The organism is Pseudomonas sp. HR1 (assembly GCF_030175875.1).
GTDB classification, from domain to species: domain Bacteria; phylum Pseudomonadota; class Gammaproteobacteria; order Pseudomonadales; family Pseudomonadaceae; genus Chryseomonas; species Chryseomonas oryzihabitans.
On record NZ_JASNRF010000001.1, the window covers coordinates 1,496,663 to 1,552,925 of the forward strand.

Sequence of the window (56,263 nt, forward strand, 5' to 3'; positions counted from 1 at the left end):
CGCTTCGATCATCAGTTGCTGGAAGAAATACTCGGCCAGCGGCTGGGCCTGCTGGACGAAGCGCGCCTGGAAGGCGTCGGCGCCCTCGGCGCGCACCAGGGTATCCGGGTCCTCGCCCTCGGGCAGGAACAGGAAGCGCACCCGGAAGCCGTCCTTGAGCACCGGCAGGGCTGATTCCAGGGCGCGCCAGGCGGCGCTGCGACCGGCCTGGTCGCCGTCGAAGCAGAACAGGATGCTCGGCACGATGCGGAACAGCCGCTTGATGTGCTCTTCACTGGTGGCGGTGCCCAGGGTGGCCACGGCATTGCGGATGCCTTGCTGGGCCAGGGCGATGACGTCCATGTAGCCTTCCACGACGAGGATCTCGTCCAGGTCGCGGTTGTGCTTGCGCGCCTCGAACAGGCCGTAGAGTTCCTGGCCCTTGTGGAACACCGGGGTCTCCGGCGAGTTGAGGTACTTGGGCTTGTCGTCGCCCAGTACCCGGCCGCCAAAGGCGATCACCCGGCCCCGGCTGTCGCGGATCGGAAAGATCACCCGGTCGCGAAAGCGATCGTAACGCTTGCCGCTCTCGGCGTTCTCCACCAGCAGGCCAGCGTCGAGCATGGCCTTCTGCTGCAGGTCGTCGCCGCCCAGGTGCTTGCCCAGGTTGTCCCAGCCCGGCGGGGCGAAGCCCAGGCCGAAGTCCCGGGCGATCTCGCCAGTGAGGCCGCGCTTCTTCAGGTAGTCGACCGCTGCCTGGCGCTTGGGGTGATTGCGCAGCGCCAGGCGATAGTATTCGGCGGCGGCGGCCAATAGCGGGTAGAGCGGGGAATCCGTGGGTTGCCGCGGCTTGCGTCGACCACCGCTCTCTTCGCGCGGCACGTCCACGCCGGCCTTCTTGGCCAGCTCCTCGACCGCCTCGGGGAATTCGAGGTTGTCGTGGTCCATGATGAAGCCCAGGGCGTTGCCGCCGGCACCGCAGCCGAAGCAGTAGTAGAACTGCTTGTCGGGGCTTACGCTGAAGGAGGGCGTCTTCTCGTTATGGAAGGGGCAGCAGGCCATCCAGTTCTTGCCGGCCTTCTTGAGCTTCACCCGCGCGCCCACCACCTCGACGATGTCGGTGCGATTGAGCAGGTCGTCGATGAAGCCTTGCGGGATGAGTCCGGCCATGGTCAGCGTCTGGATAGAGGGGCGAAGAGCGGAGGATGAAGCGAGGAGGGCAGTCTAGCGCCAGAGTGCGCCAGGGCGAAGCGGGAAGGCCAGAAACAGACAACCCGACCAGAGGTCGGGTTGTTTGATGACGCCAGAGGAGCGCTGTAACTCAGTACAGACGCTCGCGACGGCGCTGCTCGCGCTGTACTTTCTTGGCGTGGCGCTTGACCGCGGCGGCAGCTTTACGCTTGCGCTCGGCGGTGGGCTTTTCGTAGAACTCGCGGCTACGCACTTCGGCCAGTACACCGGCCTTCTCGCAGGAACGCTTGAAACGACGCAGCGCTACGTCGAAGGGTTCGTTTTCTTTGACTTTGACGTTGGGCATCCAGGTCGTACCTTCAAATTTACCGAGGTTTAATCCAACGCTAGCGGCAAAAGGGCACGGGAAGCGTCGGTTTTTAAGGGTTGCGGATAGTAACGCTTCAACTGCCCCGCTGCCAAGCCCCGGCGGACGAAAAGCGCTGGCCGGTGCTGGAAGCGGCGCTTATCATGCGCAGCCTGACATTCTATACCCTCGAAGGCTTATCTCCATGCGTGTTCTGGGACTGGAAACGTCCTGCGATGAAACTGGCGTCGCCCTCTACGACAGCGAGCGCGGCCTGCTGGCCGATGCGCTGTTCAGCCAGATCGATCTGCACCGCGTCTACGGTGGCGTGGTACCGGAGCTCGCCTCGCGCGATCACGTCAAGCGCATGCTGCCGCTGATCCGCGAAGTGCTGGACGCGGCGGGCAGCCGTCCCGCGGACGTGGACGCCATCGCCTACACCGCCGGCCCCGGCCTGGTCGGCGCCCTGCTGGTGGGCGCGGCCTGTGCCCAGGCGCTGGCGCTGGCCTGGGGCGTGCCCGCCCTGGGCGTCCACCACATGGAAGGTCATCTGCTGGCGCCCATGCTCGAAGAGCAGCCGCCGCAATTTCCCTTCGTCGCCCTGCTGGTCTCCGGTGGCCATACCCAGCTGGTGCAGGTCGATGGCATCGGCCGCTACAGCGTGCTGGGCGAGTCCCTGGACGATGCCGCCGGCGAAGCCTTCGACAAGACCGCCAAGCTACTAGGCCTGAGCTATCCCGGTGGACCGGAGATCGCCCGCCTGGCCGAGCGCGGCGTGGCGGGGCGCTTCCTCTTTCCGCGCCCCATGACCGATCGGCCCGGCCTGGAATTCAGCTTCAGCGGCCTCAAGACCTTTACCCTCACCACCTGGCAGCGCTGCCGGGCGGCCGGTGACGACAGCGAGCAGACCCGCTGCGACATCGCCCTGGCCTTCCAGACGGCGGTGGTCGAGACCCTGGCGATCAAGTGCAAGCGCGCGCTGAAGCAGACCGGGCTCAAGTCGCTGGTGATCGCCGGTGGCGTCAGCGCCAACCGCGCGCTGCGCGAGAACCTGGAGCAGATGCTCGGCGAACTGGGTGGTCACGTCTTCTATGCGCGGCCGCGCTTCTGCACCGACAACGGTGCCATGATCGCCTATGCCGGTTGCCAGCGGCTGCTGGCCGGCCAGCAGGAAGGCCCGGCCATCGCCGTCAAGGCGCGCTGGCCCATGGAGCAGCTGGCGGCGCTCTGAGACGGGCGGAGGGCGCCAGCGGGCAATCCCCGGACGGCGCCAGGGTCAAAAATGACGCTCGGTCCCCTGGCGCAGGGCGCGCAGGTTGTGGCGGTGGCGAATCAGGATGAGCAGGGCGAGCAGCAGCATCGGCGCCAGCAGGTCCGGACGTTGCCAGGCGAACAGCGGCAGGATGCCGAGCACCGCGACCAGGGACGCCAGGGAAGCGATCCTCAGGCTGGCGAATACCGCGGCCCAGAGCACCAGCCCTAGCAGCGCCGCTGGCGGATAAAGGCCGAGCAGCAGCCCGGCCGCCGTGGCGACGCCCTTGCCACCGCGGAAATGGAAGTACAGCGGATAGAGATGGCCGACCACGGCGGCCAGCCCGATCCAGGCCTGCTGCAGGGGTGCAAGCCCCAGTTGCTGGGCGATCAGTACGGGGATCAGGCTCTTGCTCAGGTCGCCGGCGAGGGTCAGCAGGGCCAGCTTGCGTCCGGCTAGGCGCAGCATGTTGCTGGCGCCGGGATTGCCGGAGCCGTCGTGACGCGGGTCGCGGGTGCCGAACAGGCGACTGAGCAGCACGGCGAAGGACAGCGAGCCCAGCAGATAGGCCAGCAGGAGCAGCAGCCAGAACATGGTAGGGTTCCGCGCCAGGAGAAGGCTCGATTCTACCGACAGCCCGCCGCCCGACGATAGGCCGGCGGTGACGATCACACAGAGCACGACAAAGGTGCGAGGCAAAGGCAGTGGACAAGGTTTTCATCGAGGGACTCGAGGTCGACACCGTGATAGGGGTGTACGACTGGGAGCGTGACATCCGCCAGTGCCTGCGCATCGATCTCACCATGGGCTGGGACATCCGCGCGGCGGCGGCGAACGACGAACTCGAACATACCCTGAACTACGCGGCAGTGGCCGAGCGCATCACCGCCTTTGCCCACGAGACCGCCTTCGAATTGGTCGAGACCTTCGCCGAGCGCCTGGCCGCCCTGCTGCAGGCGGAATTCAAGCTGCCCTGGCTGCGCCTGCGCATCACCAAGCCTGGCGCGGTACCGACCGCTCGTGGCGTGGGCGTGGAGATCGAGCGGGGGCAGGCGTGACCCGGGTCTATCTGGGGCTGGGCAGCAACATCCAGCGCGAGCAGCACCTGGGCATGGCCCTGGACGAACTCGCCGAGCTGCTGACCGATCTGCACTGCTCGCCAGTGTTCGAAAGCGAGGCAGTAGGCATCCGCAGTGCGCCCTTCTTCAATCTCGTCGTAGCCGGCGACACCGACCTCGATCCCGCCACCTTGAGTCAGAGACTCAAGGCCATCGAAACCCGCAGCGGGCGCTATGCACCGGATCGCCAGGGTCTGCCACTGGACATCGACATCCTGCTGCACGGCGACCTGACCGGCGAGTTCGCCGGCCTGACCCTGCCGCGCGCCGAGATCCTGCGCAACGCCTTCGTGCTCTGGCCACTGGCCCTGCTGGCCGGCGAACGACGGCATCCGGACAACGGTCGGCGCTTTGACGAGCTGTGGCAGGAGATGCGTGGCCAGACCACCCAGGTGCTGCGACCGGTAGCTTTCAGCTGGAAGGGTATGGAACTGACGCCAGACGCGTTGCTGGGCGCCGATCGGGTGTAACGCGGCGGTCGTTGGGCTTCGCTGTGCTCAACCCAACCTACGGGAGCTCTTCCCCCTCTCCCTTTGGGAGAGGGCTGGGGTGAGGGCACGCCTCGCGAAGGCTCTCCAGTGGAAAAGGCTGCGCCGTTTCCACGCTACGGCTTTAACACAGGCTCCGCCCAGCTCGGACAACCCCCTCTCCCTCAGGGAAAGGGTCGGGGTGAGGGTCGCTTGGGAGGAGCTGCGCTGTGCTCAACCCAACCTACGAAAGCTGCGCCAGGGCCTCGATGCGGGCTTGCTTGAGGGCCTCGCCCAGGGCGGCACCCTTGAAGCCCTGGGCGACCAGCGGCTGGACCGCGACCCCGCGCACTACCTCGGCCGCCTGACGCAGCAGCGCCAGCGGTGGCTCGCCCTCGGCGGGCCTGACCGCTGCGGCACAGGCGCAGGCCTGGAGGAACTCCTCGAAGCGCGCCGGGCGGCGCAGCACGTCGAAGCCCTGCAGCAGCTCGAACCAGGCCTCCGGGGTCAGCTGTCGGGCCTGCAGCGCCGTGGGCCAATGGCGCGCCAGCAGCAAGGCCAGCTCGGCGGGATCGCGCGGTACCTTGAGGCGGGCGTTGAGGGCTGCGTGCTGCTCTTCCGGTACGTCCAGCAGCAGGCAGGCCCAGCGCACGTTCAGCGAGGCTTGGACCTCGGCGCTCTGGCGCAGGATGGCATAGACCCGGGCACCCGGCTCGGGCTGCTCGCCGGCGAAGCCGGCAGCCACCTCCGGCAGCAGCGCGGCCAGGGCGCCGCAGTCGTGCAGCACCCGAATGAAGACATCGGGTCGCTCTTCGAGCAGGGCGCGGGAGATTTCCTTCCACAGTCGCTCGGCGGTCAGGGCATCCAGCTCGCCACTGGCGACCATGTCCTGCATCAGCAGCAGCGTCTCGGGCGCCACCTGGAAACCCAGGCTGCAATAACGGGCGGCGAAGCGGGCGACCCGTAGCACGCGCAGCGGATCTTCGGCGAAGGCGGGAGAGACGTGACGCAACAGGCGCGCCTGGAGATCCGCGCGCCCGCCATAGGGATCTATGACCTGGCCGTGGTCGTCTTCGGCCATGGCGTTGACGGTCAGGTCACGGCGGATCAGATCCTGCTCCAGGGTGACATCGGGCGCGGCGTGAAAGGTGAAGCCGCCGTAGCCACGCCCGCTCTTGCGTTCGGTGCGGGCCAGGGCGTATTCCTCGCCGGTCTGGGGATGCAGGAACACCGGGAAGTCGGCGCCCACCGGGCGATAGCCCTGGGCAGCGAGGGCTTCGGCGGTGGCACCCACCACGACCCAGTCGACCTCCGTTACCGGGCGACCGAGCAGGCGATCCCGTACGGCACCGCCCACCTTGTAGATTTGCATAGAAAAAGACCTCCTTGCGGAGGTCTAGGATAGCCCGAAAGATCGGCTCGACTCAGATCGGCGAAGCCAGATCCAGACGCCGGTCGTGATCGCGGCTCTCGTGGCGGGGTGGAACCTGGAAGCTCTGGGCCACGTCGTCGCCCCTCATGCTTTCCAGGCGGATATCGAAACCCCAGAGTCGGTGCAGGTGCTTGAGCACCTCGTCCGTGGAGTTGCCCAGCGGCTTGCGGTCATGCTGGAAGTGGCGAAGGGTGAGCGAACGATCGCCACGCCGGTCCACGTTCCAGATCTGCACATTGGGCTCGCGATTGCCCAGGTTGTACTGAGCGGCGAGTTGCTCGCGGATCAGCCGATAACCGCCGTCGTCGTGGATGGCCGCCACCTCCAGTTCGTCGCGCTGGTCGTCATCGAGGATGCTGAACAGCTTGAGGTCGCGGATCACCTTGGGCGAGAGGTACTGCAGGATGAAGCTCTCGTCCTTGAAGCTCTTCATGGCAAAGGTGACGGTGGCCAGCCAGTCGCTGCCGGCGATCTCGGGGAACCAGCGGCGGTCTTCGTCCGTGGGGTCCTCGCAGATGCGGCGGATGTCGCGGAACATGGCGAAGCCCAGGGTGTAGGGGTTGATACCGCTGTAGTAGGGGCTGTCGAAGCCCGGCTGGTAGATCACCCCGGCGTGGGATTGCAGGAATTCGAACATGAAGCCTTCGGTGACCAGGCCCTCGTCGTAGAGATCGTTGAGCAGGGTGTAGTGCCAGAAGGTGGCCCAGCCCTCGTTCATCACCTGGGTCTGGCGCTGGGGATAGAAGTACTGGGCGATCTTGCGCACGATGCGGATCACTTCGCGCTGCCAGGGCTCCAGCAGTGGCGCGTGCTTTTCCACGAAATAGAGGATGTTTTCCTGAGGTTCGCTGGGGAAGCGCGCCCCTTCGTCGTGGGCTTCCTTGCCGGCCATCTTGGGAATGGTCCGCCAGAGGTCGTTGACCTGACGCTGCAGCTGCTCTTCGCGCTCCTTCTGCCGCTGGCGTTCCTCGGCGGCGGAAATGGGATAGGGCCGCTTGTAGCGGTCCACCCCGTAGTTCATCAGCGCATGGCAGGAATCGAGCAGTTCTTCCACGGCATCGATGCCATGGCGTTCCTCGCACTGGGTGATGTACTGCTTGGCGAACACCAGGTAGTCGATGATTGAGCTGGCATCGGTCCAGGTGCGGAACAGGTAGTTGCCCTTGAAGAAGCTGTTGTGGCCGTAGCAGGCGTGGGCGATCACCAGTGCCTGCATGGTCATGGTGTTCTCTTCCATGAGGTAGGCGATGCAGGGATCGGAATTGATCACGATCTCGTAGGCCAGCCCCATCTGGCCGCGGCTGTAGTGCTTCTCGGTATGGAGGAAGTGCTTGCCATAGGACCAATGGTTGTAGCCGATGGGCATGCCGACGGAAGCGTAGGCGTCCATCATCTGCTCGGCGGTGATCACCTCGATCTGGTTGGGATAGGTGTCCAGCGCATAGCGCTTGGCGATCCGGGCGATCTCCCGGTCATAGGTCTGGATCAGCTCGAAGGTCCATTCCGAGCCGGTGGAGATGGGCTCACGTTTCATGACACGAGTCTCCGCTGGAACAGTTCGCGGAACACGGGATAGATATCCCCCGCCGAGACGATCTGCTGCTGCGAGAAGGAATCCGGGAAGCTGCCCCGGACGTTCTCGTATTCGTACCACAGCGCCTGGTGCTCGCGCGGGGTGATTTCCACATAGGTGTAGTACTGCATGAACGGCAGGATCTGCTTGGTCAGGATCTCCCGGCAGATGGGCGAGTCGTCGTTCCAGTTGTCGCCGTCGGAAGCCTGGGCGGCATAGAGATTCCATTCGTTGACCGGATAGCGCGCGGCCATGACTTCCTGCATCAGCTTGAGGGCGCTGGAGACGATGGTGCCGCCGGTTTCGCGGGAGTAGAAGAACTCTTCCTCGTCCACTTCCTTGGCGCTGGTGTGGTGGCGGATGAACACCACCTCGATGCGCTCGTAGTTTCTCTTGAGAAAGAGGTAGAGCAGGATGTAGAAGCGCTTGGCGATGTCCTTGGTCGCCTGGGTCATGGAGCCGGAGACGTCCATCAGGCAGAACATCACCGCCTTGGAGCTGGGGCTGGGCTGCTTGGAGAGCAGGTTGTACTTGAGGTCGAAGGTGTCGAGGAAGGGCACCTTGTCGATACGTGCGCGCAACCGCTCGATCTCGGCCTCCAGCGCCTGGATGTCACCCAGGTTGTCGGGCTCTTCCACCCGCAGCCGTGCCAGTTCGGCCTTGGCTTCGCGCAGCTTGTTGCGGCTGCCGCCGGAGAGGGCGATGCGCCGGGCATGGGAGGCACGCAGGGTGCGGATGATGTTGATCCGGGCGGGGTTGCCCTCGTTGCTGATGCCGGCGCGTACCGTCTTGAAGGTGTCGGTGCCGGTCAGCTGCTTCTTGACCAGGTTGGGCAGCTCCAGATCCTCGAACATGAAGTCGAGGAATTCGTCCTGGGTGATCTGGAAGGCGAATTCGTCCATGCCTTCGCCGCTGTTGCTGGCCTTGCCCTGGCCCTGACCACCGCCGCCGCCTTGGGGCCGCGGGATGCGCTCGCCGCTGACGAATTCCTTGTTGCCCGGGTGGACGATGGTCTGGCGTCCGCCCTTGCCCTGGTACAGCGCGGGTTCGTCGATGTCGCGGGCAGGAATGCTGATCTGCTCGCCGTGCTCCATGTCGGTGATGGAGCGCCGACTCACGGCTTCCTCGACCGCCTTCTTGATGTGCTCACGATAACGCCGCAGAAAACGCGTGCGGTTCACCGTGCTCTTGTTCTTGCCGTTTAGACGCCGGTCGATGACATAACTCATACAGGCCCTCCGGGCTATTGCAGGACGCCACGACGACGCGGCAGGCGCGTCGTCGCGGGTTCAGCCTCAGGCTGCCTTACTGCGACTTGCGTACCCGTGAATACCACTCGGACAGCAGTCGCACCTGCTTCTCGGTGTACCCGCGCTGGACCATGCGGGTCACGAAGTCGCTGTGCTTCTGCTGGTCTTCCTTGCTGGCCTTGGCATTGAAGCTGATGACCGGCAGCAACTCCTCGGTGTTGGAGAACATCTTCTTCTCGATCACCGCACGCAGCTTCTCGTAGGACAGCCAGCTCGGATTCTTGCCGTTATTGTTGGCACGGGCGCGCAACACGAAGTTGACGATCTCGTTGCGGAAATCCTTCGGATTGCTGATGCCGGCGGGTTTCTCGATCTTCTCCAGCTCCTCGTTGAGGGAGGCGCGATTGAGGATCTCGCCGGTTTCCGGATCGCGGTATTCCTGGTCCTGGATCCAGAAGTCGGCATAGAGCACATAGCGGTCGAAGATGTTCTGGCCGTATTCGCTGTAGGACTCGAGGTAGGCGGTCTGGATCTCCTTGCCGATGAATTCCACGTAGCGCGGCGCCAGGTATTCCTTGATGAATCTCATGTAGCGCTCGCGGGTCTCGGCCGGGAATTGCTCGGCTTCGATCTGCTGCTCCAGCACATAGAGCAGGTGCACCGGGTTGGCCGCGATCTCGTTGGCGTCGAAGTTGAACACCCGCGAGAGGATCTTGAAGGCGAAGCGGGTCGAGAGGCCGTTCATGCCCTCGTCGACCCCGGCGCTGTCGCGGTATTCCTGGATCGACTTGGCCTTGGGATCGGTGTCCTTGAGATTCTCGCCGTCATAGACGCGCATCTTCGAATAGATGTTGGAGTTTTCCGGTTCCTTGAGGCGCGAGAGCACCGAGAACTGGGCCAGCATCTTCAGGGTATCCGGCGCGCAATGGGCGCTGGCCAGGGAGCTGTTGACCAAGAGCTTGTCGTAGATGTGGATCTCGTCGGAGACGCGCAGGCAATAGGGCACCTTGACGATGTAGATCCGGTCGATGAAGGCCTCGTTGTTCTTGTTGTTGCGGAAGGTGTGCCACTCGGATTCGTTGGAGTGGGCCAGGATGATGCCGCTGTAGGGCAGGGCGCCGAGGCCTTCGGTGCTGTTGTAGTTGCCTTCCTGGGTCGCGGTCAGCAGGGGGTGCAGGACCTTGATCGGGGCCTTGAACATCTCCACGAATTCCATCAGGCCCTGGTTGGCCCGACACAGGGCGCCGGAATAGCTGTAGGCGTCCGCATCGTTCTGCGGATATTCCTCCAGCTTGCGGATGTCCACCTTGCCCACCAGCGCGGAGATGTCCTGGTTGTTCTCGTCGCCCGGTTCGGTCTTGGCGATGGCGATCTGGTTGAGGATGGAGGGGTAGAGCTTGACCACCCGGAACTTGCTGATGTCGCCGCCGAATTCCTGCAGGCGCTTGGCCGCCCAGGGCGACATGATGCTGCGCAGGTAATGACGAGGGATGCCGTAGTCCTCTTCGAGGATCTGGCCATCTTCGTCGGGATTGAACAGCCCGAGAGGCGATTCGAATACCGGCGAGCCCTTGATGGCGTAGAAGGGGATCTTCTCGATCAGGTGCTTGAGTTTCTCCGCGAGGGACGACTTGCCGCCGCCCACCGGGCCGAGCAGATAGAGGATCTGCTTCTTCTCTTCCAACCCCTGCGCCGCATGGCGGAAGTAGGACACGATCTGCTCGATGCAGTCTTCCATGCCATGGAAGTCGGCAAAGGCCGGATAGCGGCGGATGACCTTGTTGGAAAAGATGCGCGACAGGCGTGAATCACTGGTGGTGTCCACCAGTTCGGGTTCGCCGATGGCCATGAGCATGCGCTCGGCGGCACTGGCAAAGGCGGTACGATCCTTCTTGCAGATCTCAAGGTATTCCTGAAGGGAATACTCTTCCTGGCGAGTCGCTTCAAAACGCCCCTGGAAGTGACTGAAAATGCTCATGACGTCTCCTCGCTGGATACCCTGGACCAGCTTGGAATCGATGCCTGGAGCCTTGCCTTGCTGCCGGTGGGGAGCGGTCATGCCGGGCGACGAAAGATAACGTCTCTAATACCTTCGCGGTCGTCTTGCCTAATCGATCCTTACACGCCTGCAGAATAGGGTTGGGTTTCGAGAGACGCACGAAGGAGACCGATGGAAACGGTCCCCCTGGAATTCCCCCGAATCTCCAGTGGTTACACCGATGGTCCAAAGCCGGTTATCGAGCCCGCCGTTTCCGGAGGGCCTGATTCCAGAATAGTCCTATCTGCGAGATGTGGAAGAGCCAATTCGGTTTATTCTTGTAACGACAGCGTCAATCGGCTGTGCTAGAGGCCCGCTCAGGCCTGGCCGCTGGCGGTCTCGTCGGGATAGCGGGTGCGCCAGTTTTCGAAGCCGCCGTCGACGCTGTAGACCTGGCTGAAGCCCTGGCCGGCCAGGAAGGCGGCCGCACTCTGGCTGGAGTGACCGTGGTAGCAGAACACCAGCAGCGGCGCGTCCAGATCGGCAGCGGCGATGAAGTCGTGGATGTTCTGGTTGTCGAGCCGCTGCGCCCCGGCGACGTGCAGGGAGGCGTAGCTGTGCGGATCGCGGATGTCGACGATCTGGGCGCCCTGGCTGCGCAGCTCCAGGGCCCGCTCGGGGGAGATACAGGTGAATTCGCTCATTTCTTCTCCTTGCAACTGCAGAGATGACGGCGGTTGCCGTCGACGTCGAGCAGGGTCATGTCGCCGCCCCAGACGCAGCCGCTGTCGAGGGCCTCGACATTGGGCGCCGCGCAGCGACCCTTGAGCGCGGCCCAGTGGCCGAACAGGATGCGCACGTTGCGGGTCAGCCGGTGCTCATGGCTGAACCAGGGGGCGAAGCCGGCCGGTGCGCTGTCCAGGCCTTCCTTGCTCTTGAATTCCAGACGACCTTCGGCGCTGCAGAATCTCATGCGCGTCAGGTAGTTGGTGATCAGGCGCAGGCGTTCCTGGCCTTGGAGATCATCTTGCCAGAGCGCCGGCTCGTTGCCATACATCTGCTCGAGAAAGGGCACATGGGCCTGGTCATCGCGCAGCACGGCTTCCACTTCGCCGGCCAGGCTCATGGCCTGGTCCAGGGTCCACTGCGGCGGCAGGCCGGCATGGACCAGCACGCAATTGCGCTCCGCATCGTGCTGGATCAGCGGCAGGTGGCGCAGCCAATGCAGCAATTCGTCGCGATCGGGGGCGGCGAGGATGTCGCTCAGGGTGTCCTGTTTCTTCAACCGGGCGCCGCCCAGGGCCACCGCCAGCAGGTGCAGGTCGTGGTTGCCTAGGACGCTGACCAGCGAATCGCGCATCGCGTACAGGTATCTTAGGGTTTCCAGGGACTGAGGTCCGCGGTTGACCAGATCCCCTACCAGCCAGAGACGGTCCTGCGCAGGATCGAAGCGGACCTCGTCGAGGAGGCATTTGAGCGGGTCGAGGCAACCTTGCAGATCGCCAACGGCGTACAGCGTCATCGGGACTCCTAGTGCAGCGAGCCGGGTACGGCCAGGCGGAAGGTGGGGATGGCAGCTTCGAAGAGATGACCATCGCTGGCGACCATCTGGTAGCTGCCCCTCATGCTGCCGACCTGGGTCGGCATCAGGGTGCCGCTGGAGTAGTTGTGGGTTTCGCCCGGGGCTATCAGCGGCTGCTCGCCCACCACGCCCGGTCCGCGCACTTCCTGCGCCTCGCCGTTGCCATCGGTGATGATCCAGTGGCGGCTGAGCAGCTGCGCCGGCAGTTGGCCGTCGTTGCGGATGCTCACATCGTAGGCGAAGGCGTAGCGCTCCTGGCTGGCACTGGATTGCTCGGGCAGGTAGCGGGTGGTGACCTGCACGGTGATGAGATAGCGCGGATCGGGCTCGGTCACGGGAGAATTCTCTGCGGAGGCGGGTGGAAAGGCTTCAGCTGGACGCCAGCTGGTTGGCCAGGCGCACATAGGCGGCCAGGTCCAGCTGCTCGGGGCGCAGCCCCGGATCGACGTCGGCGGCCTCGATGGCGGCGCTGTCCAGGGTGCCCTTGAGGGTGTTCCTGAGGGTCTTGCGGCGCTGGCCGAAGGCCTCGCGGACGACGCGCTCGAGCAGCACCGGATCGCGGGCCACATGGGGCCGCTCGGTGTGGGGCACCAGGCGCACGATCGCCGAATCCACCTTGGGCGGCGGATTGAAGGCGCCTGGACCGACGTTGAACAGGTGCTCCACGCGGCAGTGGTATTGCACCATGATCGACAACCGACCCCAGTCGCCATTGCCCGGCACCGCGGCCAGGCGTTCCACCACTTCCTTCTGCAGCATGAAGTGCATGTCGGCGATGATGTCGGCGAAGCTGAGCAGGTGGAAGATCAGCGGCGTGGAGATGTTGTAGGGCAGATTGCCCACCACCCGCAGTCGATCGCCGGCGGCGATGCTGGAGAGGTCGTATTTCATGGCGTCACCCTGGTGCAGGGTGAACAGCGGATTGAGGCCGAACTTGAGTCGGAGCAGGGGAATCAGGTCCTGGTCCAGCTCGATGACGTCGAGCCGGGCACCGCTGCCGAGCAGGCCCTCGGTCAGGGCGCCCTGCCCCGGGCCGATTTCCAGCAGGCGCTCGCCGGGTCGCCCGTGGATGGCGCGCAGGATGCGATGGATCACCCCGGCGTCGTGCAGGAAATTCTGGCCGAACCTCTTGCGGGCGCGGTGTTGGTAGAGCTCGGTCATCAGGTGCTCCGGCGCAGGCAGCGGGCCTGCGATTTCAAGACGGCAAAGACCTACCAGTTTAGCAGACCCTTGGCCGTCACCGGAGCGCTCAGAGTCTCTTCATAACCTGCTGCGCGTCGGCCAAACTGCGTTGAAAAGACCTTCGGAATGCTCATTTACCATTCGTAAACTCCGCTTCCTCAGGGCTTTTCGCCTTGTTTGGCTCTAGCTCGCGAGGTTATGAATAGCCTCTTAGGTCACCGAGCGGCGATGGGCCGCCATGCTGTAGGCGGTCTCCAGGGCCACCTTCAGACTGCCGGTGTCGATGCGTCCGCTGCCGGCCAGATCGAGGGCGGTGCCATGGTCGACCGAGGTGCGGATGATCGGCAGGCCCAGGGTTACGTTGACCGCCGCGCCGAAACCCTTGTGCTTGAGCACCGGCAGGCCCTGGTCGTGGTACATGGCCAGGACGGCATCGCAGTGCTCGAGGTGCTTGGGGGTGAAGAGGGTGTCGGCGGGCAGCGGTCCGACGAGATCAAGGCCTTCGGCGCGCAGGCTGTCCAGCGCCGGCTCGATGATCTCGATCTCTTCCCGGCCCAGATGACCGCCCTCGCCGGCATGGGGATTGAGACCGCAGACTAGGATGCGCGGCCGGGCCACGCCGAAATAGCGCTGCAGATCGCCATGCAGGATGCGGGTCACGTCCAGCAGCGTCTGGTGGTCGATGGCATCGGCCACTTCGCGCAGCGGCAGGTGGGTGGTGACCAGGGCCACTCTCAGACCGGCGGTCGCCAGCAGCATCACCACCTGCGGGGTGCGGGTCAGTTCGGCGAGGAATTCGGTATGGCCGGAAAAGGCCACGCCCCCGTCGTTGATCACGCCCTTGTGCACCGGCGCGGTGATCATGCCGGCGAAGGTGCCGTCGAGGCAGCCCTGGCCGGCGCGCGTCAGGGTGTCCAGGACATAGGCGGCGTTGGCGGTGTCGAGCTGGCCGGTCACCACCGGCGCACCCAGTGGGGTGTCCCAGACATAGAGGGCACCGGCGGGTGCCGGGCGGTCGGGCCAGGCCGCGGGGGCGACCGTGATGAGCTCGATGGCGAGTCCCAGTTCGAGCGCGCGGGCAGCCAGGAGGTCGCGGCTGGCGATAGCGATCAGGGCGTGGGGCTGAGCCACGCGGGCCAGCAGCAGACAAAGGTCGGGACCGATACCGGCGGGCTCACCGGGGGTCAGGGCGAAGCGCAGGGCCATGGCGGGCTCCGGAAACAAGAAGGCCGCAGGGGGTGCCTGCGGCCTCGGGGTTACTGCTTGATCTCGACGTAGGCTTCGTCGCGGATCTGCCGCAACCAGGTCTGCAGCTCCTGGTCGTACTTGCGGCTACGCAGGAGATTCAACGCCTGCTGCTCGCGCGCCTGCTGGGTGTTGTCGGTGGCCCGACGACCCAGGACTTCCAGGATGTGCCAGCCGAAGGCGGTGCGGAACGGCTGCGACAGCTGGTTGACCGGCGAGTTGTTCATGACCTCGCGGAATTCCGGCACCAGGGATTCCGGATTGATCCAGCCCAGGTCGCCGCCATTGAGCGCCGAGCCCGGATCTTCCGAGAAGCTCTTGGCCAGGGTGGCGAAGCTCTCGCCGTTCTGGATGCGCTCACGCAGGCGCGCGGCCAGGCGCTGGGTCTCGGCGTCGCTGCGCACGGCATTGGGCTTGAGCAGGATGTGCCGGACGTGCACCTCGTCGACGATGCTCGCCTCGCCTCCACGCTTCTCCTCCACCTTGAGGATCACGAAGCCGCCGGGTACGCGCACGGGCTGGGTGATGCCGCCGACGCCGACACTGCCGATCAGGCGGTCGAAGGGCGGGGGCAGCTGGGCAGCCTTGCGCCAGCCGATCTCGCCACCGTCGAGAGCGTTGTCCCCGGCTGAGCGGGCGATGGCCAGCTGGTTGAAGTCGGCGCCCTGACGCAGCTGATTGTAGGTGTCCTGGGCCTGGCGTGCGGCGGCGTCGAGACCGGCATTGCCGGCGTTGTCGGCCACCGGGATCAGGATGTTGGCCAGCCGGTATTCTTCGGACAGCTGCAGCTTGCCCAGGTCCGAGGCGAGGAAGTTCTGCACCTCCTGCTGGGTGACCTGCACGCGCTGACCGACCTGACGCTGGCGCACCCGGCTGATCATCATCTCGCGACGGACCTGCTCGCGCGCGGCATCGTAGGAAAGACCGTCGCGGGCCAGGGCCTGGCGGAATTCGGCCACGCTCAGGCCATTGCGCTGGGCGATGGTGGCGACGGCCTGATTGAGTTCCTCGTCGGAGATCTTCACGCCCATGCGGCCGGCCAGCTGCATCTGGATGTCTTCCAGGATCAGCCGCTCGAGCACCTGCTGTCGCAATTCGCTTTCCGGCGGCGCCGCGGCGCCGCGGCGGGTGATGTTCTGCTTGACCTCGTTGAGTCGCTGATCGAGCTGGCTCTGCATGACCACGTCGTTGTCGACGATGGCCACGACCTTGTCCAGCGGTACCACGGCAGCCTGAGCCAGGGGGGTGAGGGCGAGCGCCGCGCCCAGGGCGAGCGGGCGCAGGGCGTTACATAGCTTGGTCTTCACGTTCACGATAGCCTTGAATGCCTCTGTCCAGGAAGCCTTCGGTCTTGCCGCCGAAGACGTTGCCGAGTCCCTTGAGCACGATCTGCAGGAAGATCCCGCGATCGGCTTCGGAGCTCTGGGCGGTGTAGAAGACGTCGTCTTCGCTCTTGAGCCAGTAGCGGCTGATCAGGCGCAGCTTCCAGCAGCAGTTGTCGTACTCGAAGCCACCGAAGGCTTCCAGGGTACGGCTCTTGTTGTAGTCGAACTGCCAGCGGGCGATGGCGGACCACTGGGGCACGATCGGCCAGATGAAGGAGATGTCGTGCTGGTCGACCTTGTAGTCGTTGCTGTTGTAGGTGAAGCGGCCAAGGTTCGGATCGAACACCCGGACGTTGTCACGATAGCGATAGCCGACGTTGAGGATCTTGCCCGGTTCGGCTTCCGGCTGGTAGTGGAACATGACGCTGCCGGAGTCGGTCTGGTGCAGGGTCGGATCCCAGTTGAATTCGCCGTTCACGCGCCAGTCGCGGTTGAAGCGATACATGCCGGCCAGGGCATAGGGCGAGCGCGAGGTGGTGGCCTGGGGATTGTCGATGTCCTGACCTACGCTACGTGCGTATGCCAAGTCGTCCTTGGTCAGGCCAGGCAGCTGGACATCGCGGTCGCGGAAGTAAAACAGCTGGCCGAAGCTGACGTTGGCGCGCTCGAAGCCGTTGGGCTCGATGAAGCGGCTGGTGGCACCCAGGGCCAACTGGTTGGCGTCGCCGATGCGGTCGCGACCGGTGAAACGGTTGTCACGCCACAGCGAGCTGTAGCTGAAGGTGTATTCGCCGGTATCGAACACCGGCAGATCGTCCTGGTCGCGATAGGGTACATAGAGGTACTTGGCGCGGGGTTCCAGGGTCTGCTTGCCGCCTTCGCCGAACAGATTCGAGGTGCGGTCGAAGTAGAGGCCGCTGTCGAGACTGAAGATCGGCACCGAACGGGTCGGGCTGTCGTTGAAGCTGGTCACGCTGGAACCGGCCGAGGCGCGACGACCACCGCCGACCAGCGGCGAATTCAGGTCGTTCTGACCGGTGCTGTCCAGATCCAGATCGTAGCGCGTGTAGGCATAGCGCACCGACGGCGTCAGGAAGCCCCAGGACGCGGTCATCGGGCGGGCGATGCCCGGCTCAACGTGGTAGCGATTGCCTTCGGCGCGGGTCAGGCCGAAGAGATTGACGTCCGGGCGGTTGCGCACGTTGGTGCGATTGCCGTTGTCGTCCAGGTCGAAGTAGGTGTTGTCGTCGAAGCTGCGGGTGAAGCGCACCGCCTCGGTGTCGTAGGTGAAGTCCAGGCCGCCCGGGTTGTAGGGCAGGGCGCCGGTCAGGGTCAGCTGTGGCAGGCGGTTGTAGGGCGTCACGTCGGAGACCGTGGCCAGCTGGTAGGCCTGGGCGTTGAGGCCGGCGACAAAGGTGTCGCCACGGTAGGTCAGGCGGCCCTGCTGGTTGACGTAGGTCGGCTTGTTGATGCCGAGGTCGGTGTCCAGGTCCTGGAAGTAGTAGGGATCGCTGATGCGGGTGTAGTCGACCTCGGCCATCAGGCGCGAATCCAGGCCGCTGCGGTTCTTCCAGCCGTACAGCCAGCGGTTGTCGGTGGCTTCCGGTTCGCCCTCGTGCTCCGGATCGGTGTCCTTGAGATAGGAACCGTAGACCTCGCCTTCGCTGCTGCGGGTCAGGTAGCGGAAGTCACCCTCGGTCTGCAGGCCATGCTTGGCCATGTAGCGCGGATAGAGGGTGGCGTCATAGTTGGGCGCTAGGTTGAAGTAGTAGGGCGTGGTGATCGCGAAGCCGGTGTCGCTGGAGGTGCTGATCGAGGGCGCCAGGAAGCCGGACTGCCGACGGTCGTCGATCGGGAAGTAGATGAAGGGCGTATAGAGGACCGGAATGTCCTTGACCCGTAGCGTCGCGTTGGTCGCATAACCCAGGCCGGTGGCCGGGTTCAGGGTCACGGTGTTGCCCTTGACCTGCCAGGCGTTGCTGCCCGGTTCGCAGGTGGTGTAGGTGCCATCCTTGAGGCGGATGATGGCGTCGTCGCCACGCTTGGCATAGAGCGCGCTGCCGCGGGCGCGGCTCTGGTGCATGACGAATTCGGCGTTGTCGACCTGGACCTGGCCGTTGTCCAGCTGCAGATCGGCCTTGTCGCCGACCATCAGCAGGCCGTTGTCGCGGAATTTGACGTTGCCCTTGAGCTCGCCGCGATTCTCCAGCTGGTGCAGGTTGGCTTCCTGGGATTCCACCTGCATGCCGCCCTGCCGCAGTACCACGTCGCCGGCCAGGGTGGCGACCTGCTGCTCCTGCTCGTAGCGCGAGGCCTTGGCCGAGACGTAGGTCGGGGCCTTGGACGTCGGGGTGTCGTCGTACATGCCCGGGCGCTGCGGCTCGACATAGGCGCCACTGCAGTAGGGGCCGGTCTCGGCCAGCTGGGCCGGGGTCAGCTGATCGCGCGGGACCCAGTCCAGGTGACTGTAGTCGGCGCTGCGGGACTTGAGGGCACGACCCTTGCTCTCGGTCACCAGCACGGCATCGTCGCCCTTGCGGGCGGCCGGCTCGGCGGCGACGCCCTGGGTCTCGCCCTTGCTGGGACGGGGCGGGATGGCCGCGGTCGGTGCCTGGGTGTTGCACGACCAGCCACCACCGGCGCCGGCACTGCAGCTGAACTGCTCGGCGGGTGCGGCGATAAGGGCGGTGACGGGCTGCATGGCGAGCAGGCTGCCGGTTACCAAGAGGGGGAATTTTCTGCGAAACGCGGGGGTTTTCACGGCCATCCTTAAAGTCGTCCTGCACGCCGGCCATTAAGGGGCCGCGGCCTCTCGATGGGCTCAAAAAGATAGCGGATAATAAAACATGACCTGCGCATCGGCTAGGGCCGGGGGATCCGCTGTAAATGACTGAAGATGTTCGCTTAAACCAGATAGAAGACTGGCTGACCACCGTTCTACCGGAAATTTTCCGGGAGCAGGCCTGGGGTGAGGTGCCCGTGGGCAGCCTGACCGCGGCCAGCAGCGATGCCAGCTTTCGCCGTTATTTCCGCTGGGCGGGCGAGGGCCGCAGCCTGATCGTGATGGATGCGCCGCCACCGCAGGAGGACTGCCGTCCGTTCGTCCAGGTGGCCGCGCTGCTGGCCGCCGCCGGGGTCCATGTGCCGCGCATCCTAGCCCAGGATCTGGAGCGGGGATTCCTGCTGCTGAGCGACCTCGGCACCCTGACCTACCTGGAGGTGATCAATGCGGCCAATGCCGACGATTATTTCCAGGCGGCCATCGACGCCTTGCTGGCTTTTCAGGGCAAGCAGCCGACGAACGGCAGCCTGCCGCTCTACGACAGGGCTCTGCTCGCCCGCGAGTTGAGTCTGTTTCCGGAGTGGTACGTGGGCCGCGAGCTGGACACGACCTTGAGCGCCAGCCAGCTCGAGCGCTGGCAGGCCATCTGCGAGGTGCTGATCGACAGCGCCCTGGCGCAACCCCAGGTGCTGGTCCATCGGGACTTCATGCCGCGCAACCTGATGCTCAGCACGCCCAATCCGGGGGTACTGGACTTCCAGGATGCGGTCATCGGCCCGGTGACCTATGACATCACCAGCCTGTTCAAGGACGCCTTCCTCAGCTGGCCGGAGCCGCTGGTGCAGCGCTGGCTGCTGGGCTACTGGGAGCAGGCCCGCGCCGCCGGCATTCCGGTGCAGGCCGAGTTCGCCGATTTCCAGCGGGCCTCGGACCTGATGGGCGTGCAGCGCCATCTCAAGGTGATGGGCATCTTCGCCCGCATCTGGCACCGCGACGGCAAGCCGCGCTATGTCGCCGACACCCCGCGCTTTCTCGCCTATATCCGTACCGTGGTGGCGCGCCGCCCCGAGCTGGCCGGCCTCGGCGCCTTGCTCGACGAGCTGCATGCCGAGCGGGCCGAGGCATGAAGGCCATGATCCTGGCGGCGGGCAAGGGCGAGCGGATGCGACCCCTGACGCTGAGCCTGCCCAAGCCGCTGATCGAGGTGAACGGCCGGCCGCTGATCGAGCACCACATCCGGGCCCTGGCGGCGGCGGGCATCACCGAGCTGGTGATCAATCACGCCTGGCTGGGCGCCCAGCTGGAAGCCGCCCTGGGCGATGGCAGTCCGCTGGGGGTCGCCATCCGCTTCTCCCCCGAGGGTGAGCCGCTGGAAACCGGGGGCGGCATCTTTCGCGCGCTGCCGCTGCTGGGCAGCGCGCCTTTCGTGCTGGTCAACGGCGACATCCGTACCGACTTCGCCTTTGGCAGCCTGGCCCTGCCGGCCGGTTGCCTGGCGCACCTGGTGCTGGTCGACAATCCGCTGCATCACCCGAGCGGCGACTTCGGCCTGGTGGACGGGCGGATCACCCTGGACGCCCCGGAGAAGCTCACCTACAGCGGCATCGCCGTGCTTCATCCGCACCTGTTCGCCAGTTGCACGGCCGGAGCCTTCAAGCTGGTGGACGTGCTGCGGCCGGCCATTGCCGCCGGGCAGGTCTCGGGCCAGCGACTGGACGGTCGCTGGGTGGACGTCGGTACCCTGGAGCGGCTGGCGGAAGCGGAGCGGCTGTTCGAGGCGGCTTCTTGAAGATCTGGTTCTGGCCGCTGACGCTGCTGGGTTTCCTGGCCGGCTGGGCGGTGGCCAGCATTCCCGGTGCGCTGCTGGTGGCGCTGCTCGCTCATGCCGGCGAGCGGCAACTGGGGCTGACCTCCCTGGCGGGCTGGAAGGCGCGCTGGCAGGGGCGCCCCGGGCGCTTCGAGCACCAGGCGCAATTCCAGATGCTCGGCCGGCTGGCCAAGCGCGGCGGGCGGGTGCTGACCGCCCACATCCGCCAGGCCGAAGGCGAGATCGAACGTCTGGGGCTGGGCGCCGACGACCGCAAGAAGGCCATCGCCGCCTTCGAGCAGGGCAAGGGTGGCACCCTGCCGTCGACGGCCGATCTGCAGCGCCTCAGCGAGCGCAGCGAAGGCATCCTGCGCGCCTGCTGGCGCATGGTCTGGATCAGCGGCAGCGTGCGCCCCGGCGATCGCGACGAGATCCTCGGCTGGGGCCAGGCGATGGGCCTGGCCGAAGCCCAGGTGCTTGCCTTGCAGCCGCCGGTACAGACGGCGCCACGCCAGCCCAGCAACGAAGAAAAGTATCGCAAGGCGCTGCAGTTGCTCGGCGTCACCGATGACGCCGACGCCGCCACGGTCAAGCAGGCCTATCGGCGGCTGCTCTCGCGCCATCACCCCGACAAGAAAGCCGGCGCCGGGGCCGGCCAGTCGGCGGTCTATGCCGCTGCCCAGCGCACCGCCGAGCTGCATGCCGCCTACCAGGTGATCAAGACGCGGCGGGGCTTCCGCTAGCGGCCGGTGGCAGCCGATCCAGCCAGGCGCGCAGGCGACGGACGGTCTGTTCCTGCTCGGCGGCCCGGTCGCCGGGAATCACCGGCAGATCGATCTGCCGATAGCCCTTGTTGGCCTTTTGCGCCGCGCGTTCCTTGCGCCGCTGGGCGGCCGCTCCGGGGGCGTGCACTAGGTCGGCGATCTGCAGGTCGGTCTTGCCCATGGTGGCGTCCAGCCGCGGCGGCATGCCCTGGGGTTCGCGGGCGTCGATGAGCACCAGTTGCTTGACCTCGGCCGGTTCCTTTTCCGCCAGATAGCGCGCCGCCCAGTAGGCGCCGGTGCCGTGACCGACCAGCACGATGGGGCTGGCGCCCTGTTGCAGCGCCAGGTCGATGCCGGCGGCGATGCGCGCCAGTACCCGGGTGGCCTGGGCATTGGCCGCGGCTTCGGGATCCACCGGTGCGACCGCCGCCTGGGCCGGTTCGCCGCTGCCGGCTTCGGCCTGGGTCGGGGCGGCGGGCGCCGTACCGCTGCCGCCGGTCACCGGCGGTGCCGCCTGCTCGCTGTTGGCCTGGGCGTCGGTGTCCGCCGGCGCGGTGTCCCGCTCGATCGCCACCACGGGGTCATAGGGATCGGGCAGGCTCAGGCTGATGGTCTGCCAGCCGAAGGTGGGCAACTGCTGGCGCACGGGCGCCACCACATTGGGCCAGTCGGCCGATTCGCCATCGCCCGGCACCAGCACCACCGTTCCGGCGGCCTTGGCCCGGGCGGCGGGCACTAGCAGGGCGAGAAAGGATTCGTCGCCAGCCTGCAGGGTCTTCTGCTGCTCGGCGGGCAGTTGCCGCATCAGCGCCTGCTGCTGCTCCTGGCTGCGCTCCAACGCCGGGGCCACGGCGGCCGGCGCCGCCGGCGTTTCCGGTGCCGGGGTGGGCGCCTCTTCGGCAAGCACCGGGGCGGCAAGGCCGAGCAGGAGGAGGCAGAGCGGCAGCAGGGCGGGCGACGACATCGACGGGAATCCTCAACAGGGGGACGGTTGACCCTGGCGAGCCTACCGCCGTTCGCCCCGTCGGGGCAGCGGGAACGCCCGAGCCGCAGACGGATCTCCGTTACAATGCCGCCACTTAACCTTCGCCGAGGCTATCCCATGCAACCCTTCGCCATCGCCCCCTCGATCCTGTCCGCCGATTTCGCCCGCCTGGGCGAGGAGGTCGACAAGGTCCTCGCCGCCGGTGCCGACATGGTCCATTTCGACGTGATGGACAACCACTATGTGCCCAATCTCACCATCGGCCCCATGGTCTGCAAGGCGCTGCGCAACTACGGGGTGACCGCGCCCATCGACGTGCACCTGATGGTCAAGCCGGTGGATCGCATCATCGGCGATTTCATCGAGGCCGGCGCCACCGACATCACCTTCCACCCCGAGGCCTCCGAGCACATCGATCGCTCGCTGCAGCTGATCAAGGACGGCGGTTGCCGGGCCGGCCTGGTGTTCAATCCGGCCACCTCGCTGGATGCCCTGAAGTACGTCATGGACAAGATCGACATGGTGCTGCTGATGAGCGTCAACCCCGGCTTCGGCGGCCAGAAATTCATTCCCGGCACCCTCGACAAGCTGCGCGAGGCACGCGCCCTGATCGACGCCTCGGGCCGGCCGATCCGCCTGGAGATCGATGGCGGGGTCAACGTCAAGAACATCGGCGAGATCGCCCGTGCCGGGGCCGATACCTTCGTCGCCGGCTCGGCCATCTTCGGCCAGCCCGACTATGCCGCGGTGATCCAGGCGATGCGCGCCGAACTGGCCAAGGCCCGCTCGGTATGAGCGCCCTGGTACGCCTCGGTGGCGTGCATCCGCCCGCCCTGGTGATGTTCGACCTCGACGGCACCCTGCTGGATTCGGCGCCGGACCTGGCCGCCGCGGTGGATGCCATGCTTGAACGCCTGGGCCGCGCGCCGGCGGGACTGGACAAGGTGCGGCTGTGGATCGGCAATGGCGCCCGGGTACTGGTACGCCGGGCACTGGCGGATGACATGCGGCATGACGCGGTGGACGATGCCGCCGCCGACGAGGCCCTGGCGCTGTTCATGGCGCTCTATGGCGGCAGTCACGCCCTGACCCGCGTCTATCCCGGCGTGCTGGACAGCCTGGCGCTGCTGCGCACCCTGGGCGTGCGCCTGGCGGTGATCACCAACAAGCCGGAACGCTTCGTCGCGCCGCTCTTGGCCGACATGGGGCTGGGCGACTTCGACTGGATCGTCGGCGGCGATACCCTGCCGCAGCAGAAGCCCGATCCGGCGGGCTTGCTGTGGGTCATGCAGCAGGCGGGGGTAGCGGCCGGCCAGGCCCTGTTCATCGGCGATTCGCGCAACGACATCCGCGCCGCCCGCGCCGCCGGGGTGCGCTGCGTGGCCCTGAGCTACGGCTACAACCATGGCGAGCCCATCGCCAGCGAGCAGCCGGATCTGGTCGTCGACGATCTGCGCGAACTGTTTATCTAGCACGCCGAGGTGGCCGGCCGGTTGCCATGCCGCGCCGGCTAGGCTAACGTGGCCCTTCAACCCCCGCCCCAAGAGCAAGAGATCGCATCGTGGTGGTCACCCGCACAGGCTCCTCGCGAGCATGGATGAAAGTCATCAAGGCCCTGGCCCGTTGGCGCTGGCGCGCCTGATTTCGTCCCTGCCGGTATCAGACCGGCACGCTGTGCACCCGACCTTTCGTTTTCCTCGCCACGAGGCTGATCATGACCCGCGACGACTTCCTGCGCCTGGCCGCTCAAGGCTATAACCGCATTCCCCTGGCCTTCGAAACCCTGGCCGACTTCGACACCCCGCTGTCCCTCTATCTCAAGCTGGCCGATGCGCCCAACTCCTATCTGCTGGAGTCGGTGCAGGGCGGTGAGAAATGGGGCCGCTATTCGATCATCGGCTTGCCCTGCCGGACCCTGCTGCGTGCCCGCGGGTACGAGGTCACGGTGCACGAGGGCGAGCGAGAGCTCGAGGCGGCCACCGTCGAGGATCCGCTGGCCTTCGTCGAGGCCTTCAAGGCCCGCTATCGCGTGCCGGTGGTGCCCAATCTGCCCAAGTTCGATGGCGGCCTGGTGGGCTACTTCGGCTATGACTGCGTGCGCTATGTCGAGAAGCGCCTGGGCGCCAGTCCCAATCCCGATCCGCTGGGCACCCCGGACATCCTGCTGATGGTCTCGGACGAAGTTGTGGTCTTCGACAACCTGGCCGGCAAGCTGCACTGCATCGTGCTCGTCGATCCGAGCCAGCCGAACGCCTATGAGCAGGGCCAGGCCCGACTCGCGGCGCTGCGCGAGCGCATTCGCCAGCCCATCGCCCCGCGCCTGGGCCTGGACTTCGCCGCGGTAGGCAGCGGCAGCGAACCGGCCTTCCGCTCCAGCTACAGCCGTGCCGACTATGAAAACGCCGTGGAGCGGATCAAGGACTACATCCTGGCCGGCGACTGCATGCAGGTGGTGCCTTCCCAGCGCATGTCCATCGCCTTCCAGGCGGCGCCCATCGACCTCTATCGGGCGCTGCGCTGCTTCAACCCCACGCCCTACATGTACTTCTTCAACTTCGGCGACTTCCATGTGGTGGGCAGTTCGCCCGAGGTGCTGGTGCGGGTGGAGGACGGCGAGATCACCGTGCGCCCCATCGCCGGGACCCGTCCGCGCGGCGCCACCGAAGAAGCCGATCTGGCGCTGGAGCGTGATCTGCTGGCCGATGCCAAGGAACTGGCCGAGCACCTGATGCTGATCGACCTGGGGCGCAACGACGTGGGCCGGGTTTCCAGCACCGGCAGCGTGACCCTGACCGAGAAGATGGTCATCGAGCGTTATTCCAATGTCATGCACATCGTCAGCAATGTCACCGGCCGGCTCAAGCCCGAGCTCTCCGCCATGGACGCCCTGCGCGCCATCCTGCCGGCCGGCACCCTGTCCGGGGCGCCGAAGATCCGCGCCATGGAGATCATCGACGAACTGGAACCGGTCAAGCGCGGCATCTACGGCGGCGCCGTGGGCTACCTGGCCTGGAACGGCAACATGGACACCGCCATCGCCATCCGCACCGCGGTGATCAAGGACGGCGAACTGCACGTGCAGGCCGGGGCAGGCATCGTTGCCGACTCGGTGCCGGCGCTGGAGTGGGAAGAGACCCTCAACAAGCGTCGCGCCATGTTCCGCGCCGTCACCCTTGCCGAACAGTCCGTCTGAGGAATCCACCATGCTGCTGATGCTCGATAACTACGATTCCTTTACCTACAACCTGGTGCAGTACCTGGGCGAGCTGGGCGCCGAGGTCAAGGTGGTGCGCAACGACGAGGTGCCGGTCGAGGCGCTCGAAGACCTGGCGCCGGAGCGCATCGTCGTCTCCCCCGGTCCCTGCACGCCCAACGAGGCGGGCATCTCCCTGGCCACCCTGGAGCGCTTCGCCGGCAAGCTGCCGGTGCTGGGCGTCTGCCTGGGCCATCAGAGCCTGGGCCAGGCCTTTGGCGGCGAGGTGGTGCGGGCGCGCGAGCCGATGCACGGCAAGACCAGCCCGGTCTACCACAACGGCGAAGGCGTCTTCGCCGGCCTGCCCAATCCCTTCACCGTGACCCGCTACCACTCGCTGGTGGTCAAGCGCGAGACCCTGCCCGAGTGCCTGGAGATCACCGCCTGGACCCAGCATCCGGACGGCAGCATGGACGAGATCATGGGCCTGCGGCACCGCGAGTTCATGATCGAGGGGGTGCAGTTCCACCCCGAGTCCATCCTCACCGAGCATGGGCACGACCTGCTGGCCAACTTTCTCCAGCAGCAGGGAGGACGGCGCTAGATGGACATCAAGCAGGCCCTGAACCGCATCAGCGGACAACTCGACCTCAATGTGGCGGAAATGCAGGCGGTGATGCGCCAGATCATGACCGGTGGCGCCGACGAGGCGCAGATCGGTGCCTTCCTCATGGGCATGCGCATCAAGAGCGAGACCATCGACGAGATCTGTGGCGCGGTCAGCGTGATGCGCGAACTGGCCACCCCTGTGGTGCTGCCGAGCCTCGATCACGTGGTCGACGTGGTGGGCACCGGTGGCGATGGCGCCAACATCTTCAACGTCTCCTCGGCCTCGGTGTTCGTGGTCGCGGCGGCCGGCGGCAAGGTGGCCAAGCACGGCAATCGCGCGGTGTCCGGCAAGAGCGGCAGCGCCGATCTGCTGGAGGCCGCGGGCATCTACCTGGAGCTGACGCCCGAGCAGATCGCTCGCTGCGTCGAGCAGGTGGGCGTCGGCTTCATGTTCGCCCAGTCACACCACAGCGCCATGCGCCATGCCGCCGGGCCGCGTCGCTCCCTGGGGCTGCGCACCCTGTTCAACATGCTCGGCCCTCTGACCAACCCGGCCGGCGTGCGCCACCAGGTGGTCGGGGTGTTCAGCGCCGCGCTGTGCCGGCCGCTGGCCGAGGTGCTGCAGCGCCTGGGCAGCCACCACGTGCTGGTGGTGCACTCCCGCGACGGCCTGGACGAATTCAGCCTGGCCGCGGCGACCCAGGTGGCCGAACTCAAGGACGGCAGCATCAGCGAATACCAGGTGCTGCCGGAGGATCTGGGCATCAAGAGCCAGACCCTGGTCGGCCTGACGGTGGACGGCCCCGAGGCCTCCCTGGCGCTGATCCGCGACGCCCTCGGCCGACGCAAGACCGAAGCCGGGCAAAAGGCCGCCGACATGATCGTGCTCAACGCCGGCGCGGCGCTCTACGCCGCGGATCTCGCCCATAGCCTGCATGAAGGGGTACTCTTGGCCCACGACGCGCTCTACAGCGGCCTGGCCCGGGAAAAGCTGGACGAGCTCGCCCATTTCACATCCGTCTATCGCGAGGAGGGTCGCCCGTGAGTGTGCCAACCGTGTTGCAGAAGATCCTGGCCCGCAAGGCCGAGGAAATCGCCCAGCTCAAGGCCCGGACCAGCCTGGCCGAACTCGAGGCCCAGGCCCGTGCCGCCGACGCCCCGCGCGGCTTCGCCCGCGCCCTGCAGGCCCAGGTGGCGCGCAAGGAGGCGGCGATCATCGCCGAGGTGAAGAAGGCCTCGCCGAGCAAGGGCGTGATCCGTGAACACTTCGTGCCGGCCGAGATCGCCCACAGCTATGCCCTGGGCGGGGCCACCTGCCTGAGCGTGCTCACCGACGTGGACTTCTTCCAGGGTGGCAACGCCTATCTGCAGCAGGCGCGCGCCGCCTGCCAGCTGCCGGTGATCCGCAAGGACTTCCTCGTCGATCCCATCCAGGTGGTGGAAGCCCGGGCCATTGGCGCCGATTGCATCCTGCTGATCGTCGCGGCGCTGGACGACGGCCTGATGGGCGAACTGGCCGCTACGGCCAAGGACGTCGGTCTGGACGTGCTGGTCGAGGTGCATGACGGCGCCGAGCTGGAACGCGCCCTGACGGTGCTGGATACCCCGCTGGTGGGGGTCAACAACCGCAACCTGCACACCTTCGAGGTCAGCCTGGAAGCCACCCTCGATCTCTTGCCGCGCATCCCCCAGGATCGCCTGGTGATCACCGAGAGCGGCATTCTCAATCGCGCCGACGTGGAGCTGATGGAAACCAACGAGGTGCGCGCCTTCCTGGTCGGCGAAGCCTTCATGCGCGCCGACGAACCGGGCCAGGAGCTGCAGCGTCTGTTCTTCCCGGATCGCCGCTTCCCGCTCAGAGACGCCTGAGACCAAGGTCGTCCGCACGAGGCCCCGGGGACCACCCCGGGGCCTTTTTCTTTCCACAGGGTGATCCAGGTCGACTCGCGCCCACCCCGGGCGGCGGGAACGACCTCCGTGTGCCCGCTGCCGACGCAGGGCTTTGTTTCTGTAGGGATAAACCCGGTTAATGGCCTCCGACTCGTTGCACCGTGGCGAGTCGCGGAGGCGGCTGGCCGTCGCAGGACGAGCCAGGACTCCGCCGCACCAGGCCATCCATAACCAGGGCATGCGAGAACCATGGCAACGGAAGAAAAAAGCGAAACACTTGATATCAGCGTCACCGATCCTTCCCGGACCGAGGAGGCGCGACGGGATCGGCGACTCGCCGGCACCACCGACTGGGTGGTCTTCGGCGTCACCAGCATCGCCGCACTGGCCTTCGTGATCTGGGGCTTCGTCAGCCAGGCCAGTCTGGCCAGCAGCGCCTCGACTGCCCAGGGCTGGGTGATCACCCATTTCGGCTGGCTGTTCGTGCTTACCTCCACCGGCTTCGTGGTCTTTGTCATCTGGCTGGCCGCCAGTCGCTATGGGCGGATCCCCCTGGGGCGCGACGACGAGCAACCGGAATTCCGCACCCTCTCCTGGGTGGCGATGATGTTCAGCGCCGGCATGGGCATCGGGCTGATGTTCTTTGGCGTCGCCGAGCCGCTGTCGCACTACCTCAATCCGCCACCCGGCGGCGCCGCGGGGCAGAGCAGCGCCGCCCTGCAGGTGGCCATGGCGACCACGCTGTTCCACTGGACCCTGCATCCCTGGGCCATCTACGCCGTGGTCGGCCTGGCCATCGCCTATGGCACCTATCGCCGCGGCCGCTGCCAGCTGATCTCGGTGGCCTTCCGCCCGCTGATCGGCGAGCACGCCAACGGCCCCCTCGGCCGCGTCATCGACATGATGGCGATCTTCGCCACCCTGTTCGGCTCGGCCGCTTCCCTGGGCCTGGGCGCCCTGCAGATCGCCGGCGGCCTGGAGCACAACGGCTGGATCGAGCAACCGGGAAAGATGCTCTACATCAGCATCATCACGGTGCTGACGGTGGCCTTCGTCATCTCCGCCGTGTCCGGGGTCGAGAAGGGCATCCAGTGGCTGTCCAACACCAACATGGTGCTGGCGGTGGCCCTGGCGGTGTTCGTCTTCGTCGTCGGTCCGACCCTGCTGATGCTCAACCTGCTGCCCACCGCCATCGGCGACTACATCGACCTGCTGCCGGAGATGATGGCGCGCACCAGTGCCAGCGGAGGCGAGGCCATGGGCAACTGGCTGTCCAGCTGGACGGTGTTCTACTGGGCCTGGTGGATCTCCTGGACACCCTTCGTCGGCATGTTCATCGCCCGCATCAGTCGCGGCCGCACCATCCGCCAGTTCGTCACCGGGGTCCTGCTGGTGCCGAGTCTGGTCAGCGTGGTCTGGTTCGTCATCTTTGGCGGCGCGGCCATCGATGCCATGCGCCAGGGCGCCTTCACCCTGGTCGACGGCGCGGTGAACAGCAACTTCGCCCTCTATGACCTGCTGGCCAGCTATCCCTGGGTCTCGGTGACCTCGGTGCTGGTCATGGTGCTGGTGGCGATCTTCTTCGTGTCCGGCGCCGACGCCGCCTCCCTGGTGATGGGGACCCTGTCCGAGCGCGGTACCACCGAGCCCTCGCGGCGCACGGTGATCTTCTGGGGCGCCCTCACCGGCGCGGTGGCGGCGATCATGCTGGCCATCGGCGACCCGGGCAATCCGGGTGCGGCGCTCAACGGCCTGCAGAATCTGACTATTGTGGTCTCGCTGCCCTTCGTGGTGGTGATGGCGCTGCTGTGCCTGGCGCTCTATCGTGATCTGCGCAGCGATCCGCTGATGCTGCGGCATCTGCGCGGTACCGAGCTGATCGAGAAGGCGGTGCTCTATGGCGCGGTCAAGCACGGCGAAGAATTCCACTTCGTCGTGGGTGAGCCCAAGGCGAAGGGGAGCGAAGAGAAGAGCGTCGACGGGAAGGCCACGGTGCGGGTGGAAAAGGTGTCGCGCAAGGTCGAGGGCTGACGCTCTGGACGGGCGGGGGCCGTGGCCCCCGCCTGCAGGCAGGGGCTAGCGGACGGGCTCAGCGGGTGCCGAACACCACCATGGTCTTGCCCTTGACGTGGACCAGACCCTGTTCTTCGAGGGACTTAAGGACCCGACCGACCATCTCGCGGGAGCAACCGACGATGCGGCCGATTTCCTGGCGGGTGATCTTGATCTGCATGCCGTCCGGGTGGGTCATGGCGTCGGGCTGCTTGCACAGGTCGAGCAGGGTGCGGGCCACGCGACCGGTGACGTCGAGGAAGGCCAGGTCGCCGACCTTGCGGGTGGTCTGGCGCAGGCGCTCGGCCATCTGGCGACCCAGGGAGAACAGCATGTCCGGATCCTGCTGACTCAGTTCGCGGAACTGGCTGTAGCTGATCTCGGCGACTTCGCACTCGGTACGGGCGCGGACCCAGGCGCTGCGCTCGGGCTCGCTGCCTTCCTTGGAGAACAGCCCCATCTCGCCGAAGAAGTCTCCGGCGTTGAGATAGGCGATGATCATTTCGCGGCCTTCATCGTCTTCGATGAGGATGGTCACCGAACCCTTGAGGATGAAGAACAGGCTTTCGCTGTTGTCGCCAGCGTAGATGATGGTGGTTTTTGCCGTGTAACGGCGACGCGAGCAATGCGCTAGCAGCTTGTCGATGTGCTGTAACTTCGCGGGTGGGATGATAGCGGCCATGCTGATTCCTGAGGTTGAAAGCTAACCTGAGTCGGGGGCACCGATGTCCGAACCGGTGCATGCACAGGCTGCGCCGGTTCCAATTCAAAGACCGGATAAGAACATGCGCAGCTTAAATGCGAGCTGAATAACCCTTCACTGCTTACCAGTTTACGCCATCCAGCATGTTAAGCTGATCACCATTTGTATATATAAGTAGGACGAAAGCGATGAAAGCGCGCATCCAGTGGGCAGGCGAGGCCATGTTCCTCGGTGAATCCGGCAGCGGCCATGTGGTGGTCATGGATGGCCCGCCGGAAAGCGGTGGGCGCAACCTCGGCGTACGGCCGATGGAAACCGTGCTGATCGGCCTGGGCGGTTGCGCCAGCTACGACGTGGTCAGCATCCTGCGCAAGGCGCGGCAGCCGGTGGAAAGCTGCGAGGCCTTCCTCGAGGCCGACCGCGCCGACACCGAGCCCAAGGTGTTCACCCGCATCCACCTGAAGTTTGTGGTCAAGGGCCGCGGCCTCAAGGAAGCCCAGGTCAAGCGCGCCATCGAGCTGTCGGCGGAAAAGTACTGCTCGGCCTCCATCATGCTCGGCCGCGCCGGCGTCGAGATCAGCCACAGCTACGAACTCGTCGACCTCGCCTGACCCCTGCCCGCGACGCCCGCCCGGGCGTCGCTGTCCGCCTCGTCTCCCTCCCGCCGACATCAATTCATCACCTGGGCCCGGCAGACTCTGGCCCCAACCGCTGCCGATCTGCATAATGCGCCGCTCTTAAGGGGCAAGGGCCCCGAAAGCACAGCCAATCGCCATCGCGAAGAGGTGTTCGCCGCCCTACGCAGCTTGCGCAATCCGCAACTGACGGGCATTCAGGACCGCGGTCAGAGACCGCACGACGGGAGCTTTACCACCGTGAAAAGCAAACTCAGGCTCCATGGTTTCAATAACCTGACCAAGACCTTGAGCTTCAACATCTACGACATCTGCTACGCCGAGACGTCGGAAGATCAACAGGCCTATGTCCAGTACATCGACGAGGAATACGACGCCGAGCGTCTGACCCAGATCCTGACCGACGTGGTCGACATCATCGGGGCCAACATCCTCAACATCGCCCGCCAGGATTACGATCCCCAGGGTGCCAGCGTGACCATCCTGATCTCCGAGCAACCGGTCGAGCCGACCGAGAGCCAGATCGAGGAGTCGCCCGGTCCGCTGCGCGAGACCATTCTCGGCCACCTGGACAAGAGCCATATCACGGTGCATACCTATCCGGAGATCCATCCGGACGACGGCATCGCCACCTTCCGCGTCGATATCGACGTCTCCACCTGTGGCGTGATCTCTCCGCTCAAGGCCCTGAACTACCTGATCCACCAGTTCGACTCGGATATCGTCACCGTGGACTACCGGGTGCGCGGCTTCACCCGCGACATCGAAGGGCGCAAGCACTTCATCGACCACGAGATCAATTCGATCCAGAACTACCTGTCCGAAGACACCCGCGCGGCCTACCAGATGACCGACGTGAACGTGTACCAGGACAACCTGTTCCACACCAAGATGCTGCTCAAGGAATTCGAACTGGACAACTACCTGTTCGGCGACGCCTCCCGCAGCCTCTCGTCCGAGCAGCGTCAGCAGATCACCCAGCGTCTCAAGCACGAGATGCGCGAGATCTTCTCCGGCCGCAACCTGCCGCGCTGATCGCTCGGCTGTTGCGCAGAGAACCCCGCCACGGCGGGGTTCTCTCGTTTTTGGGTCAGTGGTGTTCGTCGCGCGCGACCGGGGCGCCGCCGGTGACGCTCTTGACCACCCGGCCGATGGTCAGGCCCTGGCCGAGGATGGAGACCAGCACCACGATGTAGGTGAGAGCCAGGATCAGATCCCGCTCCGGACCGGCCGGCAGACTCAGCGCCAGGGCCACCGAGACACCGCCGCGCAGCGCGCCCCAGGTGAGGATGCGCGCCGTGCCCCGGGTCATGTTGCGCCAATGCGGGCTGAGCAGCACCACCGGCGCCACGCTGATCCAGCGGGCGAAGAGGATCGCCAGGGTCACCAGCAGCGCCGCGCCCAGGTGGGTCCAGCTGAAGGGCAATACCAGCAGCTCAATACCGATCAGGGCGAACAGCAGGGCGTTGAGGATTTCGTCGATCAACTCCCAGAAGCCGTCCAGGTAGCGTCGGGTGAAGTCGTTCATGGCCTTGGTCCGGCCCAGGTTGCCGATGATCAGACCGGCCACCACCATGGCGATGGGACCCGAGACGTGCAGGTGGCTGGCCAGGGTCGAGCCGCCGATCACCAGGGCCAGGGATAGCATCACCTCGATCTGGTGCTGCTCGATGCTCAGCATCAGCCAGTAGCAGACGAAGCCGATCAGCAGGCCGAACAGGATGCCGCCGCCGGCTTCCTCGACAAACAGCCAGAGCGCCGCGTTGACCGTAGGCGTCTCGCCCAGCTGGATCACCCCCAGCAGCACCGAATAGACCACCACGGCCACGCCGTCGTTGAACAGCGCCTCGCCGACGATGGTGGTCTCCAGCGACTTGGGCGCCCCGGCCGAGCGCAGGATGCCGAGCACGGCGATGGGGTCGGTCGGGGAGATCAGGGCGCCGAAGATCAGGCAGTAGAGGAGGTCGACGTGCCAGCCCAGCCAGCCGAAGATCCAGTGGCTGAGATAGCCGATCAGCACCGTCGAGATGATCACCCCGAGGGTGGCCAGACCGCCGATGGCCCATTTGTAGTCGCGCAGGTCCTTGAGATTGACGTGCAGGGCGCCGGCGAACAGCAGGAAGCCGAGCATCCAGTTCATCAGCAGATCGTTGAAGTCGATCTGCCCGAGGAGTTCGCCGATGCGGTGTTCCAGACCGGGAAAGCCCAGCCAGGACAGACTCTGCAGACCGACCGAAAAGATCAGGGCGATGACCATGACGCCGATGGTCGGCGGCAGGCCGACGAAGCGGTAATTGAGGTAGGTGAGCAGGGAGGTGAAGCAGATGAAGGCAGCAGCGAGTTCAAGCATGGGCGTTCCAGATCCATCAGACAGCGAGCCCCTGCGAACGCAGGGCCTAGAGGTAGGATGGGGCGGACGCCGCAAAAGTTACATGTTCGATAGCTGCCTAGCCAATCGTTCGCGCAAGCAGCGCCGTGAATCGCCCTGGCCCGCCGCTGAACGGGCGGTGCCAGGATGATCCGCAAGACCAACGGTCAGGGCGGCGTGAGGCCTAGAGCGGCGCGGCCAGGCCTGTCGCAGCTTCGCGCAGGGGCAACGGATGGGGTGCGGCGATGCGCGCCTCCAGCGTCGCGACATAGCTGCGGGCATCGGCTTCGCTGAGAAAGGTGATGGCCTGCTTGTCGATGCAGACCTGCCAGGCACTGGTGGTGGACTTGCGCAGGGGACGAACCACGATCTTCATGCTGATACCCTCGGGGACAGACGAAAAGTGGAAGCCCGAGTCTAGAGCGGTTTTGATTACAGTACAGTGACATTCGTCGGTCAGGGCGCTAGGCGCGCGCCTTCTGCCGTTCGGCGTACCAGACCTCGAACTCCTCCGGCGGCAGCGGTGGGCTGAACAGGAAGCCCTGGCATTGCTGACAGCCCAGCTTGCGCAGGATGTCCCACTGTTCGGTGGTCTCCACCCCTTCGGCCAGGACGTCCAGGTCCAGACCCTGGCCCAGGGCGACGATGGCCGCGGCGATGGCCTGGCTGCTGTGGGTACCGCTGTCACTGCGCAATTCGTGCATGAAGCTCTGGTCGATCTTGAGCTTGTCCAGCGGAAAGCGGCGCAGATAGGCCAGCGAGGAATAGCCGGTGCCGAAGTCGTCCACGGCGATGCGCACCCCCAGGGTCTTGAGGGTCGCCAGGGACAGCAGCGCCTCCTCGACATTGCCCATCAGGGTGCCTTCGGTAATCTCCAGTTCCAGGTGCTCGGCCGGCAGGCGACTGCGCGCCAGGGCGCGAGAAATGGTGCTGGCCAGGTCGCGCTTGGCGAATTGCCGGGGCGAGATGTTGATCGCCAGGGTTTCCAGTTCCAGGCCCTGGGCCAGCCAGCTGTGCATCTGCTGGCAGGCGCTCTCGATGATCCAGTCGCCCAGGGGCACGATGAGCCCGGTTTCCTCGGCCAGCGGAATGAATTCTGTGGGCGGGATGAGACCCAGCTCCGGATCCCGCCAGCGCACCAGGGCTTCCACGCCAATGGTCTGGGCGGTGCTGACGCTCATCAGCGGCTGGTAGTAGAGGACGAAGTCGCCGCGCTTGAGCGCCGTACGCAGCCGCGACTCCAGATTCAGCCGCCGGCGCGACTGCTCGGTAAGGGCCTGGGTATAGAAGCGGAAGGTGTCGCGGCCCTGATCCTTGGCCTGGTGCATGGCCGTGTCGGCATTGCGGATGAGGTCATCGGCGGTGGCGCCATCGTCGGGAAAGAGGCTGATGCCGATGCTGGCGTTGAGATAGATGTCGTGTTCGCCGAGGTGGAAGGGCTGTTCCAGCTTGCCGAGCATGGCCTGGGCGATCTGGGCGGCGAATTCGGGTCGATCCAGCCGCTCGATGATGACCAGGTACTCGTCGCCACCGATGCGCGCCAGGGTGATGTCCTCGCTGAGCAGGGCGCGTAGCCGGGCGGCGAATTCCACCAGCAGTTCATCGCCCAGGGCATGGCCATGGCTTTCGTTGACCGTGCGGAAGTAATCGAAGTCGAGGATCAGCACGGCGACCAGGTATTCCTGGGGCTCGGCCAGGGCCAGGGCGTGTTCCAGGTGGGTGCGCGCCAGCAGGCGATTGGGCAGGTCGGTCAGCGGATCATGATGCGCCAGATGACTCAGGCGCGCCTCGCTCTCGCGCAGGCGGGTGGTGTCGCTGACGGTGACCGTGTACTGCCGGGTCTCCCGGGGGTAGAGGGTGTCGATGGCGGTCCAGGCCGGAAAGGTGCTGCCGTCGAGGCGCGGCCAGAGCAATTCGCCTTCCCAGCGGCCCTCGCGGCGCACGGTGCGCCAGAGATCGCGATAAAAGCGCTGGTCCTGGCGACCGCCACCGGGCAGTCCCAGGCGCTGGCCGAGCAGGATGCCTTCCTGGGTACCCAGCAGGCGGGCGAAGGCCGGATTCACCGCCAAGATCCAGCGGCGCTCGTCGAGCAGCAGCAGGCCGTCGCGACTGTTCTGGAACATGGCGGCGGCCTGGCGCAGGCTTGCCTCCTGCTGCTTGCGCAGGGTGATGTCCTGGGCGGTGCTGATGAAGTACTGGGGCACGCCTTGATCGTCGCGGATCAGGCGGGTGGTGACGTTGGTCCACACCGGCGTGCCGTTGCGGTGCAGATAGCGTTTTTCCAGGGTGTAGCGGTCCTGGCCGGTGTCGACCAGCTGCTTGCGCAGGGCGGCGCCCAGGGCCCGCTCTTCCGGATGCGTCACCGAGGCGGTGTCCTTCTGCAGCAACTCCGGTTGCGAGTAGCCGAGCATCTGGCAGAAGTGGTGGTTGACGCTCAGCCAGCGGCCCTCCAGATCGCTGAGCATGATGCCGGTATAGGCCTGCTCGAAGATGCCGCGGTAGCGCGCCTCGCTGGCGCGTTGCGCCTGGACCACGCGCTGTTGCCGGATGGCCAGCACCGCCAGACGGGTGAATTCGGTGATCAGCGCCTGGGTCTCCGCTTCGGGCAGTCGCGCCTCGCCGTAGTAGATGCCCAGGGCGCCCACGGCGCGCTGCTGCTCGTCCTGCAGCGGCAAGGCCCAGGCGCCGCGAATGCCGGCTGCCTGGGCGACCGGCAACAGCGGCTGCCAGGCCGGATCCAGTTCGACATCGATGGTGAACACCGGGGCATTCGCGGCGACGGCGCTGCAGCAGCCCTGGTCGTGGCGACTGCGCGGCACGCTTTCCAGCGCTGCCTGGAAGGCGGGGGGCAGACTGGGCGCCGCGGCGACCCGCAGATGCTCGCCCTGGTCGTCCAGCAGCAGGGCGACGCGCATCTCCGGGTAGATACGCTCCAGCCGCAGGGCGATGCCCTGCTGGATTTCCGCCAGCGGCAGGCCGGTGAGCAGGTCGTCGAGGACATCGCTGCGGGCCTGCTGCAGTTGCTGCGCCTGGTAGTCGTGGTGGATGTCGGTCAGGGTACCCTGGATCTCGCCATCGAGGCCGGCGCGTAGCTCCATCTGCATCCAGCGATGACTCTCCACCGACAGCCGCAACCGCACCACGCCGTTCCAGTGCAGGCGCTGACCCGCGGCGAATTCCGCCACCAGCTGGCGCAGTCGGGCGCCGTCCTGGGGATGGAAAGCCTGATCCAAGGGATGGTTTAGGGGTTGGGTGGCGGGTTGGCCGGTCAGGGCTTCCCAGGCCGGATTGAGAAATTGCCAGCGACCACGGTGGTCGCTGGCGAACACCACCAGCGGCAGGTGCTGGACCAGCTCGCGATAGCGTCGCTGGCTGTCCTGCAGTGCCTGTTCGGCCAGCTTGTAGCTGGTGATGTCGACCAGGGCGCCACGAGTGATGCCGGCTTCGTCGAAGTCGCTCTGCCAGTTGAGCCAGCGCCAGCTGCCCTGGCCGTCGTCGAAGTGCGCGGAAAAATTCAGCGGGCCCTGCATGTGCTGCAGACGCTCCAGCATGCTGCGCACATGGTCACGGTCGTCGACGCGAGCGCAGGCGGCGATGGTGGCGAAATCCAGCGGATCGCTGCCCTTGGGCTGGTGCAGCATCACCAGGGTGCGTTCGGAGCAGAGCAGACGGCCATCGTCCAGCAGCTGCCAGTCACCGGTATTGGTCAGCCGCTGGACGAAATCCTGGGTGGCGCGCTGGTTCTGCAGCTCGCCGATGAAGCCTTCGCGATAGCTGGCCTCGCGCCGCAGCAGGCCATAGAGCACTAGCGACAGCAGGCTCATGAAGGCCAGGCCCTTCAGGGTGTGCCACAGATAGGCATTGTCCCGATCGCTGAGCAGCAGATACAGCAGCCCATCGCTGCCGATCACCCAGACGGCGCTCAGCAACAGATAAACCAGGGCAATGCGCGCGGGAGAAAGAGGCCGCATCCCGGATCCTCAAGGCCCGATCGCAGGTGTCGGGTTCAATTCAGCATTGACCGGATAAAGGTACGGCAGTTCGGGTCGGGTCACCTGGAAACCTACTTCTTTCGTCCGCCTTTATCGGCTTTGGCACCTTCGACGACAACGCGTCCAGGCTCGGGCTCAAGAGTCGTCTGACCTCGTGCAAATTACCAGGCCTATTCGCCAGGAAGTTGCATTTTGCCCGCCTGTCATCCACGTCTAATTGAAATAAGTCATTGATTTTTAACGTCTTTAACAAGTCTTGGAATTCGGCGCAGCCGTTGCGCTCTACATCTAGGTCGCTGCTGCCAGGACCTGGGCGCAGTACAACCAAGGAAAACAGGAGTCATCTCATGAAAAAGACTTTCGGTACCTTTGCCCTCGCTGCCGTCACCGCTTCCGTACTGAGCCTGCCGCTGGCCGGCGGTGCCTTTGCTGCCACCAGCCAGAACATGACCCTGGCCGCCAACAACACCGTGGACAAGACCGAAGAAGCCGCGTCCGACACCTGGATCACCAGCAAGGTGAAGGCGTCGTTCCTGGCCGACGAACACATCAAGGGCACCGCCATCAAGGTCGAGACCAACAAGGGCGTCGTGTCCCTGTCCGGCACCGTGGCGACCGAAGCCCAGCGCGACCTGGCGATCAAAGAAGCCAAGGCCATCAAGGGCGTGAAGGCCGTATCGGCTGACGCCCTGAAAGCGGCTCAGTAACGACGCCCGCTAATACCCGGCACGATGGCGGCGCCCGACGCCGCCATCACCCCTTGCCCTTCGCCCCGGAGAACTGCCATGACCAGCACGACCGAAACCCTCAACGATCTGATCGAGATCGCCCGTGACGGCAAGAATTTCTACGAGCACGCCCTCACCGAAGTGAAGAACCCCGAATTGAAGGCCCTGTTCACCGAGATCGCCCAGAGCAAGGCCGAGATCATCAGCGCCCTGAGCAGTCAGGTGTCGGCTGCCGGTGAGAAGCCCGCCGAGCAAGGCACCTTTGCCGGCAGCTTCCGCAAGTACTACACCGACGTCAAAACCTCCTTTGCCAGCAAGGAAAAGGAAGAGGTCACCTACGTCAGCGAACTGGAAGAGCAGGAAGACCGCCTGCTGCACGCGCTGGAGCGTGCCGTCAACGAACACGCCACCCCGGATGCCCAGGCCAATCTGCGCAGCCAGTTGGAAAAGGCCCGTGCGACCCACGATCGCATGCGTGACCTGAAGCACCGCATGCAAGCCGCCCACTAAGGTCGGCAGTAGCAAAAAGCCCCGCCTAGGCGGGGCTTTTCTTTGGGTCCCGGCTAGCCGTGCGGGGCGCGATTGAGGCGGGCGTCGATCAGGCTGTCGACCACCGACGGATCGGCCAGGGTCGAGGTATCGCCCAGGCTGTCCAGCTCGTCGCAGGCGATCTTGCGCAAAATGCGTCTCATGATCTTGCCGGAGCGGGTCTTGGGTAGTGCCGGCGCCCATTGCAGGAACTCCGGCTTGGCGAAGCTGCCGATCTGGTCGGCCACCTGCTGGCGCAGTTGCGCCTTGAGTTCGTCGCTCGGTGTCACCCCGCCCTTGGTGGTGACGAAGGCATAGACCGCCTGGCCCTTGACCTCGTGGGGGCAGCCCACCACCGCCGCCTCGGCCACGTCCGCATGCTCGGTGAGCACGCTTTCCACCTCGGCGGTACCGATGCGGTGACCGGAGACGTTGAGCACGTCATCCACCCGCCCGGTGATCCAGTAGTAGCCGTCTTCGTCCCGGCGCGCCCCGTCACCGGTGAAGTAGTAACCCGGGTAGGCGCTGAAATAGGTGTCGATCAGGCGCTGGTGATCACCATAGACGGTGCGGATCTGGCTTGGCCAGCTGGATTTGATCGCCAGCACGCCGCTGCCGGGCCCGTCGATTTCCTGGCCCTGCTCGTCCAGCAGCACCGGCTGCACGCCAAAGAAGGGCAGGGTGGCCGAACCCGGCTTCAGCGCCAGGGCGCCGGGTGGCGGGGCGATGAGGATGCTGCCGGTCTCGGTCTGCCACCAGGTGTCGACGATGGGGCAGCGCCCTTCGCCCACCACCCGGTGATACCACTCCCAGGCCTCGGGATTGATCGGCTCGCCGACGCTGCCCAGCAGCTGCAGACTCTTGCGCGAGGTGCGCTGTACCGGGCCGTCGCCTTCGCGCATCAGGGCGCGCAGAGCGGTGGGGGCGGTATAGAAGATATTGACCTGGTGCTTGTCCACCACCTGCCAGAAGCGACTGGCATCGGGATAGCTCGGTACCCCTTCGAACATCAGGGTGGTGGCGCCATTGGCCAGGGGGCCGTAGACGATGTAGCTGTGGCCGGTGACCCAGCCGACATCGGCGGTGCACCAGAAGACCTGACCCTCATGATAGTCGAACAGGTACTTGAAGCTCAGGGTGGCGCCCAGCAGGTAGCCGCCGGTGGTGTGCAGCACGCCCTTGGGTTTGCCGGTGGAGCCGGAGGTGTAGAGGATGAACAGCGGATCCTCGGCGTCCATGGGCTCCGGCGGGCAGTCGGGCGAAGCCGCGGCCACCGCCTGGGCATAGGGCAGGTCGCGCCCCTCCTGGCGGGCCACGGCGGCGCCGGTGCGCTCGACCATGACCACGGTATGGACCTCCGGGCACTTGGCCAGGGCCTTGTCGACATTGGCCTTGAGCGGGACGCGCTTGCCACCGCGCACGCCTTCGTCGGCGGTGATCACCACCCGGCAGTCGGAATCGAGGATGCGGTCGCGCAGCGCCTCGGGCGAGAAGCCGCCGAACACCACCGAATGCACCGCGCCGATGCGGGCGCAGGCGAGCATGGCGTAGGCCGCCTCGGGGATCATCGGCATGTAGAGGCAGACGCGGTCGCCCTTCCTGACCCCACGCTCCTTGAGCACGTTGGCCAGGCGGCTGACGTGCTCGTGCAGCTGGCGATAGCTGATGGCTTGGCTGTCGGCGGGATCGTCGCCTTCCCAGAGGATGGCGGTCCGCTCGGCCCGGGCCCCCAGGTGGCGATCGATGCAGTTGTAGGCGACGTTGAGCTGGCCGCCGCTGAACCAGCGGGTCTGGCCCTGGCGCATATCGCCGCTATGGACTTCGTCCCAGGTGCGCGACCAGTCGAGCAGGGCGCTGGCCTGTTCGCTCCAGAAGCGTTCCGGCTGCTCCACCGAGCGCTGGTAGAGCTCGCGATAGCGGGCTTCGTCGAGGTGGGTACGGGCACTCAGGCTCTCGGGCACGGGGTAGCGTTGGCTCATGGCCGGCTCCTTCTTGGTGTTGTTGTGCTCCCAGTTTAGGCCGCGGATGCCCTGCCGGGGTTCAGCGAGGCGACAAAACGAAAAAGCGCCGCAGAGCGGCGCCTTTCGGAACGGACCGGACACGATCAGCCGCGATGACGACCGCGGAAGTAGTCGATCAGGCCCTGGGTGGAACCGTCGTCGGCCTTGCCTTCGCTGCGGCCGATGATGTGCTGGTAGACGTCCTTGCCCAGCTCCTTGCCCAGCTCGACGCCCCACTGGTCGAAGCAGTTGATGCCCCAGATGACGCTCTGCACGAACACCTTGTGCTCGTACAGGGCCACCAGCGCACCCAGGCGCCGCGGCGAGATGCGCTCCAGCACCAGGGTGTTGCTCGGGCGGTTGCCCGGGATCACCTTGTGCGGCGCCAACTTGGCGATCTCGGCTTCGCCCAGGCCCTTCTCGCGCAGCTCGGCCTCGGCTTCTTCGCGGGTCTTGCCCAGCATCAGTGCCTGGCTCTGCGACAGGCAGTTGGCATACAGCCACTGCTGGTGATCGGCCACCGGGTTGTGGCTCACCACCGGCACGATGAAGTCGCCGGGGATCAGCTGGGTGCCCTGGTGCAGCAGCTGGTGGTAGGCGTGCTGACCGTTGCAGCCGACGCCGCCCCAGATCACCGGGCCGGTCTCCAGGCTCACCGGCGAACCGTCCTGGCGCACGCTCTTGCCGTTGGACTCCATGTCCAGCTGCTGCAGGTGCTTCACGAAGTTACGCAGGTGGTGGTCGTAGGGCAGGATGGCGTGACTGGTCGCGCCCCAGAAGTTGCCGTACCAGACCCCGAGCAGGCCCAGCAGCACCGGCATGTTCTCTTCGAAGGGAGCGCTGGTGAAGTGCTGGTCCATGGCATAGGCACCGGCCAGCAGGTCCTTGAAGTTGGACATGCCGATGGCCAGGGCGATGGGCAGGCCGATGGCCGACCACAGCGAATAGCGACCGCCGACCCAGTCCCACATCGGGAAGATGTTCTCTTCGGCGATGCCGAATTCCACCGCCACCTTGACGTTGCTGGAGACGGCGATGAAGTGCTTGTGCAGCTCCGGCTCCGGGCAGCCCTGGGCCAGGCACCAGGCACGGGCGGCCTGGGCGTTCTTCAGGGTCTCCAGGGTGCCGAAGGACTTGGAGGAGACGATGAACAGGGTGGTGTCGGCGGCGAGCTTGGAGGTCACCTCGCGGAATTCGCTGCCGTCGATGTTGGCCAGGTAGTGGCAGCGCACGCCGCGCTGGGTGAAGGGCACCAGCGCCTCGGAGACCAGCTGCGGACCGAGGAAGGAGCCACCGATGCCGATGTTGACCACGTCGGTGATCGGCTTCTCGGTGTAGCCGCGCCAGAGGCCGTTGTGGATGCGGGTGACCAGCTGGGTCATCTGGTTCAGGACCCGGTGCACCTCGGGCATGATGTCCTGGCCATCGATCCGGACGCTGTCGCCCACCGGGCGGCGCAGCGCGGTGTGCAGGGCGGGGCGGTGTTCGGAGGAGTTGACGTAGGCGCCATCGAACAGGGTGCGGATGGCCCCTTCCAGGCCCGCTTCCCGGGCCAGATTCACCAGCAGGTCACGGGTCTGCTCGGTGATGAGGTTCTTGGAGTAGTCGAGGAACAGACCACTGCTGCTCAGGGAGAACTGCGAGAAGCGCTGCGGATCGGCGGCGAAGGCATCGCGCATGCGGAAGTTCTGCATGGCCTTGCGGTGTTCCTGCAGGGCTTTCCAGGAGGCGAGCTGGGTCACGTCGAGGGGGTGTTGATAGTACTCCATGGCTAGGCTTTTCCTTGGTGGCTCTTGTTTGCTGTTGTGCCCCACAAGCCGCTGGCTTGCAAGAGAAAGTCGGTGACCGCGAGACGCCGGTCGTGGCGCCGCGCTTCGAGCATGAAAAAGCCCGGTATGTTCCGGGCTTCCAGGGTTCAGGCAGGGTCGGGTGAGCTAACCTTCGGTTGCGTCACACTCGGGCCCTGCGGCGAAAGCTCAGATTGTCGATCAGGCGGGTCTGGCCGAGGTAGGCCGCCACCAGCAGGACCAGCGCGGTGGTGTCCGGCCCGGCCGGTTGCAGACTCAGCTGCTCGCGCAATTCCAGATAGTCGACCTTGAGCCCCTGAGCGTGCAATTCGGCGACACCGGCGGCGAGGGTCGGCTCGACCGCGGCGCCGGCGGCGAGTTGATCGGCGAGGCGCCTGAGCAGGCTGTACAGGCAAGGCGCACTGGCCCGCTGGTGGTCATCGAGATAGCCATTGCGCGACGACAGCGCCAGGCCGTCGGTGGCCCGTACCGTGGGCTGGGCGACGATCTCGATGGGCATGTCCAGGTCCTGGACCAGCTTGCGGATCACCGCCAGCTGCTGATAGTCCTTCTCGCCAAACACCGCCACGTCCGGTTGCGCCATCTGGAACAGCTTGGTGACCACCGTCGCCACGCCTTCGAAATGCCCGGGCCGGCGCGCACCGCACAGGCCTTCGGACACCACGGGGACATTCACCCGGGTCAGGCCGTCCATGCCATTGGGATACATCTCGGCCACCGCCGGCGCGAACAGCAGGTCGCAGTGGGCCTCGTTCAGCTGGCGACTGTCTTCCGCCAGGGTGCGCGGATAGGTGTCCAGATCCTCGGTGGGACCGAATTGCAGCGGATTGACGAAGATGCTCGCCACCACGAAGTCGGCGTGACGCCGCGCGGTGTCGACCAGGGCGATATGCCCGGCGTGCAGATTGCCCATGGTGGGCACCAGGCCGATGCGCAGGCCCTGGCGGCGCGCGGCGGCGACGGCGGCGCGCAGTTCGCGGACGCTATGGACCGTTTTCATGCGGAGAATCCGTGTTCGGGAGCGGGAAAGCTGCCGTCCTTGACGGCAGCGACATAGGCCGCCAGGGCAGCCTGGATGCTGTCCTGACCGGCCATGAAGTTGCGCACGAATTTCGGCGTGCGCCCGCGCAGGGCCAGGCCGAGCATGTCGTGCAGCACCAGTACCTGGCCATCGGTGGCAGCCCCGGCGCCGATGCCGATCACCGGCACCCGGGCGGCCCGGGTGATTTCCTCGGCCAGCGCCGAAGGCACGCATTCCAGCAGCAGCATGGCCGCGCCGGCTTCCTCCAGCTCACGCGCCGCCTCGCGCAACTGCTGCGCCCGGGCCGGATCGCGGCCCTGTACCTTGAAGCCGCCGAAGACGTTGACCGACTGGGGCGTCAGGCCCAGGTGGGCGCAGACCGGCACGCCATTGGCGGCCAGGCGGCGAATGGGTTCGGCCAGCCAGGCATCGCCCTCGAGCTTGACCATCTGCGCGCCCGCCTGCATCAGGCGACCGGCGCTGGTCAGGGTCTGCTCCAGGGTGGCATAGGTCATGAACGACAGGTCGGCGACGATGAAGGCACCCGCGTGGCCGCGCTTGACGCAGGCGGTGTGGTAGACCATGTCGTCGAGGGTCACCGGCAGGGTGCTGTCGTGACCCTGCAGCACCATGCCGAGGGAATCGCCGATGAGCAGCATCTCGACGCCGGCCTGACTGGCGGCCTGGGCGAAAGTGGCATCGTAGGCGGTCAGCATGGCGATCTTTTCGCCGCGCTGCTTGAGCCCCTGAAGGGTCGTGAGGCTGATATCAGGCATGCAAGGGGTCCTCGTGGGACGGCGCTATGGTTATTGTCTGGGCGCCGCGGGCGCGGGGTGGCCGCGCGCAAACGGCTGCTATAGTCCCGGCGCATCCGGCACAAGTCAATGCTCGGTGTTACGGCTGTGTTACCGCGTGGATGACGACGGTAGCAGCCGCTCCAGGCCTTCGAAAGGGCAGGCGGACAGCAGGTCCGGCAAGCGGCGGCCATCGGGCAGGTGCAGCGCGGGGGCGAGATCGGCCAGCGGATAGAGGACGAAGGCACGGGCCTGGAGGTGGTAGTGCGGCACCTGCAGGCGTGGCTCGTCGATCAGTCGCTCGCCGAATAGCAGGATGTCGATGTCCAGGGTCCGCGGACCCCAGCGTTCATCCTTGCGCACGCGGCCTTGCTGCTGCTCTATGGCCTGGGTGGCGTCGAGCAGCGCCAGGGGCTCGAGCCCGGTGTCCAGGGCGGCGACGGCGTTGACGTAGCGCGGCTGATCGGGTGGTCCCAGGGGATCGCTGGCATAGAAGGCGGAGACCGCCACCAGCTCACTGTGAGGCAATCGGGCCAGGGCCTCGAGGGCCGCCTCCAGCTGGCGCTGCGGCTCGGCCAGGTTGCTGCCCAGACCGAGATAGACCCTTTCCATCATTCGTCGCCGGCGGTGGGCACATCCGAGGTGCGCCGCTTACGATTGCTGCCGCCACGGCGGCGCCGCTTGGCCGGTGCGCCTTCGTCGCGGCTGAGGTTCTTGATCATCTCGCGCCGCTGGCTGTCGCCGACCTCCTGGTAGCGGGTCCACCAGTCGCCCAGGCCACCGGTTTCCTCGCCGGCGCTCTCGCGCAGCAGCAGGAAGTCGTAGCCGGCGCGGAAGCGCGGATTCTCCAGCAACTGATCGGCGCGCTTGCCCTGGCGGCGCGGCAGGCGTTCCTGCATGTCCCAGATCTCGCGCATGGGCATGGTGAAACGCTTGGGGACGGCGGTGCGCTGGCACTGCTGCTGGGTGAGGTCGTGAGCGGCTTCCTGCATGGCCGGAATCGGCGGCAGGCCGAGGTCCTGATGATGACGGACGCGCTCGGGCAGGGCCGGCCAGAGCAGGGCGGCGAAGAGGAAGGCCGGGGTGACCGGCTTGCCTTCGCGGATGCGGGCGTCGGTATTGGCCAGGGCCTGGCGGATCAGGCTGCCGGCGTATTCGGGATCGCGTTCCAGGGCTTCGCCACTGGCCGGAAACAGCGGGGCGAACAGCCCGTACTGGCAGAGCAGCTCGAAGGTGCGCTCGGCCTTGCCACCCAGCAGCAGCTTGATGACCTCGTCGAACAGCCGCGGTGCCGGAATGTCCCGCAGCAGCGGCGCCAGGCGGCTGATGGGTTCGGCGGTGGCGGCCTCGATCTCGAAATCCAGCTTGGCGGCGAAGCGCACGGCGCGCAGCATCCGCACCGGATCTTCCAGGTAGCGCTGCTCCGGATCGCCGATCAGCCGGATCTGCCGCAGGCGGATGTCCTGGGTGCCGTTGGCGTAGTCGAGGATGCGTTCGCCGCTGGCGTCGTAGTAGAGCGCGTTGATGGTGAAGTCGCGCCGCTGGGCATCCTGTTCCTGGTTGCCATAGATGTTGTCGCGCAGGATCCGGCCGCTTTCATGGCGCGAGCCCTGGGTCTCGTCCTCGGCATCCCCGGTGGGATGATTGGCGCGGAAGGTCGCGACCTCGATGATCTCGCGGCCGAAATGCACGTGGACCAGCTTGAAGCGCCGCCCGATGACCCGCGCATTGCGGAATTCGGCCCGCACCTGCTCGGGCGTGGCGCTGGTGGCGACGTCGAAGTCCTTGGGCTCGAAGCCCAGCAGCAGGTCCCGGACGCAACCGCCCACCAGGTAGGCCTGATAACCCGCCTTTTCCAGCCGGTCGACGACACTCAGGGCGTAGCGACTGATGCGCTCTCGTTCCAGAGCATGCTGACTGCGGGGCAGTTCGATGGGCAAGGCAGGCGCGGGCGGAGTACGCCGCAGGGGCGAGCGCAGAGTCTGGATCAGCTTCTTCAGCATGCGAGTTTCTGTTCGGAGAGACGGCTATACGCAATCTGGACCACAGCGGGAGCCGTTGCGCAATAGATAAGGAGGGGATCTTGAACGAGGGAGGGGAGGCTGTCAAAGGCACTGGGGGAGCCGAAGCTCCCCCCCAAAGTGGTACGTGCTTTGTTTTTATTGTCTATCCAGACCTCTTGTTTTTCTTGTGTGGTCTGTCCCGTGCGGATACCGGCCGCCGGAAAGGCTCTGAAGTCTAGAGCCAAGAGCAAACGGATTACTTTGGAAGCTGATGTCGTCAGGATCATTCCTGCTCTGCCTGGTACCGGTGCTGCCTCGGGGCAGTTTTATTGTTCTCTGGCCTGACATCGCGGGACCATCCCGCAAGACGACTCTTCTCCAAAATGATCAGTTAGCTACGCCTCCGCCTGCTTGTTCTTGTTGTGCTGGAGTCGCTACGTCTTGTTTTTGTTATGGAGGGGGTACGTTTTTATTGTTCTTGTGCCAGAACATAAAGCAGGTGCCGTGCCAGTTTTGAAAAATGCTTTTGTTTCAGTGGCTTACGAAAAATGTAGCCTTTTTGCCTGGTGGCTACAGAGAGATTTTCGTTACCGCTGAACCCGCCTCCTGTTACGGCGGTAACACATTGCAAAGGATGGGGAGGCGAGGCGGGAGGGTGTTACCGCGGGACGTGCAGGGCTGCCACGTCCCGGCGTGGATCAGCTGGCGTCGCTGCTGGCGCTGGCCTTGCGCCGCGGAATGCCCAGGCGCTGGCGACGTTCCCACAGGCACTTGCGGCTGACGCCGAGCTTGCGGGCCAGCTCGGTCTCGGTCATGTGATCCTGGTGCTCGAGCACGAAGTGCTGGAAGTAGTCCTCCAGCGAGAGGTCCTCGGTGGGCTCGTGGGCGCCGTTGCCGTTCCCCAGGCCCGCGCTGGGCAGCGGATCCAGGTAGCTGTCGGCCAGCTCCAGCTCGCCGAGCTCGACGTCGATGCCCAGCTGGTCGGCATTGATCTCCTGGCCTTCGCTGAGGATCACCGAGCGCTCGATGGCGTTCTCCAGCTCGCGCACGTTACCCGGCCAGCTGTAGTGGCGGATGGCGGCCTCGGCTTCGGCGCCGAACTTGAGCCCCGGGCGACTCATGCGCGCGGACTGACGGGCGAGGAACACCCGGGCGATCTCCATGACGTCGCCACCGCGCTCGCGCAGGGCCGGCAGGCGCAGGGAGATGACGTTGAGGCGATAGAAGAGGTCTTCGCGGAACTGACCGATCTTGGCCAGGCCCTTGAGATCCCGGTGGGTCGCGGCGATCAGGCGCACATCGACCTTTTGCGACTGCACCGAGCCGACCCGGCGGATCTCGCCCTCCTGCAGCACGCGCAAGAGGCGCGCCTGGGCTTCCAGCGGCAATTCGCCGATCTCGTCGAGAAACAGGGTGCCGCCGTCGGCCGCTTCCACCAGGCCGGTACGGCTGGCGCTGGCGCCGGTGAAGGCGCCCTTCTCGTGGCCGAAGAGTTCGGATTCGATCAGGGTTTCGGGAATGGCCGCGCAGTTGACCGAGATCAGCGGTGCCTTGGCTCGGCGCGACAGGTTGTGCAGCGCCCGCGCCACCAGTTCCTTGCCGGTGCCCGACTCGCCCTGGATCAGCACGGTTGAGTCGGTGGGGGCGACCTTGCGGATCTTGCCGAAGAGGTCCTGCATTGGGGCGCAGTTGCCGATGATGCCGATCTCGCCGGTGGCCGGCGGCGGCGCGACGCTTTCCTCGACGGCGGCAGCCGGCTGGCGCTGTTCACGCTCGACCAGGATGCGTGCCACGGCCTGCAGCATCTCGTCGTGATCGAAGGGCTTGGCGATGTAGTCCACCGCGCCCTGCTTCATGGAGTCGACAGCCGATCTCAGGCTGGCGTAGCTGGTCATGATCAGCACCGGCTTGCCCTTGGCGAGATCGATCATCTCGGTACCGGGGGCGCCGGGCAGACGCAGATCGCTGATGACGAGATCGAAGCTCGAGACATCGTAGAGATCCTGGGCTTCCTGCACGGAGCCGGCTTCGCTGACGCGGAACTGGTTGCGCTCCAGCAGACGGCGCAGCGCCGAACGGATGATCTTCTCGTCTTCGACAATCAGGATATGGGCCATCAAGTGCGCTCTCTTACGGGAAGGCAAGACGACCCACGCCAGGCAGCGTGTCTTGTCGCGGTCGTCTGGACTTCCGAATGCTTTAGCAGATCCATCCAGCAGGCGGATGGGTCCGTCACGGCGCCTCCGGCAACCCGAGATAGCGCGGCAGCAGTACCCGGATGCGGGTGCCCTGGCCGGTCACGGGGTCGGTAGGACTATCGATCATTATCTGACCATAATGCTCTTCTACGATGGAATAGACCAGCGCCAAGCCAAGCCCCGTCCCCTTGCCCGGATCCTTGGTGGTGAAGAAGGGTTCGAACAGCCGGCTGACGATGGCCTTGGGAATGCCGCTGCCCTCGTCCTCGACGCTCAAGGTCACGGTCTGGCCCTGGGCCTCGCTGCGCACCCGGATCGGCGCACCGGGCGGCGAGGCGTCCCGGGCGTTGGACAGCAGGTTGATCATCACCTGCACCAGCCGCTGGGGATCGCCCTGCACCAGGTGTTCGGGATCGCAGAGATTGAAGAAGTCGACGTCCACGCTCTGGCGGTTGAGGGAGAGCAGGGCGATGGCCTCCTGGGCCGCCTCGGCCACGCACACCGGTTCGTGGGCCTGCTGGCGACCGCCGGCATGGGCGAAACTCATCAGCGACTGGACGATGCGGGTGATGCGCCGGGTCTGCTCGATGATCTGGCTGCTGATCTCGTCGATCTCTTCGTCCGCCTCGCGCTCCTCGCGCAGGTTCTGCGCCAGGCAGGCGATGCCGGTGACCGGATTGCCGATCTCGTGGGCGACGCCCGCGGCCAGCCGGCCGATGGAGGCCAGGCGCTCGGAATGGATCAGGCGGTCTTCCAGCAGCTGGGTCTCGCTGATGTCTTCCACCACCAGCACCGTGCCGTTGCTGCCCACCGCCAGGGGTTCGTCGATGGTCGCCTTGTGCAGGTTGAGCCAGCGTTGCTCGTGTTCCTGGGGCAGCCGCTGCTTGTAGAGGTGCTGCTGCGCCGGTTCGGCGAGAAAGCGCTCGAACAGGTCCTGCCAGGGATCGGGCAGGGCGCTCAGGCGCGAACCCACCACCCGGGCGCCGTCGATGCCGGTGAGTTCTTCCATGGCGCGGTTCCACATGAGGATCTCGCGGTCACGCGCCAGGGAGCAGACGCCCATGGGCAACTCCTGCAGGGTCTGGCGGTGATAGCGGCGCAGGGCGTCCAGCTCGGCGGCCAGGCCGGTCAGGCGCGACTGGTAGTCTTCCAGGCGATTCTCGATGAAGTGGATGTCTTCGGTGGCATAGGCCTCGCTTTCCGCCTTGAACGGCAGAAAGGTCTCGACGATGTCCTGGGCGACCCGCGGACCCATCAGGCCGGAGAGATTGGCCTCGATGCGATCGCGCAACCGGCGCAAGGCATAGGGGCGGCGCTCGTCATAGGGCAGCAGCAGATCGGCCAGGGCGCGCTCGACTTCCTTCTGCGCGGTCTTGGCGCCCAGCGGCTTGGCCAGCTGGGCGGCGAAGTCCTGGGGCGAGCTGGCCGCCAGTTCGCGGCGTTGCGGACGGCGGACGTTGTCCACCGCGCAGGCCTCGGCGGCGCTCTTCTCTTCTTCGCTTGCCTCGGTGAACAGCGAGACCAGGGCGAACACTAGCACGTTGACGGTCAGCGAGGCCACGGCGGCGAGGTGCCAGTTGCTGGCGCTGATGCGATAGCTGAAGACGCCGATGTGCAGTGGATTGATGTCGGCCACCAGCGGCATGAGCATGCTCAGGAACCACAGGCCCAGGCCGCACAGCAGGCCGGCGATGAAGCCCTTGCGATTGGCCGTCTGCCAGTAGAGCACCGACAGCGCACCGGGCAGGAATTGCACGGTGGCGACAAAGGAGACGATGCCCAGGCTGGAGAGATCGCCATGGCCCTGCAGCAGGCGATAGAAGCCATAGCTGCCGAGGATGATGGCGGCGATCAGCATGCGCCGGGTCATGCGCAGCCAGCGATAGATGTTGCCGTCGGTGGGCGGCTGGTAGAGCGGCAGCACGATGTGGTTGAGCAGCATGCCCGACAGCGCCATGGTCACCACGATGATCAGGCCGCTGGCCGCCGACAGCCCGCCGACGAAGGCCACCAGCGCCAGCAGCGGATTGTCCAGCGCCAGGCCCACGCCCAGGGTGAAGTACTCCGGCGGCGTCGGCGAACCCAGCGCCAGGCCACCCCAGAGAATCGGCGGCACCGCCAGGCTGATCAGCAGCAGGAACAGCGGCAGGCCCCAGCTGGCACTGACCAGCGCCTGGGGACTGAGATTCTCGGTGAAGGCCATGTGGTACATGTGCGGGGTGACGATGGCCGCGGCAAAGAACACCAGCAGCAGGATCCGCCAGGGACCTTCCTGCAGCGGGGTGTGCAGGGTGGAGAGGGCGCTCTGGTTCTGCTGCAGCCAGGTCTCCAGGCCGTTGGGTCCGCCGAACACGGTATAGAGGGTGACGCCGCCGACGATGCCCAGGGCCAGCAGCTTGACCAGGGACTCGAAGGCGATGGCCACCACCAGGCCTTCATGGCGCTCCTTGGAATTGATCTGGCGCGCGCCGAAGAGCATGGCGAACAGGGTGATCAGCAGGCAGAAGCCCAGCGCCGGGGCGTCCTGGGCGCGGGCCTGCACCAGGATGCCGGTGCTGGTGGCCACCGCCTGGATCTGCAGCGCCAGCAGCGGCAGCACGGCGATCAGCATGCCCAGGCTGGTGAGGGCGCCGGCCCAGGTGCTGCGGAAACGGAAGGCGAAAAGATCGGCCAGGGACGCCAGCTGGTAGGCACGGGTCAGGCGCAGGATGGGATAGAGCAGCACCGGCGCCAGCAGGAAGGCGCCGCACAGGCCCAGGTAGTAGGCGAGAAACCCGTAGCCGTAGTCGTAGGCCAGGCCCACGGTGCCGTAGAAGGCCCAGGCGCTGGCATAGACGCCCAGCGACAGGGTGTAGATCAGCGGATGGCGCACCAGCCGGCGCGGCACCCAGCCCTTCTCGGTCATCCAGGCGACGCCAAAGAAGATCAGCAGGTAACCGGCGCTGATCAGCACCAGTTGGGACAGACTAAAGCTCGTCGGCATCGCGCTGGCTCTGCAGGATAAAGGTCACCACGATGAGGATGAGCCACAGCAGGTAGGGGCGATACCAGGCGCCGCTGGGAGCGATCCACCAATCCATGATGGCGGGGGAGAACAGATAGATGCCTACCACGAGGAGCAGGACCAGCCGGTAGATGTACATGCGCGGTTCCCGAACGGCGATGGCGCCATGGTAATGCAAAAGCGCTGTACCCCGGAGAGGGAGGCTTCTACCGTGAAGGCTTCTTTCCCCGCCGGAGTTCGCCGATGACCAGGCCCCGTCTCGCCGCCGTGCTGGAAACCGCGCTCTATGTCGCCGATCTGCCCCGGGCCCGGCGCTTCTATGAAGAGCTGTTGGGGCTCACGCCGATGTTCGCCGACGAGCGCCTGGCCGCCTATGCGGTGGGCGCCAGCGTCCTGTTGCTGTTCCAGCGGGGCACTACCGAACAGCCCGTCAGGCTGCCGGGCGGCTGCATTCCGCCCCATGGCGCCCAAGGCTGTCAGCACCTGGCCCTGGCCGTCGCGGCGGATGAACTGGAAGCCTGGGCCGCACACCTGGTGGCTGCCGGGGTCGCCATCGAAGAATGTACCCGCTGGCCGCGTGGCGCGATCAGCCTGTATTTCCGCGATCCGGATGGCCATCTGCTGGAACTGGCCACGCCCGGCCTCTGGCCCAACTACTAGTCCGGCAGCCGGGCTTCGGCCAGGTGCGGCACCCGCGGGATCAGCGCGGCATCCCAGTGGGCAACGCCCCAGGCCAGCACCCCGGCCGGGGTTTCCCGGGCCAGTTCCGCATGCGTCGGCTGGCCCAGGGTGCGCAGGGCGCGCACCAGCAGGGCGCCGGCCTGCTCGGGTGGCAGCGGCGGCGAGCGGTAGCTCTTGCCCAGCTTGTGGCCATCGGGCTGGATCAGCAGCGGCACGTGCAGATAGCGCGGCGCCGGATGACCGAGCAATTCCTGCAGATAGAGCTGGCGGGGCGTCGAGTCCAGCAGGTCGGCGCCCCGCACCACGTCGGTCATGCCCTGCAGGGCATCGTCCATCACCACCGCCAGTTGATAGGCGATCAGGCCGTCGCGGCGCTGGATGACGAAGTCGCCCACCTCGCGGCCGAGGTGCTGGCGGAAGTCGCCCTGCACCCGGTCGACGAAGCGGTAGTCCAGCTCAGGGACACGGATGCGGATGGCGGCGTCCGTCGCCGGCAGGCCGCGATTGCGGCAGTATCCGGGGTAGAGGCCGCCACTGCCTTCGAGCTGCTTGCGCGAGCAGTCGCAGGCATAGGCCAGGCCGGTGGCCAGCCACTGCGCGATGACCGCGCGATAGGCGTCCAGGCGCTCGCTCTGGCGCAGCACCGGGCCGTCCCATTCGAAGCCGTAGGCCTCCAGAGTGGTGAGGATGGCCGCCTGGGCGCCGGGGACCTCGCGCGGGGGGTCCAGGTCTTCCATGCGCACCAGCCACTGCCCGCCCGCGGCGCGGGCATCCAGGTAGGAGGCGAGGGCGGCGACCAGCGAGCCGAAGTGCAGATAGCCGCTGGGCGTGGGGGCGAAACGGCCGACATAGGGGCGCCTGGACATAGCTCATCCTGTGAATGCCGGAAAAACCGAAGTCTGGAAAGAACAAAGGGCGCCGTAGCGCCCTCGTCGGTGAGGCAGCAGGACTCAGGTCCCGGTCTGCTTCTCGCGGATCTCGGCCAGGGTCTTGCAGTCGATGCACAGGCTGGCGGTCGGACGGGCTTCCAGGCGACGGATACCGATTTCCACGCCGCAGGAGTCGCACCAGCCGTATTCGTTGTCTTCGATCAGCTGCAGCGTCTCGTCGATCTTCTTGATCAGCTTGCGCTCGCGGTCGCGGGCACGCAGTTCCAGGCTGAATTCCTCTTCCTGGGTCGCGCGGTCGGCCGGGTCTGCGAAGTTGGCCGCTTCTTCCTTCATGTGGTGCACGGTGCGATCGACTTCTTCGCGCAGTTCCTGCTTCCACTTGTTCAGAATGCCGGTGAAGTGGGCGCGCATGCGCTCACTCATGTATTCCTCACCCTTGGCAGGCTGGTAGGGTTCGTAGCCACGGGCCAGATGATTGTTCTGCTGATTTGCTTCGCTGGGCATGATTGACCCTCTCACTTTCGCTGATCCTGTCCACAGGCTGGATGCGTTTCCAGGCCTCTCCATGTTGGAACGCCCGGGGTCTGTGGCTGCCGATGGCGTCCCGCGCAATGCCGACGCCAGGCTGAATATGTTCTCGACTGGCCAGTCGCCCTGCGGATGCAAGCCGGCGAACTTACCAGAAGCTTCCAGGGGGCGCTACTACTGGCCTCCCGCTCCTTGCCGACGCGGCGGATGCCGGTCTGCGAAGCCTTGGTTAGAATCCCGCCTTCGCCACAAGTTCGGACCCCCTCCATGTCCAATTCCTACAGCGCGCGCAGCCAGGCCATCGAGCCCTTCCATGTGATGGCCCTGCTGGAGCGCGCCAACCAGCTCCAGGCCGCCGGGCATGACGTCATCCACCTGGAGATCGGCGAGCCCGATTTCACCACCGCCGCCCCGGTGGTCGCGGCCGGCCAGGCCGCGCTGGCGGCCGGTCAGACCCGCTACACCGCGGCCCGCGGCCTGCCGGAGTTGCGCCGCGCCATCGCCGCCTTCTATGGCGAGCGCTACGGCGTCGACCTGGATCCGGAACGGGTGCTGATCACCCCCGGCGGCTCGGGTGCCCTGCTGCTGGCCAGCGCCCTGCTGGTCGATCCCGGGCGTCACTGGCTGCTGGCCGATCCCGGCTATCCCTGCAATCGACACTTCCTGCGCCTGGTGGAAGGCGCGGCCCAGCTGATTCCGGTCGGCGCCGAGACCCGCTACCAGCTCACCCCCGAACTGGTCGCGCGGCACTGGCAGGCGGACAGCGTCGGCGCCCTGGTGGCCTCGCCGGCCAATCCGACCGGCACCCTGCTGGATCGCGACGAACTCGCCGGGCTGTCGGCCGCCCTCAGGGCACGTGGTGGTCACCTGGTGGTGGACGAGATCTACCACGGCCTGACCTACGGCCTTGACGCCCCCAGCGTGCTGGAGGTGGACGACTCGGCCTTCGTGCTCAACAGCTTCTCCAAGTATTTCGGCATGACCGGCTGGCGCCTCGGCTGGCTGGTGGCGCCGCGCGCCGCGGTGCCGGAGCTGGAAAAGCTGGCGCAGAATCTCTACATCAGCGCCTCCACCGTGGCCCAGCAGGCGGCCCTGGCCTGTTTCACCCCTGAGGCCATGGCCATCTTCGAGGAGCGTCGCGCCGAATTCGCCCGCCGTCGCGACTACCTGCTGCCGGCGTTGCGCAACCTGGGCTTTGAGATTGCCGTCGAGCCCCAGGGCGCCTTCTATCTCTATGCCGACATCGCCGCCTTTGGCGGCGACGCCTATGCCTTCTGCCAATTCCTGCTGGAGACCGAGCACGTGGCCATCACCCCCGGCCTGGATTTCGGTCGCCACCGTGCCGACACCCATGTGCGCTTCGCCTACACCCAGTCGCTGCCGCGCCTGGAAGAGGCCGTCGCCCGCATCGCCCAGGGATTGCAGCGCTGGAGCGCCCGGTGAGATTCGAGCCACCCCTGGAAGAGGGTCGCCTGCTGCGCCGCTACAAGCGTTTTCTCGCCGACATCGAGACCGCCAGCGGCGAGGTGCTGACCCTGCACTGCCCTAATACCGGCTCCATGCTCCACTGCCAGCCGGCGGGCGCCCGCGTCTGGTTCAGCCGCGCCAGTGGTCCCAAGCGCAAGCTGCCCGGCACCTGGGAGCTGGTCGAGACGGACCATGGCCGCCTGGCCTGCATCAATACCGCCCGTGCCAATCGCCTGGTGGAGGAGGCCTTGCTGGCCGGTGGCATTCCCGAACTGGCCGGCTTCACCGCCCTGCGCCGGGAGGTGGCCTACGGGCTGGAGAACAGTCGCGCCGATTTTCGCCTGGAGTATCCCGCGGGGCCGCTGTACCTGGAGGTCAAGAGCGTCACCCTGGGCTTTGCCGACACCGCGATCGCCGCCTTTCCCGACGCCGTGACCACCCGTGGGGCCCGCCATCTGCGCGAGCTGGCGGCCCTGGCCGCGGCCGGCGAGCGAGCCGTGCTGCTCTATTGCGTATTGCTCGACGGCATCGAGGCGGTACGCCCGGCCGCGGAAATTGATGCCGCCTATGCCCTGGCCCTGGGCGAAGCCCGTCGCCAGGGTGTGCAGGTGCTGGCTTATGGGGCACGGCTCTCGCCCGCGGGCCTGGAGCTGGACCGACCGCTGCGCCTCGCTGACTAGGCAGTCACAAAAAGCTGATCGCCCGGACAGGATCTGGCAGGCGCCTTGCTTACGGATATCGCCCATCGATCGCCGCTATCGGGCGATCCTGTCAGGAGTCTCTTGATGATCTCTGTGTTGGGCATGCTGTTGCTGGTGGCCATCGCCATCCTCTTTTCCCGCCAGCGGCGCGCCATTCGCGTGCGTACCGTGCTCGCGGCCTTTCTGTTGCAGGCGGGGCTCGGCCTGTTCGT

At 66.0% G+C, this 56,263-nt stretch carries 50 protein-coding genes and 1 pseudogene (2 of these 51 cut by a window edge); 21 read left to right on the top strand and 30 right to left on the bottom strand.

Annotated elements, in window-relative coordinates; translation table 11 throughout:
* Both dnaG and rpsU read right to left on the bottom strand, forming a co-directional pair.
* Positions 1-1,149 carry the 5' portion of a DNA primase gene (gene dnaG / locus QKY98_RS06980; RefSeq protein ID WP_144960789.1) on the bottom strand. The gene continues 759 nt to the left of window position 1, outside the view, so the window shows 1,149 of its 1,908 coding nt (coding positions 1-1,149); its start codon is at positions 1,147-1,149; the stop codon falls past the left edge of the window.
* 151 nt (positions 1,150-1,300) lie between these two features.
* Positions 1,301-1,516, bottom strand: a complete 216-nt coding sequence (gene rpsU / locus QKY98_RS06985) for a 30S ribosomal protein S21 (RefSeq protein WP_007159750.1) — start codon at positions 1,514-1,516, stop codon at positions 1,301-1,303.
* Between the two features lie 205 nt (positions 1,517-1,721).
* Here rpsU and tsaD point away from each other — a divergent pair, with 205 nt between their 5' ends.
* Positions 1,722-2,747: a tRNA (adenosine(37)-N6)-threonylcarbamoyltransferase complex transferase subunit TsaD gene (gene tsaD / locus QKY98_RS06990; RefSeq protein ID WP_284670568.1), complete on the top strand. Its 1,026-nt coding sequence runs from the start codon at positions 1,722-1,724 to the stop codon at positions 2,745-2,747.
* 45 nt (positions 2,748-2,792) lie between these two features.
* Here the strand turns inward: tsaD and plsY are convergent, their stop codons facing one another.
* On the bottom strand, positions 2,793-3,362 hold the full coding sequence (gene plsY, locus QKY98_RS06995) for a glycerol-3-phosphate 1-O-acyltransferase PlsY (protein WP_007159748.1): 570 nt from the start codon (positions 3,360-3,362) through the stop codon (positions 2,793-2,795).
* 110 nt (positions 3,363-3,472) lie between these two features.
* Between plsY and folB the strand changes: the two genes are divergently transcribed.
* Entirely contained in the window at positions 3,473-3,826 is a 354-nt protein-coding gene (gene folB / locus QKY98_RS07000) for a dihydroneopterin aldolase (protein ID WP_007159747.1), read from the top strand.
* Positions 3,823-4,356 carry a 2-amino-4-hydroxy-6-hydroxymethyldihydropteridine diphosphokinase gene (gene folK / locus QKY98_RS07005; RefSeq protein ID WP_077171039.1) on the top strand — a complete coding sequence of 178 codons (534 nt, stop codon included), beginning with the start codon at positions 3,823-3,825 and terminating at the stop codon, positions 4,354-4,356. Before folB ends, folK (QKY98_RS07005) begins: the two co-directional genes overlap by 4 nt.
* 241 nt (positions 4,357-4,597) lie before the next feature.
* Here the strand turns inward: folK (QKY98_RS07005) and QKY98_RS07010 are convergent, their stop codons facing one another.
* From QKY98_RS07010 to QKY98_RS07060, 11 genes are all read right to left on the bottom strand, one after another.
* The gene (locus QKY98_RS07010; protein ID WP_144954321.1) at positions 4,598-5,725 is read right to left on the bottom strand and encodes a multifunctional CCA addition/repair protein; all 1,128 of its coding nucleotides are present in this window, start codon (positions 5,723-5,725) and stop codon (positions 4,598-4,600) included.
* 52 nt (positions 5,726-5,777) lie between these two features.
* Positions 5,778-7,319, bottom strand: a complete 1,542-nt coding sequence (locus QKY98_RS07015) for a SpoVR family protein (RefSeq protein WP_027597513.1) — start codon at positions 7,317-7,319, stop codon at positions 5,778-5,780.
* Positions 7,316-8,587 (bottom strand): YeaH/YhbH family protein, encoded by a 1,272-nt coding sequence (locus QKY98_RS07020; RefSeq protein WP_007159743.1) that lies wholly within the window; start codon positions 8,585-8,587, stop codon positions 7,316-7,318. The genes QKY98_RS07015 and QKY98_RS07020 overlap by 4 nt, the downstream gene beginning before the upstream one ends.
* A 76-nt stretch (positions 8,588-8,663) precedes the next feature.
* Positions 8,664-10,586 (bottom strand): PrkA family serine protein kinase, encoded by a 1,923-nt coding sequence (locus QKY98_RS07025; RefSeq protein ID WP_007159742.1) that lies wholly within the window; start codon positions 10,584-10,586, stop codon positions 8,664-8,666.
* 377 nt (positions 10,587-10,963) lie between these two features.
* Positions 10,964-11,290 carry a thiosulfate sulfurtransferase GlpE gene (gene glpE / locus QKY98_RS07030; RefSeq protein WP_027597514.1) on the bottom strand — a complete coding sequence of 109 codons (327 nt, stop codon included), beginning with the start codon at positions 11,288-11,290 and terminating at the stop codon, positions 10,964-10,966.
* Positions 11,287-12,108, bottom strand: coding sequence for a symmetrical bis(5'-nucleosyl)-tetraphosphatase (locus QKY98_RS07035; protein ID WP_284670569.1), 822 nt, complete (start codon positions 12,106-12,108; stop codon positions 11,287-11,289). Before QKY98_RS07035 ends, glpE begins: the two co-directional genes overlap by 4 nt.
* Positions 12,109-12,116: 8 nt before the next feature.
* Positions 12,117-12,503 (bottom strand): Co2+/Mg2+ efflux facilitator ApaG/CorD, encoded by a 387-nt coding sequence (gene apaG, locus QKY98_RS07040; protein ID WP_145248710.1) that lies wholly within the window; start codon positions 12,501-12,503, stop codon positions 12,117-12,119.
* 34 nt (positions 12,504-12,537) lie between these two features.
* Complete coding sequence (gene rsmA / locus QKY98_RS07045) at positions 12,538-13,329, bottom strand: 16S rRNA (adenine(1518)-N(6)/adenine(1519)-N(6))-dimethyltransferase RsmA (RefSeq protein WP_017640354.1); 792 nt, start codon at positions 13,327-13,329, stop codon at positions 12,538-12,540.
* Between the two features lie 231 nt (positions 13,330-13,560).
* Complete coding sequence (pdxA, locus tag QKY98_RS07050) at positions 13,561-14,556, bottom strand: 4-hydroxythreonine-4-phosphate dehydrogenase PdxA (RefSeq protein ID WP_284670570.1); 996 nt, start codon at positions 14,554-14,556, stop codon at positions 13,561-13,563.
* A gap of 50 nt (positions 14,557-14,606) precedes the next feature.
* Positions 14,607-15,902 (bottom strand): peptidylprolyl isomerase, encoded by a 1,296-nt coding sequence (locus tag QKY98_RS07055; RefSeq protein ID WP_027597518.1) that lies wholly within the window; start codon positions 15,900-15,902, stop codon positions 14,607-14,609.
* The gene (locus QKY98_RS07060) at positions 15,883-18,687 is read right to left on the bottom strand and encodes an LPS-assembly protein LptD (RefSeq protein WP_077171033.1); all 2,805 of its coding nucleotides are present in this window, start codon (positions 18,685-18,687) and stop codon (positions 15,883-15,885) included. The genes QKY98_RS07055 and QKY98_RS07060 overlap by 20 nt, the downstream gene beginning before the upstream one ends.
* A 119-nt stretch (positions 18,688-18,806) precedes the next feature.
* Here QKY98_RS07060 and QKY98_RS07065 point away from each other — a divergent pair, with 119 nt between their 5' ends.
* From QKY98_RS07065 to QKY98_RS07075, 3 genes are read left to right on the top strand one after another with little or no spacing between them, the layout of a single operon-like run.
* The gene (locus tag QKY98_RS07065) at positions 18,807-19,829 is read left to right on the top strand and encodes an aminoglycoside phosphotransferase family protein (RefSeq protein WP_115946388.1); all 1,023 of its coding nucleotides are present in this window, start codon (positions 18,807-18,809) and stop codon (positions 19,827-19,829) included.
* On the top strand, positions 19,826-20,491 hold the full coding sequence (gene murU, locus QKY98_RS07070; protein WP_108581588.1) for an N-acetylmuramate alpha-1-phosphate uridylyltransferase MurU: 666 nt from the start codon (positions 19,826-19,828) through the stop codon (positions 20,489-20,491). Before QKY98_RS07065 ends, murU begins: the two co-directional genes overlap by 4 nt.
* Entirely contained in the window at positions 20,488-21,252 is a 765-nt protein-coding gene (locus QKY98_RS07075) for a DnaJ domain-containing protein (RefSeq protein WP_027600733.1), read from the top strand. Before murU ends, QKY98_RS07075 begins: the two co-directional genes overlap by 4 nt.
* Here the strand turns inward: QKY98_RS07075 and QKY98_RS07080 are convergent.
* The gene (locus tag QKY98_RS07080; protein ID WP_027600734.1) at positions 21,227-22,237 is read right to left on the bottom strand and encodes a DUF3530 family protein; all 1,011 of its coding nucleotides are present in this window, start codon (positions 22,235-22,237) and stop codon (positions 21,227-21,229) included. The two genes, QKY98_RS07075 and QKY98_RS07080, sit on opposite strands and share 26 nt — an antisense overlap.
* A 138-nt stretch (positions 22,238-22,375) precedes the next feature.
* Here QKY98_RS07080 and rpe point away from each other — a divergent pair, with 138 nt between their 5' ends.
* The 7 genes and pseudogenes from rpe (at position 22,376) to QKY98_RS07115 (ending at position 29,981) form a co-directional block, all read left to right on the top strand.
* Positions 22,376-23,053 (top strand): ribulose-phosphate 3-epimerase, encoded by a 678-nt coding sequence (gene rpe, locus QKY98_RS07085; protein ID WP_027600735.1) that lies wholly within the window; start codon positions 22,376-22,378, stop codon positions 23,051-23,053.
* Positions 23,050-23,900, top strand: a pseudogene (locus tag QKY98_RS07090) (phosphoglycolate phosphatase). Before rpe ends, QKY98_RS07090 begins: the two are co-directional and overlap by 4 nt.
* A 72-nt stretch (positions 23,901-23,972) precedes the next feature.
* Entirely contained in the window at positions 23,973-25,451 is a 1,479-nt protein-coding gene (gene trpE, locus QKY98_RS07095; protein WP_284670572.1) for an anthranilate synthase component I, read from the top strand.
* Between the two features lie 10 nt (positions 25,452-25,461).
* A complete protein-coding gene (locus tag QKY98_RS07100; protein WP_074584140.1) occupies positions 25,462-26,055 on the top strand; it encodes an anthranilate synthase component II in 594 nt (197 codons plus the stop codon).
* Positions 26,056-27,105: an anthranilate phosphoribosyltransferase gene (gene trpD, locus QKY98_RS07105; RefSeq protein ID WP_027600737.1), complete on the top strand. Its 1,050-nt coding sequence runs from the start codon at positions 26,056-26,058 to the stop codon at positions 27,103-27,105.
* Positions 27,102-27,929 (top strand): indole-3-glycerol phosphate synthase TrpC, encoded by an 828-nt coding sequence (gene trpC / locus QKY98_RS07110; RefSeq protein WP_007159725.1) that lies wholly within the window; start codon positions 27,102-27,104, stop codon positions 27,927-27,929. The genes trpD and trpC overlap by 4 nt, the downstream gene beginning before the upstream one ends.
* 270 nt (positions 27,930-28,199) lie before the next feature.
* A complete protein-coding gene (locus QKY98_RS07115) occupies positions 28,200-29,981 on the top strand; it encodes a BCCT family transporter (RefSeq protein ID WP_278894732.1) in 1,782 nt (593 codons plus the stop codon).
* A gap of 58 nt (positions 29,982-30,039) precedes the next feature.
* Here the strand turns inward: QKY98_RS07115 and crp are convergent, their stop codons facing one another.
* The gene (gene crp, locus QKY98_RS07120) at positions 30,040-30,684 is read right to left on the bottom strand and encodes a cAMP-activated global transcriptional regulator CRP (protein ID WP_027597530.1); all 645 of its coding nucleotides are present in this window, start codon (positions 30,682-30,684) and stop codon (positions 30,040-30,042) included.
* Between the two features lie 209 nt (positions 30,685-30,893).
* Between crp and QKY98_RS07125 the strand changes: the two genes are divergently transcribed.
* Positions 30,894-31,316, top strand: coding sequence for an OsmC family protein (locus QKY98_RS07125; RefSeq protein WP_007159722.1), 423 nt, complete (start codon positions 30,894-30,896; stop codon positions 31,314-31,316).
* Positions 31,317-31,580: 264 nt separating this feature from the next.
* Entirely contained in the window at positions 31,581-32,375 is a 795-nt protein-coding gene (speD, locus tag QKY98_RS07130; RefSeq protein ID WP_007159721.1) for an adenosylmethionine decarboxylase, read from the top strand.
* A 55-nt stretch (positions 32,376-32,430) separates the two neighbouring features.
* Here speD and QKY98_RS07135 read toward each other — a convergent pair whose 3' ends face one another.
* The 3 genes from QKY98_RS07135 to QKY98_RS07145 all read right to left on the bottom strand — a co-directional run bounded on the left by QKY98_RS07135 (position 32,431) and on the right by QKY98_RS07145 (position 37,679).
* Positions 32,431-33,690, bottom strand: a complete 1,260-nt coding sequence (locus QKY98_RS07135) for a cation:proton antiporter (protein ID WP_284670573.1) — start codon at positions 33,688-33,690, stop codon at positions 32,431-32,433.
* 202 nt (positions 33,691-33,892) lie between these two features.
* Complete coding sequence (locus QKY98_RS07140) at positions 33,893-34,084, bottom strand: hypothetical protein (RefSeq protein WP_027597532.1); 192 nt, start codon at positions 34,082-34,084, stop codon at positions 33,893-33,895.
* A gap of 88 nt (positions 34,085-34,172) precedes the next feature.
* On the bottom strand, positions 34,173-37,679 hold the full coding sequence (locus tag QKY98_RS07145) for a bifunctional diguanylate cyclase/phosphodiesterase (RefSeq protein ID WP_027600741.1): 3,507 nt from the start codon (positions 37,677-37,679) through the stop codon (positions 34,173-34,175).
* Between the two features lie 368 nt (positions 37,680-38,047).
* On the opposite strand from QKY98_RS07145, the gene QKY98_RS07150 reads away from it, so the two are divergent.
* Entirely contained in the window at positions 38,048-38,407 is a 360-nt protein-coding gene (locus QKY98_RS07150) for a BON domain-containing protein (RefSeq protein WP_007159717.1), read from the top strand.
* 78 nt (positions 38,408-38,485) lie between these two features.
* Positions 38,486-38,938, top strand: coding sequence for a PA2169 family four-helix-bundle protein (locus QKY98_RS07155; RefSeq protein WP_007159716.1), 453 nt, complete (start codon positions 38,486-38,488; stop codon positions 38,936-38,938).
* Between the two features lie 53 nt (positions 38,939-38,991).
* Here QKY98_RS07155 and acs read toward each other — a convergent pair whose 3' ends face one another.
* From acs to QKY98_RS07200, 9 genes are all read right to left on the bottom strand, one after another.
* Entirely contained in the window at positions 38,992-40,935 is a 1,944-nt protein-coding gene (gene acs, locus QKY98_RS07160; RefSeq protein WP_284670574.1) for an acetate--CoA ligase, read from the bottom strand.
* A 125-nt stretch (positions 40,936-41,060) separates the two neighbouring features.
* Positions 41,061-42,725, bottom strand: coding sequence for a glucose-6-phosphate isomerase (gene pgi / locus QKY98_RS07165; protein ID WP_042138308.1), 1,665 nt, complete (start codon positions 42,723-42,725; stop codon positions 41,061-41,063).
* A gap of 181 nt (positions 42,726-42,906) precedes the next feature.
* The gene (gene panC, locus QKY98_RS07170; RefSeq protein ID WP_042138306.1) at positions 42,907-43,764 is read right to left on the bottom strand and encodes a pantoate--beta-alanine ligase; all 858 of its coding nucleotides are present in this window, start codon (positions 43,762-43,764) and stop codon (positions 42,907-42,909) included.
* Positions 43,761-44,561, bottom strand: coding sequence for a 3-methyl-2-oxobutanoate hydroxymethyltransferase (panB, locus tag QKY98_RS07175; protein ID WP_007159712.1), 801 nt, complete (start codon positions 44,559-44,561; stop codon positions 43,761-43,763). The genes panC and panB overlap by 4 nt, the downstream gene beginning before the upstream one ends.
* A gap of 129 nt (positions 44,562-44,690) precedes the next feature.
* A complete protein-coding gene (gene folK, locus QKY98_RS07180) occupies positions 44,691-45,194 on the bottom strand; it encodes a 2-amino-4-hydroxy-6-hydroxymethyldihydropteridine diphosphokinase (protein WP_371099463.1) in 504 nt (167 codons plus the stop codon).
* Positions 45,191-46,582 carry a polynucleotide adenylyltransferase PcnB gene (locus QKY98_RS07185; protein WP_278388999.1) on the bottom strand — a complete coding sequence of 464 codons (1,392 nt, stop codon included), beginning with the start codon at positions 46,580-46,582 and terminating at the stop codon, positions 45,191-45,193. The genes folK (QKY98_RS07180) and QKY98_RS07185 overlap by 4 nt, the downstream gene beginning before the upstream one ends.
* Before the next feature lie 698 nt (positions 46,583-47,280).
* A complete protein-coding gene (locus tag QKY98_RS07190; protein WP_007159709.1) occupies positions 47,281-48,699 on the bottom strand; it encodes a sigma-54-dependent transcriptional regulator in 1,419 nt (472 codons plus the stop codon).
* A 115-nt stretch (positions 48,700-48,814) separates the two neighbouring features.
* Positions 48,815-51,763 carry a sensor histidine kinase gene (locus tag QKY98_RS07195; RefSeq protein WP_027597540.1) on the bottom strand — a complete coding sequence of 983 codons (2,949 nt, stop codon included), beginning with the start codon at positions 51,761-51,763 and terminating at the stop codon, positions 48,815-48,817.
* Positions 51,747-51,923, bottom strand: a complete 177-nt coding sequence (locus QKY98_RS07200; protein WP_007159707.1) for a hypothetical protein — start codon at positions 51,921-51,923, stop codon at positions 51,747-51,749. Before QKY98_RS07200 ends, QKY98_RS07195 begins: the two co-directional genes overlap by 17 nt.
* A gap of 104 nt (positions 51,924-52,027) precedes the next feature.
* On the opposite strand from QKY98_RS07200, the gene QKY98_RS07205 reads away from it, so the two are divergent.
* Positions 52,028-52,444 carry a VOC family protein gene (locus QKY98_RS07205; RefSeq protein WP_284670575.1) on the top strand — a complete coding sequence of 139 codons (417 nt, stop codon included), beginning with the start codon at positions 52,028-52,030 and terminating at the stop codon, positions 52,442-52,444.
* On the opposite strand, the gene gluQRS is transcribed toward QKY98_RS07205, so the two are convergent.
* Positions 52,441-53,331 carry a tRNA glutamyl-Q(34) synthetase GluQRS gene (gene gluQRS / locus QKY98_RS07210; protein ID WP_284670576.1) on the bottom strand — a complete coding sequence of 297 codons (891 nt, stop codon included), beginning with the start codon at positions 53,329-53,331 and terminating at the stop codon, positions 52,441-52,443. The genes QKY98_RS07205 and gluQRS overlap by 4 nt on opposite strands.
* Before the next feature lie 84 nt (positions 53,332-53,415).
* Entirely contained in the window at positions 53,416-53,859 is a 444-nt protein-coding gene (dksA, locus tag QKY98_RS07215) for an RNA polymerase-binding protein DksA (RefSeq protein ID WP_007159704.1), read from the bottom strand.
* A gap of 291 nt (positions 53,860-54,150) precedes the next feature.
* On the opposite strand from dksA, the gene QKY98_RS07220 reads away from it, so the two are divergent.
* The 3 genes from QKY98_RS07220 to QKY98_RS07230 all read left to right on the top strand — a co-directional run.
* On the top strand, positions 54,151-55,326 hold the full coding sequence (locus QKY98_RS07220; protein WP_042138296.1) for a pyridoxal phosphate-dependent aminotransferase: 1,176 nt from the start codon (positions 54,151-54,153) through the stop codon (positions 55,324-55,326).
* On the top strand, positions 55,323-56,030 hold the full coding sequence (gene sfsA, locus QKY98_RS07225; protein WP_144954271.1) for a DNA/RNA nuclease SfsA: 708 nt from the start codon (positions 55,323-55,325) through the stop codon (positions 56,028-56,030). Before QKY98_RS07220 ends, sfsA begins: the two co-directional genes overlap by 4 nt.
* A 105-nt stretch (positions 56,031-56,135) precedes the next feature.
* Positions 56,136-56,263: the beginning of a NupC/NupG family nucleoside CNT transporter gene (locus tag QKY98_RS07230; RefSeq protein WP_007159701.1), read on the top strand. Its footprint extends 1,135 nt past the window's final position; the window shows 128 of its 1,263 coding nt (coding positions 1-128); it begins with the start codon at positions 56,136-56,138; its stop codon lies off the right edge, out of view.

What these genes read in the sequence shown, in the direction of transcription:
- pgi (WP_042138308.1), bottom strand. Translation starts at nt 42,725, where the DNA reads ATGGAGTACTATCAACACCCCCTCGACGTGACCCAGCTCGCCTCCTGG.
- dksA (WP_007159704.1), bottom strand. Translation starts at nt 53,859, where the DNA reads ATGCCCAGCGAAGCAAATCAGCAGAACAATCATCTGGCCCGTGGCTAC.
- QKY98_RS07150 (WP_007159717.1), top strand. Translation starts at nt 38,048, where the DNA reads ATGAAAAAGACTTTCGGTACCTTTGCCCTCGCTGCCGTCACCGCTTCC.
- QKY98_RS07025 (WP_007159742.1), bottom strand. Translation starts at nt 10,586, where the DNA reads ATGAGCATTTTCAGTCACTTCCAGGGGCGTTTTGAAGCGACTCGCCAG.
- QKY98_RS07195 (WP_027597540.1), bottom strand. Translation starts at nt 51,763, where the DNA reads ATGCCGACGAGCTTTAGTCTGTCCCAACTGGTGCTGATCAGCGCCGGT.
- plsY (WP_007159748.1), bottom strand. Translation starts at nt 3,362, where the DNA reads ATGTTCTGGCTGCTGCTCCTGCTGGCCTATCTGCTGGGCTCGCTGTCC.
- glpE (WP_027597514.1), bottom strand. Translation starts at nt 11,290, where the DNA reads ATGAGCGAATTCACCTGTATCTCCCCCGAGCGGGCCCTGGAGCTGCGC.
- folK (WP_371099463.1), bottom strand. Translation starts at nt 45,194, where the DNA reads ATGATGGAAAGGGTCTATCTCGGTCTGGGCAGCAACCTGGCCGAGCCG.
- murU (WP_108581588.1), top strand. Translation starts at nt 19,826, where the DNA reads ATGAAGGCCATGATCCTGGCGGCGGGCAAGGGCGAGCGGATGCGACCC.
- QKY98_RS07060 (WP_077171033.1), bottom strand. Translation starts at nt 18,687, where the DNA reads ATGGCCGTGAAAACCCCCGCGTTTCGCAGAAAATTCCCCCTCTTGGTA.
- QKY98_RS07115 (WP_278894732.1), top strand. Translation starts at nt 28,200, where the DNA reads ATGGCAACGGAAGAAAAAAGCGAAACACTTGATATCAGCGTCACCGAT.
- QKY98_RS07155 (WP_007159716.1), top strand. Translation starts at nt 38,486, where the DNA reads ATGACCAGCACGACCGAAACCCTCAACGATCTGATCGAGATCGCCCGT.
- QKY98_RS07015 (WP_027597513.1), bottom strand. Translation starts at nt 7,319, where the DNA reads ATGAAACGTGAGCCCATCTCCACCGGCTCGGAATGGACCTTCGAGCTG.
- QKY98_RS07200 (WP_007159707.1), bottom strand. Translation starts at nt 51,923, where the DNA reads ATGTACATCTACCGGCTGGTCCTGCTCCTCGTGGTAGGCATCTATCTG.
- gluQRS (WP_284670576.1), bottom strand. Translation starts at nt 53,331, where the DNA reads ATGTCCAGGCGCCCCTATGTCGGCCGTTTCGCCCCCACGCCCAGCGGC.
- QKY98_RS07035 (WP_284670569.1), bottom strand. Translation starts at nt 12,108, where the DNA reads ATGACGCTGTACGCCGTTGGCGATCTGCAAGGTTGCCTCGACCCGCTC.
- panC (WP_042138306.1), bottom strand. Translation starts at nt 43,764, where the DNA reads ATGAAAACGGTCCATAGCGTCCGCGAACTGCGCGCCGCCGTCGCCGCC.
- crp (WP_027597530.1), bottom strand. Translation starts at nt 30,684, where the DNA reads ATGGCCGCTATCATCCCACCCGCGAAGTTACAGCACATCGACAAGCTG.
- trpE (WP_284670572.1), top strand. Translation starts at nt 23,973, where the DNA reads ATGACCCGCGACGACTTCCTGCGCCTGGCCGCTCAAGGCTATAACCGC.
- QKY98_RS07020 (WP_007159743.1), bottom strand. Translation starts at nt 8,587, where the DNA reads ATGAGTTATGTCATCGACCGGCGTCTAAACGGCAAGAACAAGAGCACG.
- tsaD (WP_284670568.1), top strand. Translation starts at nt 1,722, where the DNA reads ATGCGTGTTCTGGGACTGGAAACGTCCTGCGATGAAACTGGCGTCGCC.
- QKY98_RS07080 (WP_027600734.1), bottom strand. Translation starts at nt 22,237, where the DNA reads ATGTCGTCGCCCGCCCTGCTGCCGCTCTGCCTCCTCCTGCTCGGCCTT.
- QKY98_RS07125 (WP_007159722.1), top strand. Translation starts at nt 30,894, where the DNA reads ATGAAAGCGCGCATCCAGTGGGCAGGCGAGGCCATGTTCCTCGGTGAA.
- acs (WP_284670574.1), bottom strand. Translation starts at nt 40,935, where the DNA reads ATGAGCCAACGCTACCCCGTGCCCGAGAGCCTGAGTGCCCGTACCCAC.
- QKY98_RS07100 (WP_074584140.1), top strand. Translation starts at nt 25,462, where the DNA reads ATGCTGCTGATGCTCGATAACTACGATTCCTTTACCTACAACCTGGTG.
- rsmA (WP_017640354.1), bottom strand. Translation starts at nt 13,329, where the DNA reads ATGACCGAGCTCTACCAACACCGCGCCCGCAAGAGGTTCGGCCAGAAT.
- rpe (WP_027600735.1), top strand. Translation starts at nt 22,376, where the DNA reads ATGCAACCCTTCGCCATCGCCCCCTCGATCCTGTCCGCCGATTTCGCC.
- QKY98_RS07135 (WP_284670573.1), bottom strand. Translation starts at nt 33,690, where the DNA reads ATGCTTGAACTCGCTGCTGCCTTCATCTGCTTCACCTCCCTGCTCACC.
- QKY98_RS07190 (WP_007159709.1), bottom strand. Translation starts at nt 48,699, where the DNA reads ATGGCCCATATCCTGATTGTCGAAGACGAGAAGATCATCCGTTCGGCG.
- panB (WP_007159712.1), bottom strand. Translation starts at nt 44,561, where the DNA reads ATGCCTGATATCAGCCTCACGACCCTTCAGGGGCTCAAGCAGCGCGGC.
- rpsU (WP_007159750.1), bottom strand. Translation starts at nt 1,516, where the DNA reads ATGCCCAACGTCAAAGTCAAAGAAAACGAACCCTTCGACGTAGCGCTG.
- QKY98_RS07220 (WP_042138296.1), top strand. Translation starts at nt 54,151, where the DNA reads ATGTCCAATTCCTACAGCGCGCGCAGCCAGGCCATCGAGCCCTTCCAT.
- QKY98_RS07010 (WP_144954321.1), bottom strand. Translation starts at nt 5,725, where the DNA reads ATGCAAATCTACAAGGTGGGCGGTGCCGTACGGGATCGCCTGCTCGGT.
- trpD (WP_027600737.1), top strand. Translation starts at nt 26,056, where the DNA reads ATGGACATCAAGCAGGCCCTGAACCGCATCAGCGGACAACTCGACCTC.
- pdxA (WP_284670570.1), bottom strand. Translation starts at nt 14,556, where the DNA reads ATGGCCCTGCGCTTCGCCCTGACCCCCGGTGAGCCCGCCGGTATCGGT.
- QKY98_RS07065 (WP_115946388.1), top strand. Translation starts at nt 18,807, where the DNA reads ATGACTGAAGATGTTCGCTTAAACCAGATAGAAGACTGGCTGACCACC.
- QKY98_RS07145 (WP_027600741.1), bottom strand. Translation starts at nt 37,679, where the DNA reads ATGCGGCCTCTTTCTCCCGCGCGCATTGCCCTGGTTTATCTGTTGCTG.
- QKY98_RS07140 (WP_027597532.1), bottom strand. Translation starts at nt 34,084, where the DNA reads ATGAAGATCGTGGTTCGTCCCCTGCGCAAGTCCACCACCAGTGCCTGG.
- QKY98_RS07185 (WP_278388999.1), bottom strand. Translation starts at nt 46,582, where the DNA reads ATGCTGAAGAAGCTGATCCAGACTCTGCGCTCGCCCCTGCGGCGTACT.
- QKY98_RS07205 (WP_284670575.1), top strand. Translation starts at nt 52,028, where the DNA reads ATGACCAGGCCCCGTCTCGCCGCCGTGCTGGAAACCGCGCTCTATGTC.